The sequence below is a fragment of the Kribbella lupini genome (genome assembly GCF_039529595.1).
In the GTDB taxonomy this organism is placed as follows: domain Bacteria; phylum Actinomycetota; class Actinomycetes; order Propionibacteriales; family Kribbellaceae; genus Kribbella; species Kribbella lupini.
On record NZ_BAAANC010000001.1, the window covers coordinates 1,236,599 to 1,293,710 of the forward strand.

Consider the following 57,112-nt stretch of genomic DNA (forward strand, 5'->3'; position numbering starts at 1 on the left):
GCGGCCGGTTCCCGTTCTCCGCCGCACCACCCGGCGGCCGGTTCCTGTGCTCCGCCGCACCACCCCGCGGCCGGTTCCCGTTCTCCGCCGCACCACCCCGCGGCCGGTTCCCGTGCACCGCCGCACCACCCCGCGGCCGGTTCCGTGCGGAGCAGGTCGGGCCTCAGCCGGTGATCGATGCCAGCGCGGGTGCGTCGTTGGTCGTCGCCGCCCGAACGTGGTCGCGATCACCGCGGCGATGCTGCACCCAACCGGTCTGGCGGCGCCGGCCTGGCCGGGATCTGGCTGGTGCCCGTGTACGGGTTCTGTTGGCGTGGTCCCGAGGGCGGTTGGCTGGTGTGGAGATAGGCGACATCGCTGGGCTGCACAGAGCGTGCGGCGGAGTGCGGTCCGGCGGGTGGTGGTTGGGCGGGAGGTCGGCAGCACGGAGCGGCGATCAGCTGGCTAGTTGCTGGTTCGGCGCCGGGCGGGTTCCCCGCAGTGGGTGCTTGGTGGCGGACCGGGGCACGACCGGGATCGGGCAAGTGATCGAGCGGTGACCGGCGGCGTGGGCTTTGGGATCAGGTGAGGGCGGTGAGCACGGGGACGAGGACGCCGACGGCGACGATGGTGCCGACCAGGGCCAGGAGCACATCGAGGCCTTTGCGTTTGACCTTGGTGTGGCCGATGCTGCCGGTGGTGAACTGGTGGTACGGGGCCGCGTAGAAGACCGGTACCGCCTGGTTCGGGTGGATCGTGCAGTCGAGGGCGGCTTGGCCGAAGGTGCGCATCCACTGGGAGTGGACGTCGATGTGCAGCGGGCCGGCGAAGACCGGGATGTCGTTGCGGCCGAACTTCACGCGGACCGGGTAACCGTTCAGGTGGACGGTCGGCGGGACCATCGTGCTCGTCATCATGCTGCCTTGGATGGTCAGGTGCAGCATCCCCATCGGGGCCTGTGGCTGGTACTGCGGGGGCTGCTGGGGGTAGCTCATGCGCCCCAACGATAGAGCGGGTCAGGGGCCCGGGGCGCCAGGGAGTAGTAGGTGTCGGCGCAGGCTGGTTGGGTGGCAAGGAGCGGCGACCAAGGGAGGTGCGGGGTGACGGGTGTGGTGGGACGGCCTCGGGTGGTGGTTTCGGTGACGGGGTCGGTGGACGGGCGGATCGCCTTGCGGCGCGGTGAGCCGTTGATGGGGGACGCGGCGTCGAAGGTCTGGCAGGGGATGCTGCCGGGGAGTGCCGCGGAGGTGGAACAGGCACGCACCGCTGAGTTGGCTGAGCGGTGGGGACCACAGGCGGTGCTCGAGGGGAGCGGGTCGTTAGTCGCCGACTCGGCCGGGCCGGTCGAGCACTCGGAGGAGTTCGACGAGTCGGTCGAAGAGCTGCGGTCCGACTTCCTGCCGGTGGAGGTGGTCGGCCGGGCCGGGCGCGAGAAGTGGTTCACGGTGGTGGACAGCCGGGGGCGGATCGAGTGGGACATCAAGAGCCAGGGCGAGTACGACGTACTGGTGCTCGTCTCCCGGTCGACACCGGCGGCTCATCTCGCGTACCTGCGGCGCGAGCGGATCGCCTACCTGGTGGCGGGCGAGGACCAGGTCGATCTCGAGGCCGCGTTGCGCAAGATGTACGACGTGCTCGGCGTGACCTGCGTGGTGTCGACGGCCGGTGGTGGGCTGAACGGGGCGCTGCTCCGCGCGGACCTGGTCGACGAGATCCAGCTGGTGATCAGTCCGGCGCTCATCGGCGGGCTCGGTACGCCGACCGCCTTCGACGGGCCGGAACTGCCTGCGGGGCAGGTGCCGACGCGGGTCCGGCTGCTGTCCACGCACACCGAGACGGACGGGTTGATCTGGCTCGGGTACGAGGTGGTGCGCGAGGAAACCGGCGGCGCGTAAGAGCCCGGGGCCCTACGATCAGGAGGCATGCACAGGAGCCGGATCTCGACGTTGCTGATCGACGTACCGCAGGCGGAGGCGCCGCGGGCCAAGGACTTCTGGTCCGCCGCGCTCGGGGTGCGGACGGGGAGCCCGCCGGGCGAACCGCAGTACATCAGCCTGTACGACGCGGTGCCGGGACTGGTGACCGCGGTCCAGGCGCTGGAAGAGGGTGAGCCGCGCTATCACCTGGACATCGAGACCGACGACGTCGATGCGGAGACGGCGCGACTGATCGGGCTCGGCGCGGTCGAGGTGTCGAGTTGGCAGGGCTGCAACACCCTGCGCGTCCCCGGCGGGCAACTCGTGTGCGTCATCCCGGTCCACTCCGACCCGGAGGAGTTCGCCGCCAAGGCAACCCCCTGGCCGTGAGTCGGAGGCCACAGGCTGAACCACACTGGGTGTCCCCGCGCCCGCATAGAGTGCTCGCGTGGACGAGTTGCCGGACCCGGACGGGGTCACCGATCTCGACGAGCTGGTCGGGCGGTTGCGGCTGCTGAAGATGTGGGCCGGCAACCCGTCGTACGACGGGATCGCGCAGCGGATCGGTGAGCGGCGCGGGCAGCCCGCGCGGAAGTCGACGGTCGCGGACTGCTTCCGGCCCGGGCGGCGGCGGATGGACGCGGAGCTGCTGCTGGACATCGTGGCGACCCTGCACCCGGACCCCGGGTACGTGGCGCGCTGGCAGCACGCGCTGCGCGTGGTGACCGGGGAGAGCGCGGCGTCGGCACACGTGAGCGTTGACGAGGCGCTGCCGGAGGACCTGGCCGAGTTCACCGGGCGGACTGCTGAGCTGAAGCGGCTGCAGGACGTGCTGGTCGTCAGCCAGGCCGAGGGGAACGCGGTGGTCATCTCGGCCATCGAGGGAATGGCAGGGGTCGGCAAGACCCGGTTCGCAGTGCGTGCCGGGCACCTGCTGGCCGCGGACGAGCCGTTCGAGCAGGTGCTGTTCGTGAACCTGCGCGGCTTCCACCAGGATCCCCGGCAGCCTCCGGCCGACCCGGCGGCGGTGCTCGACGGGTTCCTGCGCCGGCTCAACGTGCCGCCGGGACGGATCCCGCACGGACTGGCAGCCCGTACGGCGGTCTACCGCGAACGCCTGGCCGGTACGCGGACACTCGTCGTACTGGACAACGCGGCGACCGAGGAGCAGGTCCGGCCGCTGCTGCCGCAGACCGCTGGCTGCCTCACCATGATCACCAGCCGGCGCAGTCTGACCGGGCTGCCCGGGACGACGCGGTTCGAGATCGACGTGTTCAGCCGCGCCGAAGCCGTCGGGTACCTGACGCGCAACCTCCCGGACCTGCCACCGGGCGAGGACCCGGCAGCGGCCGAGCGGATCGCCCAGCGCTGCGGCTTCCTGCCGCTCGCGCTCAGCCTGGTGACCGCCCACATCGGTACGACGACCGGCTGGACGCTGACCGACCACGCCGACCGCCTGGACGAGCGGCACCGGAACCACCGCATCGACGACGCCGTCGAGGTCGCGCTGGACATCTCGTACGAGCACCTGCCCGCGGAGCATCGCCGGCTGTTCCGCCTGCTCGCCCTGCACCCCGGTCAGGCCTTCGACGCCTACGCCGCGGCGGCGCTGATCGACAGCGATCTGCTGACGGCCGAGCAGATCCTCGACGACCTGCGGCGCGACAACCTGCTGATCCGGACCACCCCCGGCCGGTACGCGTTCCACGACCTGGTCCGTGCGTACGGCGCCGTGAAGGCGGCCGACGAGGAACGCCGGACCGATCGACGAGCCGCACTGACCCGCCTGTTCGACCTGTACCTCGGCGTCGCCGCGCGTGCCATGGACCTCCTGCACCCGGCGCAGGCCGCGCGCCGGCCGAAGGTGCCCAGCCCGGCGACCCCGATGCCGGACCTGTCCGGGGCCGAGCAGGCCCTGGCCTGGCTCGAGACGGAGAACTCGAATCTCGTCGCCGCCGTCGTCCACGCGGCCGAGCACGACTGGCCGGCGCACGCGTCGCTGCTGGCGAGAACGCTCAGCCGGTACCTGGTCACCAACCTGGGCGCCGGCGCTCTGACGATCTTCGAGCATGCCTACAGCGCGGCGCGCGCCGGGCAGGACTCGGCTGGCGAGGCCTACGCAGCGATGGATTTGGGCAACATCTACTCCCGGATGATGTGGCCCGACGAGGCGCTGGAATGGCTGGACCTGGCCTTGCGCATGTTCGGCGTGATCGACGACCCGGTCGGTACGGCGACCGCGCTGAACCACCTGGGCAACTTCTACACCCAGACGAACGACTGGGACCGCGGCGCGGACCACTACCGCCGAGGGCTGGCGGAGTTCGGGCGGATCGGCGACCTCGACGGGCAGGCGTTGATCCTGTCCAACCTCGCCAACGTCCACAAGCGCCAAGGGCACTACCCGGCGGCGATCGAGACCCTGCAAGAGGCACTCACCTTGTACGAGGGACTCGGCAACATCGACGGCCAGGCGTCCGTGCTGACCAACCTCGCCGTCGTGCACGAGTTCGTCGGGGACCTGGAAGCCTCGGCCCGGTACGCCGGCCGCGCGCCTGGCCTGTTCCGGCAGATCGGCCACCGGCTCGGCGAGGCCAGGGCTCTGCTCGCCGTCGGCGTGGTCACGATGCGGCTCGGCGACTACGACGCCGCGCGTGAGCAGCTGCAGACCGGTCTCCTGCTCTACCGCGAGCTCGGCAGCCAGGGCGGCGAGGGCGGCGCACTGGACGCGCTCGGCGAGCTCGAGATCTGGGCCGGCCGTCCGGACCGGGCGATCGAGTACTTCGAGCAGTCGCTGCCGATCTTCCGCCGGATCGGTTCCCGGGATGCCGAAGCCGCCTCACTGAGCGGTCTGGGTGAGGCAGCGCACGAGCAGGGCCGGTACGCCGACGCGATCGCCCTCTTCACCGACGGCCTCGCCGCAGCCAGCGCGGTTTCCGCAGGCGGCCAGCAGGCCCGGGCCCTGGTCGGACTCGGCCACGCCCACCGGGCCCTGGGGGACCCCGACGGCCTGGCGGACGGTTACAGCACGGAGGCGGCAGCCACCTACCAGAGGTTGTCGATGGCGCCGATCCCCTCACCGGCCGACAGGGACGCCGCTAACTGAGCAGCGCCGCGGCACGAGCGGTGAGGTAGTGCCGCTCCGGGAACGACTGGGTCTGCAGCGCCGCGTCCTGGTACGCCGTACGGGCTGCTTCGACGTCGCCGGCGAGCTCGAGCAGGTGAGCCCGTACGGCGGTCGTGCGGTAGTGGTTCGCGAGGGCGGGGTCCTCGGTGGCCTGGGCGAGGCGGTCGAGGCCGGTGCGGGGGCCGTGCACCATCGCGACGGCGACGATCCGGTTGAGGGTGACGATCGGTCCGGGGGAGAGGGTCTCCAGGAGCTCGTAGAGCACGAGGATCTGGCGCCAGTCGGTGTCGGCGGCGTCCAGGGCCTCGGCGTGCACGGCGGCGATCGCGGCCTGCAGCTGGTACGGGCCGATGGGCGCGGTGCGCAGCGTCGTACTGATCAGGTCGGTGCCTTCGGCAATGAAATCGCGGTGCCAGCGGGTGCGGTCCTGGTCGGGAAGAGGGACGAGCGCGCCGTCCTCCGAGGTGCGGGCGGGGCGGCGGGCGTCGGTCAGCAGCATCAGGGCGAGCAGGCCGCTGACCTCGCCCTCGGCCGGGAGCTGCGCGTGCAGCTGGCGGGTGAGGCGGATCGCTTCGGTACTCAGCTCGACCCGGTGCAGGTCCTCGCCGGAGCTGGCGGTGTAGCCCTCGTTGAAGATCAGGTAGAGCACGTGCAGTACGGCGGCCAGCCGCGGGCCGAGCTCCTCGGCGGGCGGCATCCGGAAGGTCGCGCCACCGGCCTTGATGGTCGCCTTCGCCCGGCTGATCCGCTGGCCGATGGTTGCCTCGGGCACCAGGAAGGCGCGGGCGATCTCGGCCGTGGTTAGACCGCCGACGGCGCGGAGGGTGAGCGCGATCTGCGACGGGGGAGTGAGTGCGGGGTGGCAGCAGAGGAAGAGCAGCGTGAGCGAGTCGTCGGTCTCGGGCACCGGATCGCCGGCGGTCTCGACCGACTGACGGGGGTCGGCGGCAGCGACCGCCTCCTCCCGCTTGCGCCGGGCGGTCTCGCTGCGGAGCAGCTCGATCCGCCGCCGGGACGCGACCGTGATCAGCCAGTTCAGCGGCTGGTCGGGAACACCGTCGGCCGGCCACTGGGTGGCCGCGGCGAGCAAGGCCTCCTGGACCGCGTCCTCGCAGAGATCGAACCCGCCGTACCGGCGGACCAGCGGCCCGACGACGCGGGGAGCGAGTTCCCGCAGCAGGCCCTCGATCTGCCCCGGGATGCCCTGCTGCCCCGAAAGACCCCCTCCCGGCTGCCCCGCGACGCTCACCGCAGGGCGCTCAGGTCCCGGACCGGGCGGATCTCGACGATGCTGAACTGGGCCTCGGGGATCTGCGTGACGATCTCGGTGGCGCGCTCGAAGTCGTCGCATTCGACCAGGTAGAAGCCGGCCAGCTGCTCCTTGATCTCGGCGAACGGGCCGTCGGTGGTGACGGCCTTGCCGTCGCGCACGAGCACCTGCCGGGTCAGGCCGGGATCGTCGAGCGACTCGCTCGCGATCAGCTCACCGTTGGCGTTCAGAGCGTTCTCCAGCGCGCCGTAGCCGGCCATCGACTCGCGCCGCTGCTCCTCCGACAACTGGTTCCACAGCTCGCGGCCTTCGGGGTTGCCGTAGATCAGGATCAGGAACTTCATCTCCCCACAGTAGAAGCCGAAGGAGTCTCCCTTCGGTCTCGATCAGGTCACCGGTCGGTGACGTGCGTAGCCGAACCGGTTCGGTGGCGTTCGAGTAGTCAGGGGCATCTCAGGGCTTCCCCGGTGTGGCCCGGGCAAAACCTGGTCGCCTGCCCCAGTAGAGTTACCGACGGAAGTGGGCTGACAGGACAAAGGGGGAGGGTCGCGTGCCGGACGTGGAGGTTTCCGACCGGGTGCTGACGATCCCGAACGCACTGAGCTTCGTGCGGTTGCTCGGGGTGCCGTTGTTCCTGTGGCTGATCCTCGGCCCGGAGGAGGACGGCTGGGCCCTGCTGGTGCTCGCGATCTCCGGCTTCACCGACTGGGCCGACGGCCAGATCGCCCGCCGGATGAACCAGACCACCCGGCTCGGCCAGATGCTCGACCCGGTCGCGGACCGGCTCTACATCTTCGCCACCGTGCTCGGCCTGGCGCTGCGCGACATCATCCCGTGGTGGCTGGCGATCGCGCTGCCGCTGCGCGACCTGCTGCTCACCTTCACCCTGCCGGCCCTGCACCGCCGCGGCTTCAACGCGCTGCCCGTGCACTTCCTCGGCAAGTCGGCGACTTTCTGCCTCCTGTACGCCTTCCCGCTGCTGCTGCTCGGTGACGGCGACAGCACGCTCAACCTGCTGGCCCGCGTGTTCGGCTGGGCCTTCGCGATCTGGGGTACGGCGCTGTACTACTGGGCCGGTGCCCTGTACTTCGTCCAGCTGCGGCACCTGATCCAGACCGTCAAACCGATCAGTGGGCGACCGGGGAGATCGTGACTCAGCAAGCTCCGCCCGGGCAGCGGCGCGTGGACGCGTCCATGTCGCTGCTGAACAACCTGATGGCGCACCCGCTCGACGAGGGGTACGCGATCAGCGCGCGGGCCCGGCCGTCGTCCGGTGGGCCGAAGAAGGCCCGGCACCGGATCATGCTGGTCGTCGCGTTCGTCGTCCTGGGCTTCCTGCTGGCGGTCGCCGCGTCCCAGAACTACCGCGCCGCCCCGGCCGCGGAGAAGCAGCGCAACGAGCTGGTCGAACGCGTCGAGCAGGCCGACGGCCGGCTCAACGACCTGCGCAACCGCCAGACCGCCCTGGCCGGTGAGGTGCGCGGGCTGCAGGCCGGCGCGCTGAGCGACGCCGACGCCGCGCTGCAGCAGAAGGTCGACGACCTGGAGCTGCAGGTCGGCGCGATCGCGGTGACCGGGCCCGGGATCAAGGTGGTCGTCGACGACGCCAAGAACGCCGACGACAAGGAGGGCCGGCTGCTCGACGTCGACCTCCAGCAGCTGGTCAACGGGCTGTGGACCGCGGGCGCCGAGGCGATCGCGGTGAACGGCCACCGGCTGACCAGCCTGACCGCGATCCGCGGCGCCGGGAGCGCGATCACCGTCGACTACAGCTCGCTCAACCCGCCGTACACGGTGCTCGCGATCGGCGACACCAACACCTTGCCGGCCCGGTTCGCCCAGAGCTCGGGCGGACAGTGGGTGCAGTACCTGGTGAGCAACTTCGATGTCCGGATGACGACCACGACGGAGGACTCCTTGCTGGTGCCAGCCGATGCCACCATCGCGCTGCGGTACGCGAAGGTGGGACCGAAATGATCGCCGTGCTCGGTCTGGTGGTCGGCGTCGTGATCGGCCTGCTGGTCGCGCCCGACGTGCCCGACTGGGCCCAGCCGTACCTGCCGATCGCCGTCGTCGCCGCGCTGGACGCGGTCTTCGGCGCGCTGCGCGCGTTCCTGGACGGGATCTTCAACGACAAGGTGTTCGTCGTGTCGTTCGTGTCCAACGTGCTGATCGCCGCGCTGATCGTGTACCTCGGTGACCAGCTCGGCGTCGGCTCGCAGCTGTCCACCGGTGTCGTCGTCGTGCTCGGCATCCGGATCTTCACCAACATGGCCGCGATCCGCCGGCACGTCTTCCGGGCCTGATCATGAGCGACGACCAGGGACCACCCGAGAGCACGCCGCCGGAGGAGCCGAAGCGCCGGCACGAACCGCAGCACCGTGGCGACGCCCACCACCGCGCGGACAAGCGGTCCGAAGCGCCCGCCGCCGGTACGACGCCGGCGGGTTCGGCGGCCGAGAGCACGCCGGCCGGCACGACGTCCGCGGGTTCGGCGGCCGAGGGCACCCCGCCCGGCACGACGCCCGCCGATCCCGCCCACCCAGCCGCCCCGACGCCCATGCCGCCGCCACGTCCCAAGGGCCCGAACCTCGCGCTGCGCCGGTTGAAGGCCGGCTTCAAGCCCTCGCGCGGACAGGCGATCGTGGCCGTCGTCCTAGCGCTGGTCGCCTGTACGGCGGTCGTCCAGGTCCGCGTCAACCGCGCCGACGACGGCTACCAGAACGCCCGCCGCGAGGACCTGATCGCGATCCTCGACGGCCTGAACCAGAACAACCGCCGCCTGGAGAGCGAGATCACCGAGCTGGAGGAGCGCAAGAACACGCTGTCCTCCAGCGCGGACAAGGCCCAGACCGCGCGCGAGCAGGCCGAGCAGCAGGTGCGGACCCTCGGCATCCTGGCCGGCACGCTGCCGGCCCAGGGGCCCGGGGTGCGGATCACGCTGAACGACCCGGAAGGCAAGATGACGTCCGGCAACCTGCTGGACGCGATCGAGGAGCTGCGCGACGCCGGCGCCGAGGCGATCCAGATCAACGGCTCGGTCCGGGTGGTGGCCAGCACCGACCTGACCGACGACGCCCCCGGCGTCCGGGTGGACGGGGAGAAGCTCGTCTCGCCGTACGTGATCGAGGCGATCGGCGAGTCGCACAACCTGGCCGAGGCGGCGAACTTCCCCGGCGGCCTGGTCAGTGAGGTGACCGGCCCGCAGATCGGCGGCACCGCCGAGGTGACCGAGCTGCGGCAGCTGACCGTCAGCGCCTTGCACGCGCCGGAGGAGCATCGCTACGCTCGCCCGGCCCCCAGCCCGACCAAGTAGATCCTGAGCGAAAGAGGACCCGAGGTGTACCCCGAAGACCTGAAGTACACGGCCGAGCACGAGTGGCTCAAGGCCGGCGAAGAAGGCCCGGTGCGGGTCGGTATCACCGACTTCGCCCAGGACGCGCTGGGCGACATCGTCTTCGTCCAGCTGCCCGAGGTCGGGACGGCCGTCCGCGCGGGCGACGCGTGCGGCGAGCTGGAGTCGACCAAGTCGGTCAGCGACCTGTTCGCGCCGGTCAACGGCACCGTCAAGGCCGTCAACGAGGCCCTGGCCGACCAGCCCGACCTGGTCAACACCGACCCGTACGGCGAGGGCTGGCTGATCGACATCGAGGTCGACGACGACGAGGAGGTGGCGGCCCTGATGGACGCCGACACCTACAAGGGCCAGCTCGACCAGAGCTGACGGCTCAGGACTGATAGGTTTGCGGCCTCAACCGCCGGTCGAGGGTTGAGGCCTGGGCCACACTTGCACCACGACAGTCATCACGGGGATCTACGACAACGTCGCCGGACCGCCGGCGATCGGGAGGATCACAGCATGCCGTTCTGCAACCAGTGCGGGCACGAGAACTCCGAGGGCAGCAGGTTCTGCTCGCAGTGCGGAACGATGCTCCCTGGCGCGGACCGTCCGGTGCCCGCCCCCGGCGTCACCGACACCGCGATGCTGACCCCGATCAGCGCCGAGCCCGACACCGAGCGGATCGAGCTGGCCGGTGAGGGGCTGACCGCCGAGGACGAGGCCGCCGTCGGCGCGCTGCCGGCCGGGTCCGCCCTGCTGATCGTCCAGCGCGGCCCGAACGCGGGCAGCCGGTTCCTGCTCGACGTCGACGTGGTGACCGCCGGCCGGCACCCCGACAGCGACATCTTCCTCGACGACGTCACCGTCTCGCGCCGGCACGCGGAGTTCCGCCGCGACCCGGCCGGGGTCAAGGTCCGCGACGTCGGCAGCCTGAACGGCACCTACGTCAACCGCGACCGGATCGACGAGGTCGCGCTGAGCAACGGCGACGAGGTCCAGATCGGCAAGTACCGGCTCGTCTACTACGCCAGTGGCCAGGCCTGAGGCTGACGCCGGAGGAAGCAGCATCGGAGCGGTGCTGCAGGTCCTGCAGGCCGAGTTCGCCGACGTCACCATCTCCAAGCTCCGTTTCCTCGAGGCCGAGGGACTGGTGACGCCGGCCCGGACCGCGTCCGGGTACCGCAAGTTCAGCGCGGCCGACATCGAGCGGCTGCGGTACGTGCTGACCGCGCAACGCGACCAGTACCTGCCACTGAAGGTGATCAAGGAACACCTCGGCGCGATGGACCGCGGGTTGCGGCCGACGCCGGGCGGCCCTCCGGCCGCGCCCGTCGCGGCCGAGCCCGCCGGGCTGCCGGTGGCCGAGGACTTCGGTGCCGACCGCACCGAGCTGAAGCTGACCCGCGAGGAGCTGCGGGTCGCGGCGGGCATCACTGCCGAGCTGCTGGAGCAGCTGGAGAGTCACCAGCTGGTGGTGGCTCGGGGCAACCACTACGACGGCGACGCGATCCTGGTGGCGAAGGCGGCCGCCGAGTTCGGCCGGTACGGCGTGGAGCCGCGCCACCTGCGCCCGTTCCGGACGGCGGCCGACCGCGAGGTCGGGCTGATCGAGCAGGTCGCCGGTCCGCGCCGTGACGACAAGACCCAGGAACTGGCGGCGCTCGCCGTACGGTTGCACGCGGCACTTGTTCGGTCCCGTTTGAGCCGCTGAGGTCACCTGCCGACCCGCACGCCAGCTTGTGTGGTCCGCGCGGAGTAGGCTGAGGGTGTGCGCGAAGTCGACGTAATCGGAGTCCGGGTCGAGATGCCCTCGAGTCAGCCGATCGTGCTGCTCCGGGAGGTCGGCGGTGAGCGGTACCTGCCGATCTGGATCGGTGCGGCCGAGGCTAGCGCGATCGCGTTCGCGCAGCAGGGGATGGAACCACCTCGTCCCCTCACCCACGACATCTTCGCCGAGGTGATCCGTGTTCTGGGTCACACGCTGACCCAGGTCCGGATCGTGAACCTGACCGACGGCGTCTTCGAGGCGATCCTGGTCTTCGACGACAAGACCGAGATCTCGGCCCGTCCGTCGGACTCGATCGCGCTCGCGCTGCGGACCGGTACGCCGGTGTTCTGCGCCGAGGAGATCCTGGCCGAGGCCGGCGTTCCGGTGCCCGAGAGCGAGACCGACGAGGTCGACGAGGTGGAGGAGGAAGAGGAAGTGGAGCGCTTCCGCGAGTTCCTCGACCAGATCTCGCCGGAGGACTTCGACAAGTCCTGACCGTGCGTTACGGCCAGATTTTGGATGTCTCTGGTACAAGGCCGGGTTGGTAACGATTCGGCCCGGAGCCGCGACACGCTTTCGGCTCGGAGCGGTTGTCGTTGACCGGGTCAGGTCGGCGGCTTACCTTGAAGGAGTTGTGAGGAGTTGTAACTCCACGGATGTAGTCCGTTCCAGTCGGTACCCAGGGAGGCTCAGGCGTGACACGCACCGGCGACACTGATCTGACGGCGCAGTCGGCGTCGGAGGCACACGCCGACGCGGCTGCCGCAGCGGGGGTGCAGGGCCTGCTCTTCGACGACGACCTGCGCCCGATGCCGGAGGATGTCGGCTTCCGCGGCCCGACGGCCTGCGCGGCCGCGGGCATCACTTACCGTCAGCTCGACTACTGGGCCCGCACCGGCCTGGTGTCGCCGTCGGTCCGCCCGGCCACCGGCTCGGGCACGCAGCGGCTCTACGGCTTCCGCGACGTTCTCCTGCTCAAGGTGATCAAGCGTCTCCTCGACGCCGGCATCTCGCTGCAGCAGATCCGCACTGCGATCGCCCACCTGAGCAAGCGCGGCATCGACGACCTGACCCAGATCACGCTGATGAGCGACGGCGCCTCGGTCTACATGTGCACCTCGCCGGACGAGGTGATCGACCTGCTGGCCGGCGGCCAGGGCGTCTTCGGCATCGCCCTCGGCGGTGTCTGGCGCGAGGTCGAGGGTTCGCTGTCCGAGCTGCCGACCGAGCGCGCCGACGGCGGCGACGAGGGGTCCGGCCCGCACGCGAACGACGAGCTCGCCGCTCGCCGCCGCGCCCGGATGACCGGCTGACCTCTTCCACCTGTTGCACCGGCGCCCACTCACCCGTCCCGGGTGGGTGGGCGTTGTCGTTGCCCGCCGTACGGTGGCTGGTCCCGGAACCCGGCGGGTCGAACTGGTAGCCTCGGGGGAGCCGTACACAGCACTCGGGAGAGTCTCAGGTTCGCCTGGGCGCCGAAGGGGCAATTCCTCCCCGGAACCTCTCAGGCCCATGGACCGGGTGCCGCAGGCGACTCTGAAGCGCGTCCGCTGCGTGACAGAGGGGGAGGCCACCGGCAGACCTGTCAGCAACGGAGCCTCCAGCCATGACTGAGCAAGACATCCGCCCACAGCTTTCGGCCACTTTCGCCGACCGGCACATCGGTCCGCGGGCCGACGAGGTCGCCCGGATGGTGCAGACCCTCGGGTACGCCGACGTCGACGCGCTCGTCGACGCCGCGGTACCGGCCTCGATCCGCTCGGCCGAGCCGCTGCGGCTGCCCGAGCCGGCCTCCGAGGTCGACGCGCTGACCGAGCTCCGCCAGCTGGCCGCCCGCAACAACGTCGCCACCTCGATGATCGGTCAGGGCTACTACGGCACCTTCACCCCGTCGGTGATCGTCCGCCGCCTGGTCGAGAACCCCGCCTGGTACACCGCCTACACGCCGTACCAGCCGGAGATCTCCCAGGGCCGGCTCGAGGCGCTGCTGAACTTCCAGACCGTCGTGTCGGACCTGACCGGCCTGCCGACCGCGAACGCGTCGCTGCTCGACGAGGGCACCGCTGCGGCCGAGGCGATGACGCTGGCGCACCGGTCGAACCGAAAGTCCAAGAGCAACCGCTTCCTGGTCGACGCCGACTGCTTCGCGCAGACGATCGCCGTCGTCCAGACCCGCGCCGAGGCCCTCGGTCTCGAGGTCGTCGTCGCCGACACCACCGACGGTCTGCCGGAGGGCGACTTCTTCGGCTTCCTGGTCCAGTACCCGGGCTCCGGCGGCGTCGTCCGCGACCTGAAGCCGCTGGTCGCCGCCGCGCACGAGCGCGAGACGCTGGTCGCGGTCGCTTCCGACCTGCTCGCGCTGACGTTGCTCGAGGCACCGGGTGAGGCCGGCGCCGACATCGTCATCGGCTCGTCGCAGCGCTTCGGCGTCCCGCTGTTCTACGGCGGCCCGCACGCCGGCTTCATGTCGGTCCGCGCCGGTCTCGAGCGGTCGTTGCCCGGTCGTCTCGTCGGCGTCTCGGTCGACGCCGACGGCGCCCCGGCGTACCGGCTGGCCCTGCAGACCCGCGAGCAGCACATCCGTCGCGAGAAGGCGACCTCCAACATCTGTACGGCGCAGGTCCTGCTCGCCGTCGTCGCGTCGATGTACGCCGTGTACCACGGTCCGGACGGCCTGAAGGCGATCGCCGAGCGCGTCCACACGAACGCCGAGAGCCTGGCCGCGTCGCTGCGCGCCGGTGGCGTCGAGGTCGTGCACGAGCAGTTCTTCGACACCGTCCTGGCGCGCGTCCCCGGTCGCGCCGCCGACGTCGTCGACACCGCCCGGCAGAACGGCATCTGGCTGCGTCTCGTCGACGCGGACCACGTCGGCATCTCCTGCGACGAGAAGACCGACGCCGCCGCGCTCGGCCGGGTCTGCGGCGCGTTCGGCGTCCGGTACGACGCGTCGCTCGGCGGCGGCAACCTGTCCGAGGCCGTGGCCCGGACGTCGGAGTACCTGACCCACCCGGTCTTCAACACCCACCGCTCCGAGACCGCGATGCTGCGCTACCTGCGCAAGCTGTCCGACAAGGACTACGCGCTCGACCGCGGCATGATCCCGCTCGGCTCGTGCACGATGAAGCTGAACGCGACCACCGAGATGGAAGCGGTCACCTGGCCCGAGTTCGCCGACATGCACCCGCTGGCGCCGATCGAGGACGCGGCCGGCTACGTGAAGCTGATCGGCCAGCTGGAGCGCTGGCTGGCCGAGGTGACCGGCTACGCCAAGGTCTCGATCCAGCCGAACGCCGGTTCGCAGGGCGAGCTGGCCGGTCTGCTGGCGATCCGCGGCTACCACCGGGCCCAGGGCAACGAGGAGCGCAACGTCTGCCTGATCCCGTCCAGCGCGCACGGCACCAACGCCGCCTCCGCGGTGATGGCCGGGATGAAGGTCGTCGTTGTCAAGGGCAACGACGACGGCACGATCGACCTGGACGACCTGCGGGCCAAGGCGTCCGAGCACGCGGAGAAGCTGGCCGCGATCATGATCACCTACCCGTCCACGCACGGCGTGTACGAGGAGAGCGTCACCGAGGTCTGCCGGATCGTGCACGACCACGGCGGTCAGGTGTACGTCGACGGCGCGAACCTGAACGCCCTCCTCGGTTTGGCCAAGCCGGGCGAGTTCGGCGGCGACGTCTCGCATCTGAACCTGCACAAGACCTTCTGCATCCCGCACGGTGGTGGCGGCCCGGGCGTCGGCCCGGTCGCGGTCGCCGCGCACCTGGCGCCGTACCTGCCGAACCACCCGCTGCTGGACCAGGCCGGTCCGGACTCCGGCGTCGGCCCGATCTCGGCGGCGCCGTTCGGCTCGGCCGGCGTGCTGGCGATCTCCTGGGCCTACATCCGGATGATGGGCGCCGAAGGCCTGACCGACGCGACCAAGGCCGCCGTGCTGACCGCGAACTACGTCGCCAAGCGGCTCGAGAACGCGTTCCCGGTGCTCTACACCGGCGAGAACGGCCTGGTCGCGCACGAGTGCATCCTCGACCTGCGGCCGATGACCAAGGCCACCGGCGTCACCGTCGACGACGTCGCGAAGCGGCTGATCGACTACGGCTTCCACGCGCCGACGATGTCGTTCCCGGTCCCGGGCACGCTGATGGTCGAGCCGACCGAGTCCGAGGACCTGGGCGAGCTGGACCGCTTCATCGACGCCATGATCGCGATCAAGCACGAGGTCGACCGGGTCGCGGCAGGCGAGTGGCCGGCCGACGACAACCCGCTGGTCAACGCGCCGCACACGGCGTCCGCGGTGATCAACGACAAGTGGGAGCACGCCTACACCCGCGAGGAGGCCGCGTTCCCGCAGTCGGTCGACCGGACCACGAAGTACTGGCCGCCGGTGCGCCGGATCGACGGCGCGTACGGCGACCGCAACCTGATCTGCTCCTGCCCTTCCCCGGAGGCCTTTGAGTGACTCTTCGTTCTGACACCGCTGCCGCCTTGTACGCCGAGGTGGCAGCGGCCCAGAGTGAATGGAAGCTGCCCTCGATCACGGCCGGTGTGGTGCGTGACGGGGCGTTGGTGTGGACGGGTTCGCGTGGGCAATTCGCGACCGCCGACGGCGGGCTGCCCGGTCCGCAGCGGCAGTACCGGATCGGCTCGATCACGAAGACGCTGACCGCGGTGCTGGTGCTGCAGTGCCGCGACGACGGGCTGCTCGCGCTGAACGATGCCGTGGGCAAGCACCTGCCGGGGATCGCGTTCGGCGACCTCACGATCCGGCATCTGCTGTCGCACTCCGGTGGGATGAACGCCGAGCCCGAAGGGCCTTGGTGGGAACGCAATCCGGGCGTGTCGTTCGAGGCGCTGGCCGCGGCGATGGACGAGTCGCAGGCGGCCGGCGGACCGGATCAGCGGTACCACTACTCGAACCTCGGCTACGGGTTGCTGGGGGAGATCGTCGTGCGGTTGCGGGGCGCTTCCTGGATCGAGCTGGTCCGCGAGCGGATCCTGCTGCCGCTGGAGATGCGGCGTACGACGTACTTCCCGGAGGACCCGGCGGCCGAAGGTTTCTCGGTGCATCCGTTCACCGGGCGGCTCGCGGCCGAGCCGGCGTACGACTCGATGGCGATGGCTCCCGCCGGGCAGTTGTGGAGCACGATCGAGGACCTGGCCCGGTACGCGTGCTTCTGGATCGACCCGGTGCCCGAGGTGCTGAGCCGCGAGAGCGTCGAGGAGATGGCGACGCCCGCGTCGGCCGATCCGCGCGAGGCCTTGAACGCGGCGTACGGGCTGGGGCTGCGGTTGCAGGCCGACGACCCGTACCTGTTCGCCGGGCACACGGGCTCGATGCCCGGGTTCGTGGCCGGGCTGTTCGTCGACCGGGTGCGGCGGATCGGGGCTGTCGCGCTCGCCAACGCGACGTACGGCAAGTGTTCGTCGGTACCGCTGGACCTGATGCGGGTCACGATGGCGCACGAGCCGTGGCTCCCGCAGGAGTGGGTGCCTGAGCCCGAGTTGCCGCAGGGCGAGGACCTGCTCGGTCACTGGTACTGGGGGAACACCCCCGTCACCATGTCGGTCAGCGGTTGCATCCTCCAACTGTCCGGTGCACTCACGTGCCGCTTCTCGCCGCTCGGTCCCGACCTCTACGAGGGCCGCGACGGCTACTTCGCCGGCGAGAAACTGCGGGTGGTCCGCGCCCCCGACGGCTCGATCACCGAGCTGAACATCGCCACCTTCGTCCTCACGCGGTCGCCGTACGGGCGTTGACGCCAGGGTGAGGCTCACCACTGCTGGTGCAGTGCAGTTGACACAGTGTGCCGGAGAAGAAGTAAGTTAGGCCTGCCTTAGTAAGGCTTGCCTTACTCAACAACTTCTCCTGGAGTCGCTGGATGTCGCAGCAAGTGGGTCTCGCACCGTTGAGCTCATCGGTCCGGCCGCCGCACAGCCCGCACGCCGTGCGGTGGCCGTTGGCGTCCACGGTCGTGGATCGAGAGCGCGGACCGTTGCCGGCGGGGCTGCCCGCGGACGTGTTGCGGCGGACGGCGCAACTGCTCGGAGAGCCACGGGTGCCGTCGACGGGAGTCGGCGAGTCCGCGGCGCTGGACCTGATCGCCGGGCTGCTGGACCGCGACGGGATCGATCTCAGTCACCCGCACGCGGCGGCGCACCTGCAACCGCCGGTGCTGCAGGTGGCGGTGGACGCCGACCGGCTGGCCTCGGCGAGCAACGCGTCGATGGACACCTACGACTCCGGCCCGGCGACGCTGGCGATCGAGCAGTGGGTGGTTCGGGCGCTCGCGGGGATGGCCGGGTTCGGTCCGGCGGCGGACGGCGTCCTGACGCCGGGCGGCTCGATCTCCAACCTGCTGGCGATGCTGATCGCGCGGGACAGCGCGGCGGCCGCGGCGGGTCTCGACGTACGGCGCGACGGCGTGTACGGGATGCGGCGGCCGGTGGTGCTGTGCTCCGAGCTGGCGCACTTCTCGATCCAGCGCGCGTGCGCCGCGCTGGGCCTGGGGGAGGACGCCGTGATCGCGATCCCGACCGACGATGACTTCCGGATACGCCTCGACGTCCTCGCCGACGAGCTGGCCCGGCCGGAGCGGACGCCGATCGCTGTGGTCGCGACCGCCGGTACGACGGACTACGGCTCGATCGACCCGATCGAGGGGATCGCGGAGCTGGCCCGTCCGTACGGCGCCTGGGTGCACGCGGACGCGGCGTACGGGTTCGGCGCCCTGTTCTCCGACCGGCTGGCGCCGCTGCTGGCGGAGCTGCCGGCGGCGGACTCGGTGACGCTCGACCTGCACAAGATCGGCTGGCAGCCGGCCGCGACGAGCATGCTGCTGGTGGCGGACCAGGAGCGCTTCTCGGCGCTCGGACGATCGGTCGACTACCTCAACCCGGCCGACGACATCGACTCCGGGCTCGACGGTCTGCTCGGGCGGAGTCTGCAGACCACACGCCGCCCTGACGCGGTGAAGGTCGCCACCACGCTGACCGCTTACGGGCGGGCCGGACTGGGCAAGATGCTCGACACCTGCCACGAGCTCGCGCACGCCGCCGCGGCCAGGGTCGTTGCCGACAGCAACCTCGAGCTGCTGGCGCCGGTGACCCTGACCACGGTGCTGTTCCGGGTCACCGGGCGGGGACTGGACGCGGCCGGCGTGGACGCGCTCCAGGGTGAGGTCCGGCGCCGGTTGCTGACGGCGGGACAGGTGCTGATCGGCCGGACCACCATTCCCGGCGGTGGCGACCGCCCGGCCGCGGTCGCGTTGAAACTGACGCTGCTGAACCCGAACGCCACCGCGTCGGACATCGAGGACCTGCTCGACCTGGTCGTGGCCACCGGCCACGAAGTCCGGTCGGCCGAAGGAGCAGCGTGATCACCACCACCGCAGCAGCTGTCACCACCCACCTCAACGCCATCCTGAGGTGCTACACGCGGGAAGCCGGGGTGCCGGTGCCGCCCGGTCGCCTCAGCTTCCGGGTCGGTGATGCCGAGATCACTGCCCAGGTTCTGCACGCCTCTCCCACTGGTCTCCACCTGTTCACCGACGTCCTGGTGGACGGGCGTGCGCCGGAGCCGGAGGAGCTGGTTCGTCTGCTGGCGGTTGATGCCGACCCCGCCGAGGTCGACGACCTGGCCGCGCGTACTGCGGAGTCCGTGCGCAACGTGGCGACCTTCTTCGCGGGACCGGCCGAGCCGGCCCCAGGCCGCTTCCTCGCCCACGAGCAGGCGCTGACGGTCGGGCACCAGAACCACCCGGCTCCGAAGAGCCGCGACGGGTTGAGCGGAGACGAGCTGGCGGCGTACTCGCCGGAGCTCGGTGGCCGCTTCGCAGTGCACTGGTTCGAGATCGACCAGGAGCTGGTCTCCTCGGACCAGGTGGCCGGCGCGCCGTCACTGCAGGGACTGGACGCCCTGCAGCTGATGGCTGCGCTGGCCGGTACGACGCCCGCCGCGGGTGCGGCGCTGCTACCGGCGCACCCGTGGCAGGCCGAGTCCCTGCTCCACCGGCCCCGTGTAGCCGAGCTGATCCGCGCCGGGCGCGTCCGGCCGCTCGGACCGCTCGGTGCGCAGTGGTACCCGACCTCCAGTCTCCGCACGGTGTTCCACCCGGACCTGCCGGTCATGCTCAAGCTGTCCCTCGGCCTGCGGATCACCAACTCCCGCCGCGAGTCCACCTCGACGGAGCTCCGCCGGGGGCTCGAGATCAACCGCCTGCTCGACGCGGCGTACAACGCCGGTACGGCGACCGCCCACCCGGGCTTCTCGATCGTGCGCGACCCGGCGTGGGTAGCGCTCGACGAGGGCGGCCCGACGCTCACCGGTCTCGACGTGGCCGTGCGTGAGGTCCCCGCTGATGTCGACAGCTACGCCTGTCTGGCAGGACTGGTTGCACCGCGCCTCGGCGGCGTCAGTCGCCTCAGCGCGCTTCCCGCCGTACAGGAGGACCCGGCTGCTTGGGTGGCGTCGTACGTCGACCAGGTGCTCGTCCCCATGCTGTCCCTGTACGCCGAGACCGGCATCGGCCTGGAGGCGCACCAGCAGAACACGCTGGTCCGGCTGGACGACTCCGGACGGGTCATCGGCGGCGCGTACCGCGACAACCAGGGCTACTACCTCGCGTCGTCGTACCTGAAGGGCCTGCTCGCGGTGACCGGTCTGCGCGACTCCACGCTGGCTGTCGTCGAGGACGCGATTGTCGACGACCGGCTGACCTACTACCTGCTGCACAACCAGGCGCTCGCCGTGGTGAGCGCACTGGGAGTCGACGGGGTAGCGGACGAGCTGGACCTGTTGGACGTCGTACGGGATCGTCTGGCCGATGCACTGCCGTCGCTGAAGGCTGCTGGACCTGACGGCGACCGGCTGGCCCAGCGTTGGCTCACCGCCGACCACCTGCCCTGCAAGGCGAACATGCTGACCCGGCTGAAGGGCATCGACGAGGTGGTCGCACCGCTGGACAACCAGTCGGTCTACCTGCAGATCCCGAACCCTCTGCGGCTGGGCACGGCTCGATGAGGTGCGAGGTCGCGCCGGTGCTGCACCTGGATGACGGCTTCGACCTCCGCCCGGCCGAGGTGGCCGACGCGCCTCTCGTCGCCGAGTGGATGGCGCAGCCGCACATCGTGCCCTGGTGGGAGTCGGACTGGCCGGTGCAGCGCTGGGCCGAGGCGCTGGAGGAGCAGGCGGCAGGGGAGCACTCGCTCCCGTGCCTGGTCGCTCTCGAGGGCCGGAGCTTCGCGTACATCGAGCTGTACCGCGTCCGGCACGACCGGCTCGCGGAGTACTACGCCTGGCGCGAGCACGACTGGGGGCTGCACGTCGCCATCGGTGACGTCGCCCAGGTGGGCCAGGGGATCGGGCGGAGGCTGCTGCGCGCCCTCGCCGACGCCGTACTGCGGGCCGATCCCCGCTGCGACCGCGTCGTCGCCGAGCCCGACGTCCGCAACACCCCGTCGCTGCGCGCGTTCGCCGCTGCCGGGTTCGAGCCGGCCGGGGAGCTACAGCTGCCCGAGAAGACCGCACTACTGATGGTCCGCACCCGGACCGTGGAGGCCTCATGACACCCGCTCCGTACGACGTGATCGCGATCGGCGCCGGCCCGTTCAACCTCGGGCTGGCCGCCCTGGCAGACGGGCTCGACCTGCGGGTCGCCGTACTGGACAGCCGGCCGGAGTTCACCTGGCACCGCGGGCTGATGTTCGACGACGCGATGCTGCAGGTCTCGTTCCTGGCCGATCTGGTCAGCCTGGTCGAGCCTGCGCACCGGCTGTCGTTCCTGTCGTACCTGCGCGACAACGACCGGCTGTACCAGTTCTACGTGCGGGAGAAGTTCCACCCGACCCGGCGAGAGTACGAGTCCTACCTGCGCTGGTGCGCGGCGCAGCTGGACTCGTTGCACTTCGGGCGCGAGGTCACGTCGGTGGAGTGGGACGGGACGGTCTTTCACATCGTTGCCGGCGGTGAGGCTTTCCAGGCGCGGCACCTGGTGCTGGGCGTCGGCACCGAGCCCGCCGTACCGGCTGCGCTTGCTGCGCTGTCCCCTGAGCGGCTGCTGCACTCGGCCGACTACCTGTATCGACGGGACGAGCTGCTGCGCGCAGGGCGAGTCACTGTCGTCGGGTCCGGGCAGTCCGGTGCGGAGTGCGCGCTGGACCTGCTGCGTTCGGATGGACCGGCGGTCAGCTGGCTGACTCGTACGGCGTCGTTCGCGCCGCTGGACTACTCGAAGCTGGTGCTGGAGATGACCACACCGTCGTACGTGGACTACTTCCACTCGCTGGACGAACCGGTCCGAGACCGGCTGGTCAAGGAGCAGTGGCGGCACTACAAGGGGATCTCCTCCGAGACGCTGGAGCAGATCCACGACCTGCTGTACTCGCGTGAGGTGTCTGCCGAGCTGCAGTGCGGTGTGGCGGTCACTGGTGCTGTGGACGGGCCTGACGGAGTGGAGCTGACACTTCGGCACACTGACAGTGGTCGCACCTTCCAGCACGTGTGTGACGTGGTTGTGGCCGCTACTGGCTACCGGAACCGGGCGCTGGGGTTCCTGGACGAGTCTGTCGAGTCGCTGGTGCAGCGGGATGCTGCCGGGCGGTGGGTGATCAACCGGGACCACAGCGTTCTTGGGTTGGAGCGGATGTTCGTGTCGAACGCCGACCTGCACAGCCACGGCGTCGCGGCGCCGGACCTCGGCATCGGGGCCGTCCGCAACGGGACGATCCTGAACGCGGTCGCCGGGCGTGAGGTGTTCCGGCTGCCGAAGTCCACCGCCTTCACCAACTTCGCCCAGCCCGCATGAGCTGGGAACGCTGCTCCGCCGAGCTGCTGGCCAAGCTGATTTCGCAGCTCTGCAGCGAGGCCTTGCTGACGCCCGTGGACGGTCGGCTGGAGCTGGGCTCGGTCGCGTACACCTTCGAGTACACCGAGGGCGCCTTCGCGACGTACCGGGTGACTCCTGGGTCCGTGCAGCGGACCACCGCAGGCATCCTCGGCAACGACGAGAGCGAACCGGCCATCGACCCGCTGCAGTTCCTGATGGACGCGGCCGGCGTACTGGGGTTGGACGGGCCGACCCTCGCGGGCTACACCGCGGAGCTGTCGAGCACGCTGGCCGCCGACGTACGGATGGCTTCTACTGCAGTCTCGAACGAGGAGCTGGTTGGCCTTCACCACACTGGCCTGGAAGGGCACCTGACCGGTCACCCCATCCTGGTCGCCAACAAAGGCCGCCTGGGCTTCTCGGCCTCCGACAACGCGCTGTACACACCAGAAGCTCGTACGCCGCTCCGCCTGGTGTGGCTGGCCGTACGGCGGGGTCTGGCCGAGTTCCGGGGGACTCCTGACCTGTCGGAGCACGCAGTCGTCGGCCGTGAGCTCGGGCCGGAGGTGTTGGACGCATTCCGTGCGCAGCTGGTCGACCCCGACTCGTACGTCTGGCTCCCGGTCCATCCCTGGCAGCTCGACCACGTCGTCCGCACCCAGTGGTCCCGCGAACTCGCCACCGGCGAGATCGTCGTCCTGGGGGAGGCGCCCGACGACTACCTGCCCACCCAGTCCATCCGAACGATGGTCAACGTCTCTTCGCCGTTGCGCTATCAGGTCAAGCTTCCCCTGAAGATCCTCAACACCTCCGTCTACCGAGGCATCCCCATCCACTGCACCCTTGCCGCCCCGATGGTCACCCAGTGGCTACGCGGCCTCTGGTACCGCGACGAGGTCCTGCAGTCCTTGGGCGCCGAGCTCCTGGGCGAGGTAGCGTCGGTCACCGTCCGCCACCCGCAACTGGCCACGGCCCCCGGCATCCCCTACCAGTGGACCGAAACCCTCGGCTGCATCTGGCGAGACCCGCTGGACCCCCGCCTACGTGAGGGCGAATCCGCCTGGCCCCTGGCCGCGGTCCTCCACGTCGACGCCGCCGGCGAGCCGCTGGTCGCGTCGTACATCAAACACTCCGGCGTATCCCCCGAGGTCTGGATCAGCCACCTCTTGGCCACCATCCTCAGACCCTTGCTCCACCTCCTCCACCATTACGGCATCACGGTCAACCCCCACGGCGAAAACCTCGCCATCATCTGCGATCCCTCGGGCCTGCCGTCCCGCCTAGTCGTGAAGGACCTCGTCGACGACGTCAACATCTCCACGACGCCCATCCCCGCCAGGGGTTTGGAGCCGGACTCCCACGACCGAGTCCTACCCCGCAAACCCTGGAACGTCCTGAGGCAGTACATGGTGGACGCTCTGTTCTTGGGCGTCCTCAACCCGCTGTCCGATCTCGTCCCCGAGGCAGACCTCTGGGGCCTGGTCCGGGGCGAGCTGGACCTCTACACCACCCAGAACCCCCACCTCGCCGACCGCCTGGAAGCCACCGCCCTCACCGGCAAGTCCTTCACCCGCTACCCCTTGAACGGCTACCGCCTCACCCTCGGCTACACGGACTTGGACACCCGACCCCCGATCCCAAAGGCAGGGACTCTCCCAAATCCATTGCACGACGCCACGCCGATTCCACCGCTCAGGCAGTGACGTTTGGGGTGACTTATCGTTACTATTCCTGTGGCGTGCGTGACCGATCGCACGGCCGCCGGAAGAAGGCAACAGTCTGCAAGACAATCGCCGGATTCACGGGCAAGATATGCCTCACACCGAGTTGTTCGTCCGGCGCCGATCGCTTGCCGGGCGCAGGGGGCGTTCTTGCAGGGGTGCAGACCGAGAACCGGCCTGCCGCCGTGGCGATCTCGCAGAGAACGACGTGCCAGCCACTGCTCATTAAGGACGTCCAGTGCCGTTCCCCTGGGTCACCCCAGCCCCTGCAGTGCTTCCACACCTGGATCCGGTCCGGCAACGGCCCGGTTGGGCTGATGACCTGGGCAACTGTCGCGAGCGTTTGCTCGAGGCGTGGGACGAGGACACGATCTACCGCGGCCCGCTGGATGCGCCGCTGGAGAACGCGCGGCCCTCGCGCGGCCAGTGCGGCGTCAGTTCGGCCTGGCTGATCGAGCAGTTGCTCGATCGCGTCGATGGATCGAAGCTTGCGTACTGCTACGGCCAGGTGTCGCTGGGATCGACACAATTGCTGACATCGCACTGCTGGGTCGAGGTCGTTGGCGACTCCTACGACCAGCGCTGGGTCATCGACTTCACTGCCGACCAGATCGAGGCCCTACGGCGCTACGAAGTCCTCTGCTGGCCGCACGACGAGCTGCTCGAACGACTGACGATCAACTACGACTCCAGCATCTCGCGACTCGACCCCATTGAGCTGAGCAACGACCTCGTCCAGAAGCGGCTGGACATCTTGAAGGCCAATCTCCGCGCGCGGGATATCTCGGCCGGCTGACTTCTCGCGCCGCGAAGGAACCGAACGACGCTTCACCCGGTCCTATTCATGGGCCGGGCCCAGTTCGCCACGTTCGCGGGCGAACTGCTCTAGGTACCATCAGTTTCAGCGTGCCCTGTGGGGCACCGTGCAGGACAGGAGGCGGCCGGATGAGCGCCTTTGCCACGGGGGTAGAGGTTTCTGCCCCACAGAAGGCCCGTCGGAAGCTCACTCTCGAAGCTTGCCGGGGCGGCGACGCGCTGTTCTCTGAGCTGGTGCAGAGCTCCGCTCGCCGGCACGGGGTCGAGCCTCGTGCGCTGGCTGTGCGGACGCTCGTGCAGCTGCCGCGGGTCACCGCGTACAACGGGCGGATCTTGCGCCGCGACCTCGATGCCGAGCTCCGGAACAGTGCGGTGCAGCTGCAGGCCGATCAGGCGAAAGTGCTTGATCTCGTGCCGACCGACGCCTATCCGCTGGAAGCGTTGAAGTTCGTCGAGTGTGAGACCGAGGACGCCGAGGCGATCTTCGGGAACTTGCACTATCTGCGCAGCGCCCGCCCGGGCGCCCGGAACTTCGCACTGGTGGATCCGATCCACCGGCGCCCGGTGACGTTGTGCAGTGTCTCGCCGATGGACTGGGCGGTGGTGGGCAAGCAACTGCACCGGCAGTTCGGGGTGCCGGTGGAGCGGATGTGGGACGTGTCGCGGGTCTACTCGTTCGACGTCGCGCCGGCCAATGCCATTTCGACACTGCTGGCCGGCGTACGGAAGGAAATGCAGAAGACGGAACCGACGGCCGAGTTGCTGACCACGGTGGTCGACCAGAATCTCGGATTCACCGGGTCGAGTTATCGGGCGGCGAACTGGCAGTACTGGATGTCGGTACGGCCGCGGCCGTATTTGTACGTCGACGGAGTGGCCGTCAGCCCGCGGCAACTCGGCATTCGGTACGGAACGCAGAGCCTGGCCGAAGTGCGCGCGAAGTACGGCGTAATGGCCGAGCAGAGCCGGGCCGTGCTGGCCGACTCGATGATCTACTGCTGCCGCATGAAAGGCCCGACGGAGGTCGTCGAGCCGGGCGAGCGTCGGCGGGTGCGCCGGCGCTCCTGACCTTGCTGGGAAGGGGAACCGGGGCATCCAGCTTCATTGGTGGATGCCGCGGTTCGCCGTGATCGTGGTCTGCTGCGGTCAGGTCGTCATCGCGACGGCGACGGAGTAGACGCCGAATCCGAAGACGACCACCAGGAACATCAGCAGAACGCCGAGGATGGGCCGCCAGAACCTGTACAGGACTCCGGCCGTGGCCAGCATCACGATAAATGCCAAGGCGCTGTTCTCGGTCATTGCGATCCCCTCACTTCCGGTCCACGGGGTTGCATTCCTGGCGGTGTGCGCTAGATTAGGGTCCCTTCACCGCTTCGGCTGATTGCTATCAGTGAAGCGCATGGCAAATGGGTGTCAATGCTCTTTCTTTGGCATCGGTCACAGGTCCGGACATAGCCAATTCGGCGTCCGGAGACCTCATTCCTGGCAGGCGGAGCGAACTGGCGTTGCCAAAACGGCGTCCCGGTTGCCAAAAGGCAGGTCAGGAGTTCTGCGCCTCGCGGAGTTTGCGGTTGATGCGGTCGCGGTCGGGCATCGTGGTGGACAGCGGGAAGTCCTCGGCGGCGCAGGCCATCGCGGCGGTGACCCAGCGGGCCGTGGCCGCGGTGAGGGTCGGGCCGTCGTCGATGAGTTTGGCGGCGAGGGCGGCGCAGAACGCGTCGCGCGTGATCGAGACCTCTTTGAACGGGGAGCGCGAGACCGTCGGGAGGCGGTCGATGGTGGGCGCGGTGCGGGAGTAGATCAGACCGCTGCCGGTGCCGAGCAGGCAGAGGGTGTCGACGCCGCCGTCCAGCAGGTGTTCGCCGAGGCGGTCTGCGTCGAAGCGGTCCTGGGCGGTCGGCCCGTAGCGCTCGAGCTCCCAGGTGTGCGCGACAAGGTAGTCGATCTGGCCCAACGCGGAGCGGGAGATCCGGCCGTCAGGGTGCGGCTGACCCGGGGTCACGATGACGATCGGGCGGGTGGTCTCGTTGGAGTGGGCCAAGCTCAACGTGCGCTGCACGGTATCGCGCGGGACCTCGAAGGTGAGCAGGAGGGCGTCGCAGTCAGCGATCTGGCGGCCGAGCAGGTCGACGTCGCGGACGGTGAGGCTGATCTCCTTCTCGTTGCGCCAGACCGCCGCGATGCTGTCGCCGAGGGAGAGTTCGAAGACGCCGGTCATCGGTGTACGGGCACCACGGACGATCTTCAGCAAGGACGTGTCGACGTTCTCGGTGCGCAGGTGCTGGACGATCTCGTGACCGAACTGGTCGTCCGCGACGGCGGCGACCAGCGAGACCTTCAGGCCAAGGCGAGCCGCGGCGATCGCTTGGGTGACGCCTTTGCCGCCGGGGCTCAGAGTGAAGTCGTGGGCAGGTACGGACGTCTCGTGCTGAGGAATCATCCGCGTCCGGAAGATCGCGTCCATCACCGCGCCGCCGACGACGATCACCCGGCCGGCCGGAGCGTTCGGCGGCGGGGCCGGATCGTGGGCGCTGGACAGCGGACCGGCCGTGGGGGAGACCGGGCCCGGCTGGATCAGGCGGCGGGCCAACTGGCGCAGGACCTCCGGCTCGGTGCTGCCGCGAAGGGTGCGGTCGCTCGGGGGTTCGGTCGCGGTCTCGTCCATCGCTTCGTGCAGGCGGCGCCAGTTCGCCAGCAGCGTTGCGCGACGGCGGCCGACGGCGCCGGCGCGCAAGGACTGGATCACCTTGTCGTCGAGCCCGTGCTGCGCGTACACGTCGGCGAGCACACCCAGTCCCAGTACGGCGTCCGCCACGATTCGGTGCGTCGCGTGCTCGGTGTCCCGGACCGCCTGGGCGATGATCTGCAGCGCTGCATCGGGCCGCCCGATCTCCTGCCGCTCCGCATGCGCGCGCACGACGGGCAGGTTGAGCAGCGAGGCGACGTCCTCGTTCTTGGTGTCCTCGAGCCTGGCCAGAACCACGCCGGCCCGCATCCGGAGCGCTCTCAGCGCATGCGTCAGTACGACGGCTTCGGATGAGTCCGGATCATCGCGGTTGGCCATTCGCCCCCCGGCTTCATCGTGGTTCACCTCCAGTATGGGAACGGGGCTGCCGGCTCGCAGTGTGGACCGGAGTGTCCCGTGGCGCCGGCGGGCGCGCGGGGAGGGCTCAGTTGGATACCAACCGCCTACAGGTCTGATGACGGCGAGTAGCCGCTGAGGTGGGTATGTCCGGACGTGTGTGGCCGGGTGGTGATGCCTCGGTCTCCGCTTTCTGCTCGGTCTGGACGGGATTCGTGGGGTGGGCTTGGCGGAGTACTTGCTGAGAGCAACCAATTTCCGCTGGTCGTTGCGGTTGGCAAAGGAGAGCCGGCGGGAAGACGGGTCGCGAGTTGTCGCGTAGGCTGCTGCGGGTCTGCCGGTTTCTGTGATCGGCACGGCGACCACGGGGAGCAGGATGAAGACTGAGCAGGAGCTCGCGAGGGCTCAGCAGGACAGGTGGCAGCGGGCGTACGACGAGAATCCGCGGCTGCACGGGCCGGAGCCGTCGGCGGCGGCGCGGTGGACGGTTCGGCTGTTCGGTGCCGCGGGCATCGACGACGTGCTGGAGCTCGGCGCCGGGCACGGGCGGGACGCGTTGTACCTGGCCCGGCAGGGATTCAGCGTGCACGCGACGGACTTCAGTGAGTCCGCGCTGCACCGATTGCGGCTGGATGCTCAGCGTGACGGCCTGGACGACCGGGTGACGGCGGCGTTGCACGACGTACGCGATCCGTTACCTCCCGCTGACGCGACGGTGAACGCGGTGTACGCGAACCTGTTGCTGAACATGGCGTTCTCGCGGAGTGAGCTGCGGCAGCTGATGAACGAGGTCCGCCGGGTGCTGCGGCCGGGTGGGCTGTTCGTGTACTCGGTGTGGTCGACCGAGGACCCGTACTTCGGCCGCTGCCCGGAGGTCGGCGACGGCCTCTACACCCGCGACGGTTTCGCCGGCCGGTTCTTCGACCGCGAGCTGATCGGCGAGCTCGCCGATCAGTGGGAGCTCGGCGGGGCCGACCCGTACGACGAGGGGCCGCGCAAGCTCTGGCGGGTCACGCAGGCCAAGCCCGCCTGACCGGCGAACGGGCAGCTCGAAGAGCTCTCGACAGGAACCCGACCGGCCGGACCGCGACCTGGATCGCGGTCACGGACTGCGCGTTGCGCCGAACCGGCCTGGCGATCTCGTTGCTCCAGCGAGATCAATCAGTGGGCTTGCCGAACCAGCGGGTGAGATGCGCGTCCAGGTCCTGCTGGTCGTCGCCGATCCAGGCGATGTGACCGTCGGGGCGTAGCAGGAGGCACGGAACGTCCAGCGGTGCCGTCGGATCGGCGAGCTGGTCGACCCGGTCGGACCAGGCGCCGACGGTCAGGCGTTCGGTGCGATCCAGCAGGAGGCCGCGGCCTCGGTGCAGCTGGTCGTAGAGGCGACCCTGCTCGAGGTCGAGATCGCGCAGGCGGCGGCCGACGAGATCCGGGCTTTCGCCGAAGTCGTAGCGGAGGTCGATCGCGGTGATCTTCTCGATCAGGTAGCGGTTGACCTCGTTGAGGTCCATCAGTTCGGTGAGCAGCCGCCGTACGGCCTGCGGACCTGGTTCGGGGGAGGACAGCTCCAGCTGGGCGCGGGTGTTGTCCAGTACGGCGGCCGCGACCGGATGGCGTTCGGTTTCGTAGGTGTCCAGCAGCGTTTCCGGCGCCCAGCCGCGGATCTGTGCGGCCAGCTTCCAGCCAAGGTTGAAGGCGTCCTGGAGCCCCAGGTTGAGGCCCTGCCCGCCGGTCGGTGGGTGGATGTGTGCCGCGTCGCCGGCCAGCAGCACCCGATCGACCCGGTAATGCTCGGCCAAGCGAGTGGCATCCCCGAACCGGGACATCCAGCGCGGCGAGTGCGCGCCGAAATCCGTCCCCGCGACAGCGCGCAACTGCTGCTGGAAGTCCTCGAGGGCGGGCTCGTCCGAGCGATCGCTCACGGCCACGACGGGCACGACGACGCGGTAGAACCCTTGGTCGAACGGCGTGAGACTGAAGCTCTTGTGGGTCCGCTGGACCTCGGCCACCGTGGCGGCGATCTCCTCCTGCGGGGCCTCGAGCTTCAGCTCGCCCATCAGGGTCTCGGTCCGCGAGGGCTCGCCGGGGAAGCCGACCCCGAGCAGCTTGCGGACCGTACTGCGGCTGCCGTCGCAGCCGACGAGGTGCCGCGCACGCAGCTTCTCGCCGTCGGCCAGTTCGACGGTCACGCCGTCGTCGTCCTGCTCGACGCCGGCCACCGCGTGACCCCGCCGTACCTCCGCGCCCAGGTCGATCGCGTGTTCTTCGAGCAGCCGTACGACGACCGGTTGCGGAATGCCCAGCAGGTAAGCGTGGGCGGAGTCCAGACCGTCCGGCACCGGCTTGTGGATCGCGGCGAAGAACCCGGCGGCGGGCCGCTGCCGTCCGTGGGGGAGCAGGCGCTCCAGCAGGCCGCGCATCGCCATCAGCTCGAGGCTGCGAATGTGCAGACCGACGATGCGGACGAACGAGACCGGCTCGGTGTCCTTCTCCAGCACGAGAACCCGTACGTCGTGCAACCGGAGCTCGGCGGCCAGCATGGCGCCGGTCGGCCCGCAGCCGGCGATGATCACGTCGTACAGGAGGGTCTCGTTTCTTCGCGAAGGGTCCACTGGAAGCTACTGGCCCGGTACGACGCCGTCCACACCTTTTCTGACCGCTCGTTGCCTAGGGCAACGGCGATTGCGGGCGGAGCCCGTCGAGGACGAGGGCGAGCATGCGTGGCGAGCGGTCGTCCGGTCCGGGCGTGGCGCGCCAGAGTGCACCCGTGAGCTGCAGGAAGTCGCCGGCGTCGGCGTCGGCGCGGATGCTGCCGTCCTGCTTGCCGGCGTCGAGAAGCTCGGTGATCGCGGCGACCACCGGCCGGTACGTCTGCTCGGTGATCGTCTGGTGCCCGGTCGGGCTGAGGGCGTCGCCGAGGCCGTGCTTCTTGCGCATCGCCTCGACCAGGAGGGTGGTCCACTGGCGCAACGCTTCGAGTGGGGTCAGCTCGGCGAGCAGTCCCGGCACGGTGGCGATGATCCGCTCGACCTCGTCCTGGTAGACCGCCAGCACCAGCGCTTCCCGGGTCGGGAAGTTGCGGTAGAGCGTGCCCGCGCCGACGCCGGCCAGTTGGGCGACCTGGTTCATCGACGGAGCGCCGTCGTCGGTGAAGGCCTCGCGGGCGGCCGCGAGGATGCGGGCCCGGTTCTCCCGGGCGTCTGAACGGACCACAGAAAACCTCTCCTTGCTATGTGGAGAACTCTCCACTAACGTATATGGAGAACTCTCCACATAGCTTAGAGGAGCATCATGCGGTACATCAAGCTCGGCACGACCGGCCTGGACGTGTCTCCCATCGCCATTGGCGCGATGACGTACGGCGAGCCCGACCGCGGGCACCCGGTCTGGTCGAAGAGCGAGGACGAGGCCCGGCCGCTGATCCGGCACGCCCTGGAGGCCGGCATCAACTTCTTCGACACCGCGAACATGTACTCCAACGGGTCCAGCGAGGAGATCCTCGGCCGGGCGCTCAAGGATTTCGCCGACCGCGACGACGTGGTGATCGCGACCAAGCTGCGGCACCCGATGCGGACCGGACCGAACGGCCGGGGCCTGTCGCGGAAGGCGGTCATGACCGAGGTCGACCACTCGCTGCGCCGCCTCGGGACCGAGTACATCGATCTGTACCAGATCCATCGCAACGACCACTCGACGCCGTGGGAGGAGACGCTCGAGGCGCTCAGCGATCTGGTGAAGGCCGGGAAGGTCCGGTACCTCGGGGCGTCGTCGATGCACGCCTGGGAGTTCGCGAAGGCGCTGCACCTGCAGAAGCAGCACGGGTGGGCGCGGTTCGTGTCGATGCAGGACCACTACAACCTGCTCGCGCGTGAGGAGGAGCGGGAGATGATCCCGCTGTGCCTGGACGAGGGCGTCGGCACGATCATCTGGTCGCCGCTGGCCCGAGGCCGGCTCGCGCGCGGGTGGGACGACGCCCGGTCGACCGCACGCTCCGAGACCGATGGCGCGTACGCCGACTTGCTGTACTCACCGGCCGAAGAGGCCTCCAATCGCGCGATCATCGACGCGGTCGGCGAGGTCGCTCGCGCTCATGGCGTGAGCCGCGCGCAGATCGCGCTGGCCTGGTTGCGCCGTCAGCCGGTGGTCACCGCGCCGCTGGTCGGCGCCGGATCGATCGCGCAGATCGACGATGCGGTGGCGTCGCTGGAGGTCGAGCTGACCGACGACGAGGTGCAGGCGCTGGAGGCGCCGTACACACCGCGGTACGACTGGCAAGGCATCTCCGACGAGGCCGAGATGGAAGCCATCCGTCAGCGTGTCCCCGGAATGGCACTGCGATGAAGACCATCGTCCGCGCCGGCGCCCCGTGCTGTTCGGCAGCGGCCTGATCGCTGCACGGCGCCGTGCAACGCCGCACCCGTCGGCGGCGCTCGCCCCGCCTGAGTTGATCCCGCCGTACGGGAGGCTCCTCGGCGGAGCCTCCCGGGGACGCGGCTAGTTCGCTTGGCTTGGGGTGGACATGTTGAAGTCGGGGATGAGCAACGGGGGCGTGGCGGTGCGGGAGAAGTCGTCGCCCCACTCGCGGGAGAAGGACGGGACCGTGGCGCCGGCCGCGGTGAAGCGGTCGAGCAGGTCGATCGGGCTTTCGTTGAAGCGGAAGTTGTTGACCGCGGCGGTGACTTCGCCGCCTTCGACCAGGTAGACGCCGTCGCGGGTCAGGCCCGTGACCAGCAGGGTCTGAGGGTCGACGACGCGGATGTACCACAGGCAGGTCAGCAGGAGGCCTCGGTCCAGGCCGGCGACCAGGTCGTCGACCGAACCGGTGGCGCCGTCGACCGACAGCACGTAGTTGTCGATGGTGGGCGTCACCGCGGGCGCGCCGGTGAGGTCCGCGGTGAAGCGGCTCTGCATCAGGTTCTCGAGCTTGCCGCCGCGGATCCAGTCGGTCGCGGTGAGCGTGAGGCCGTTGTCGAAGACGCTGGAGGATCCGCCGGAGGAGCGGGCGACCGCGAAGGGGAACGTCTCCAGACCCGGCAGGTGCGGGTCGGAGCGCAGGTTGACCGGCTGCTTGGACAGCACCTCGCCGACCCGCGTACCGCCGCCGGGCTTGGAGAACGGGCTGTTGCCGTCCGCGGCGTCGCGGCCGTCGAGCGTCCAGAACAGGTACGTCGTGAGGTCGGCCACGGCGGCCGGCGGCAGGATCGTGGGGTGCCGGCCGGCGTCGACCGACACCGTCCGCGAGGCCCAGCCGAGCCTGCGGGTCAGCTCGGCGTCGAGCGCGTGCGGGTCGATGTCGCTGAAGTCCCGGGTCGCGGCCCCCGCCCAGGCGGACTGCGAGAGGTCGCCGGACTTGCCGGTAGCGCTGACGAAACCGCGGGGGAGCGAGTGCCGCAGACGCATCCCGGCCGACGACCCGGCGTACAGCGTGACGACCTCGTGGTCGGCGAAGCCGTAGAGCCAGCGGCCTTCCTGGCCCGCGCGGCCGAGCACCTCGCCGAGCGCCGGCGCGAACTTCTCGTACACGTTGACGGAGGTCTCGTCGGCCTCCTCGTCCCAGCCCGGGCCGACGGTGCCGTCGACCAGCGGGCGTGCGTCCTCGGCCGGCTCGGCGTCGCGGGCCGTCGCGACCGCGGCCGCGACGATCTCGCGCAGCGTGGCGTCGGTGACCGACGAGCGGCTCACGATGCCGACCGCCGTCCCTTCGCCCGCGCCGACCGTCGCGATCACCGTGACGCTGGTGCCGCGCATCGCGCCGTTGGTGGTGAGCGTGTTGTTGGCCCAGCGCAGGTTCGCGCTGGAGGTCTCGGCGACGAGGACGACGCAGCCCTCGGCTCCCTGCGCGGCCGCGAGCTCCAGCGCCTGCTCGACGGTGTCCTGCGGGGTGAGCTGAATGGCGGTCGTCACCGGCCGGCCTCCTGCGTGGTGTTGAGGATGTTGACGTCGCGGAACAGGGCGGACGGGCAGCCGTGGGTGACCGCGCCGGACTGGGACGGCTGCGCCTTGCCACAGTTCAGCGCGCCGCCGAGCAGGTAGGTCTGCGGGCCGCCGACTGCCTCCATCGAGCCCCAGAACTCGGTGGTGGTCGCCTGGTACGCGACGTCGCGCAACTGGCCGTCGAGCTTGCCGTCGGTGATCTTGAAGAAGCGCTGCCCGGTGAACTGGAAGTTGTAGCGCTGCATGTCGATCGACCAGGACTTGTCGCCGACGATGTAGATCCCGTTCTTCACCCGGCTGATCAGCTCCTCGGTGGAGGGGCCGTCGGGCGCGGGCTGCAGGGAGACGTTGGCCATCCGCTGGATCGGGATGTGGCCGGAGGAGTCGGCGTACGCGCAGCCGTTGGAGCGTGGAGTGCCGAGGACGTCCTCGTTGACCTTCGCCATCCGGCGGTCGACCTGGTACCCGACCAGGAGGCCGTCCTTGACCAGGTCCCACTGCTGGCCGGCGACGCCCTCGTCGTCGTACCCGACCGTGGACAGGCCGTGCTCGGCGGTGCGGTCGCCGGTGACGTGCATGATCGGCGAGCCGTACTTCAGCGTGCCGAGCTGGTCCAGCGTCGCGAAGCTCGTGCCGGCGTAGTTGGCCTCGTAGCCGAGCGCGCGGTCCAGCTCGGTCGCGTGGCCGATCGACTCGTGGATGGTGAGCCAGAGGTTCGTCGGGTCGATGACCACGTCGTACCGGCCGGGCTCGACGCTCGGGGCGACCATCTTGTCGGCCAGCCAGCCGGGGATCTGGGCGAGCTCGGTGTCCCAGTCCCAGCCGGTGCCGGTCATGTACTCCCATCCGCGACCGGCCGGGGGCGCACAGGTGGTCATCGTGTCGAAGCGGCCGGACTCCGGGTCGACCGAGGTCGCCTGGATGGTCGGGCCGATGCGGACGCGTTGCTGCGTGTACGACGTGCCTTCGGAGTTCGCGTAGAACTTGCACTCGTGCACGGAGTCGACATGCGCGTTGACGTGGGTGACGCCGTCGGCGTCCAGCAGGCGGCGGCTGTAGTCGGCGAGCAGCGCGACCTTCTCCGCCCGCGGGACGCTGAACGGGTCGACGTCGTACGACGAGACCCAGGTGACGTCGTCGTAGACCGGCTCGTCGGCCAGCTCGATCGGCTCGGTGTTGATCGGGCGGGAGACCTGAGCCAGGTTGACCGCCTGCTCGGCGACCTGCACCGCGCTGTCGGTGGTCAGCGCGACGGCGGCGGCGAACCCCCAGGTGCCGTCATGGATCACGCGCACGGCCAGGCCGAGGTCCTCGTCGTCGCGGGCGTTCTCCAGCGCGCCGTCGCGCAGGGAGATCGACTCCGAGCGGATGCGTTCCAGCCGGAACTCCGCGAAACTCGCGCCGAGATCCTTGGCACATTGCAGGGCGGCGCCGGCCAGCTCGTGGCGCGGAAGGGCGAGGAAGGACTCGTCGAGGTCAGGCACGAGGACGACCTTAGTACGTCGTACGGACCGTTTTCGCGTGCATTGAAATCCTTGTGGACAACGCGGGATCACGGGCCGTGGACGTCGAGGTGCTTGGCTTCGTCGATCGTCGCCCGGGACGGCCAGGAGTCGATCGGGCGCAGCAGACCGGAGGCGAACCAGGCCTCGATCGAGCGGTGCTCGTGAGGGTTGGGGACGTAGACGACGCGCGCCGCCCAGTCACCGGAGTTGGTCCGGCGCCACTCCAGGATCAGGCCGGGCCAGGGGCCGCGCTCATGCGCTGTGGCCAGGACCCAGCAGTGGCGTCGGTGGCGGCCTGGCGGCTGTTCGCGTGGATAGCGGCGATTCGTCCCCATGAGGACCAGAATAGAACAGGTGTTCCCTTGTCCTCACCGGTTCTCGGTGTCGAGACTCCGTTCGAGGGCGGTGAGGTCGCGGGAGGCGTAGGTGTGGTGGGCGATTTCTTCCTCCATCAGCACGTAGAGGCACTCGGCGACGGGGCGGTCGCCTTCGGGGTAGCCCGGGGCCGGGGCGCGGGAGCAGGGGTGGTTGAGGTCGACGGTGGTGGTGAGGATGTCGCGGACGACCGCTTGGCGGGACTGGCGGGCGGCGAGGGCTTCGGCGTACGTCGGGGTGGCGGCGAGGGTCATGCCCAGGGCGGCGGCGTCGGTGGGGTTGTAGGCGGACTGGGGGAGGGCGAGGGGGTGGAACGGGTTCTCCTGGTCGAGGATGGCGCGGGAGGCCCAGGAGTCGGTGATGAAGGTCAGGTGGCGGAGGGTTTCCACAAAGGACCACTCCTCGTCGACGCGCTGGTGGAGGAGCGGTTCGGCGAGTTGTTCGGCGCGGCGGGTGGTCTCGGTCCAGAGGGACTCGATGGTGGTCCAGAGGGCGCGGAAGTCGGAGAGGCTGCCGACCGAGCGGAGCTGGACGCGTTCGGGGTGGCGGCGGTCGAGCTCGGACTCGACGTACGCCGTGACGTCGATGCCGTTGACGACCAGGCGCTCGACGTACCCGGAGACCGAGACGTCGACCAGGGTGGCGTCGACGATGCGCGCCCCGGTCAGGTCGCAGTCGACGAAGCGGGTGCCGCGGAGGTCGGCGACGTGGAAGCGGGCGCCCCGGAAGCGGTCGGTGTCGGGTGTGCGGTCGTGGCCGGCCGACCAGCGGTGCGGGCCGAACTGTGCGCTCATGCACGGCATTCTGGCGCGGATCCAGGACGATTTCGGGTAGTGGGAACCGCGCGGGCTGCCGTGGTGTAGTTCGGGCACAGGAAAGGAGGCGGCATCAGCGACGAGGCCGCGATCGTGCACCGGGTCCGGGGCGGTGATTCCGCCGCCTACGCGGAGCTGGTGAACCGTCATGCCCAGGTGGCGCAGCGGATGGCGGTGCTGCTCGGTGCCGGCGCGGACGCCGACGACGTGGTGCAGGAGTCGTTCGTGAAGGCCTACCGGGCGCTCGGCAGCTTCCGGACCGACTCGGCGTTCCGGCCCTGGCTGCTGCGGATCGTGGCCAACGAGACGCGCAACCAGATCCGTTCCAGACAGCGGCGCGTACGGCGTGAGGAGCTGGTGGCGCTCCCCGACGAGGTGCTCGACGACCCCGCGACCGCTGCGCTGTCGTCGGAGCGCCGACGCGAGTTGCTGGACGCGCTGAAGGCTCTGCCCGAGCAGTACCGGCTGGTGGTGACGTGCCGCTACCTGCTGGAGCTGGACGAGCAGGAGACCGCCACGGTGCTCGGCTGGGCGCGCGGCACGGTCAAGTCGAGGCTGCACCGAGCACTGAAGAAGCTACGGACCCAACTGCCGGACAAGGAGGTGCAGCGATGACGGACGAGCAGCTGGTGGAAGAGCTTCGAGCGCTTGGCCGTAGCTACGCGCCTCCGGTCGCTCCCGACCTGGCGACGGCTGTGCTGGAAAGAGTGGCAGTACGGCGTACTGCCGGTGAGGTGATCCGGAGCAAGTGGCGGGCGCTGCTGGCGTTGCTGGCTGTCCTGGTCGCAGGTGCCGTGGTGGCTCCGCCGGTCCGGGCTGCTGTCGCGGAGTGGTTGAGCATCGGGGGAGTGGAGGCCCGGCCGGTGCCCAGTGGGCCGACCAGTGCGCCTGGTCCGCCGGTTGTCGGCGAGCAGCTGTCGCTGCAGGAGGCTGGTCGGCTGGCTGGACTCACACCGCTCGTCCCCAAGCGGCTCGGTACGCCGAACGGTGTCGAGGCGTCAGCCGGCAAGGTGTCGATGAGCTGGAACACCGCGGGCGGCGTCGTACGAATGGAGCAGTTCAAGGACCGGCTGGCGCCGTACTACGTGAAGAAGTACTACCAGTCGCTGGAGCCGGTGCCGGCGGTCAACGGCTACTGGTTCAGTACGCCGCACACGCTGATGCTGGAGGACCAGAACGGCAACGAGGTGTCCGAGCGGGTCGCCGGGCCGACGCTGGTCTGGGTGTACGGCGGGCTGACGTTCCGGCTCGAAGGCGTGGACAAGGAACGGGCTGTGGAGATCGCCGGGTCGGTGACGGGCTAGCGGCCGTAGACGGAGACGTGCATGCCTTCGCCGGTGTAGCGCTCCTTCTCCCAGCCGCCCCAACGGTCGACCAGTCGCAGTCCGGCCAGGCGGGCCATCAGGTCGAGCTCGGACGGCCAGGCGAGCCGGCAGGAGATCGGGCCGAGGTGGACGCCGGCCGCGTCGAGACGGACGTGGTTCTCGTCGAGGATCTGGGTCGCCGGGTCGTACCGGCAGACGTCGAGCACGACGTACGACGGTTCGACCTCCTCGGCGTTCACGTACTGGTTGCTGGGCAGCCAGGCGCTCGGGACGGCGGCCTCGACCAGGAACACGCCGTCGTCGGTGAGGTGGCGGGCGGCGTTCTCGAAGCAACGGACCTGGGCGTCCTGGGTGAGCAGGTTGAAGATCGTGTTGAAGACCAGGTAGACGAGCGGGTACTGACGGCCGGTCGTGGTGGTGGACATGTCGCCGATCAGTACGTCGAGATCGGCGCCGCCGGGTCTGGTGCGGAGGTGGTCGGCCATGTCGGTCGAGAGCTCGATGCCGTCGACGCGGATGCCGCGTTCGGTGAGCGGGAGTGCGATCCGGCCGGTGCCGATGGCGAACTCGAGGGCGGAGTCGCCACGGGCGAGGTCGGCGAGCAGGTCGACGGCCGCCTGCTCGTCGCCGCGCGAGGATCCGACGTCGCGGGCGGCGACGGCGGGACCGAAAGCGGCTGCTGGATCGAAGTCGCGCATGGGTTCACCCTTGCGGGACAGGGCTGGGTCGGCAAGCGGATTACCGGAACCGTCAAGCTGCGAGCGGTGTATCAGGGGTATGAAGACATTGCTGCGGTTGGGTGGGGTGTTGCTGATCGTGCTGTCGGCCTGGGTTGCGGTGCCGGCGCAGGCGGGTGGGCCGACGAGTGTGCTGCTGAGCGCGCCGGCGATCCCGAAAGTCGTTGCCGCCGGCTACCAAGACGCCAGGTACGAGGCGCTGATGAGCTCGGTGGGGATGCAGGCCAAGGACCATCCGGGGTGGAAGGTGGAGGGCAACGGCCGGGTGATCAGGGCGACCTGGCTGATTCACGACATGTCGGTCTGGCGGCTCGACCTGATCTACCCCGACGCCGAGGGCGGGCCGTGGGTGGCGACGTTCGAGAGCTCCACGGGGAAGATGCCGGACAAGCCGGTCTGGCACCCGGCCGCGGACGGGCGGGCGCTGATCACGGTGCTCGACCAGTTCGGGCTGCTGTCCCAGAGGGGCTACGACGGCGCGACGCCCGAGGTCGCCGTCACCGATGACGTGACGACGACCGCTGCCGCGGCGACCACGAGCGACGGGACCAACATGTTCACCGGTTGGCGCTGGGCGCTACCGGGAGCGCTGATCGGCGCCGTACTGGCACTTGTGGCCGTCAAGTTCTGGCCGCGGCGCCGCTGGGAGCTGATCGACCAGGACTAGAGGTCCGCGACCTTCACCAGAACCTTGCCCACGGCACCGGACTCGACCGCGCGGTGCGCGTCGCCGGTCCGGTCCAGGCTGAACTCGATCAGCGGCAGGCCGGCGTCCTCGCCGACCGGCAGCGCGCCGTCGGCGATCGCCGCGTTGATGTCCTCCGCGCCGGCCGCCACCTTGTCCCAGCCGAACGTGTAGCCGAGCACGAACTGGTACCGCACGTTGAGGCCCATGTTCTGCCCGATGTCGAGCGCGAACGGCGTACCGCCGTCGTTGGCGTAGATCGCGATCGTGCCGCGGTTCTTCAGGACGGCGAGATCGAGCGCGTTGTTCCGCCCGGCGGCCACCTCGACGATCAGGTCCACACCCTCGGGAGCGATCGCGCGGATCTGCTCGGCGGCGTCCGAGTCGCGGTAGTTCACGACGTGCTGCGCACCGGCAGCCTTCGCGTACGACGCCTTGGTCTCACCACTGACCGTGGTGATCACGGTCGCGCCGGCCCAGCGCGCGAGCTGCACCGCGGCGTGGCCGACCGCGCCGGCACCGCCGGCGACGAGGACGACATGTCCGTCAAGAGCTCCAGGCGCGAGACGCGACGGCCCGTCCTCCGCGACAGTCAGCGACCGGTGAGCGGTCAGCGCCGGGATGCCGGTCGCCGCGCCCAGCTCGAAGCTCGCGCCGTCGGGCAGGGGGAACACGCGGTTCACGGGAAGGACCGTGTACTCCTGAGCCGTCCCGCTCGCCGGACGCTGGTACGCCGCAAGCGAGACCCAGACCCGGTCGCCGACCGCAAACGGAGCACCGATCGCGCCCGCCGCGCCCGGGCCGACCCCGTCGCTCGCGCCGTCGCTCTCCGCAGCCGAACCGCTCGCGCCGTCGCCCCCCGCCACCGGACCGACCGCGTCGATCACGCCCGCGCCGTCGTGGTTCGGGACCGACAGCGGGAGCTCGCCCGCAGCCGCGCCGTACGCGCCGCTGCGGCCCTTCCAGTCGGTGGGGTTCACGCCGGACACCGCCACCCGGACCCGCACCTCGCCGGGCCCTGGCTCCGGGATGTCGAGCTCCGTGACGCGCAGTACGTCCGCGTCCCCCAACTCGCTGTGTGCAACGGCCTTCATCGGGTACTCCCCATCGGTCTGCGGCTGATGCCAGGCACAACCCGGCACCGGCCACGGATCTTCCCGCCAGGGTCAGCACGAAACCCGAGTACGTGAATGCACATTCTCACCATTCAAGACGACGCGCGGACAGTGGCAGACTCTGGCCTACCGTCTTTCGGCTGGGTTCAAGTCCATCGTTGTCAGGAGTTCTCGTGGGTTCCTCGGTCGCCACGGCCGTCTCACCGACCCGGCAGGCCCTGCGCCGTGTCCGCCGGGACCGCAGTGCCCGGCTCGGCGCCGTCCTGGTCATCGTCCTGATCGTCGTCGCGCTCGCGGCGCCGCTGCTGGCGAAGCTGGAGGGGCAGGACGCCTACACCTACAACATCGGCCTGCTCGACCCCCTGCGCGGCAACGCTCCGCGCGGCGCGGTCGGTGGGCTGAGCGGCGACCACTGGTTCGGTCTCGAGCCGCTGACCGGGCGTGACCTGTTCGCGATCACCGTGCTCGGGCTGCGGACCTCGTTGACGATCGCCGTTGCCGCCACCGTGATCACCACGGTGCTCGGCACCCTGGTCGGCATCAGCGCCGCGTACTTCGGCGGCTGGTACGACGCGGTCGTGTCGCGGCTGCTGGACTTCCTCTTCGGGTTCCCGCAGCTGGTCTTCATGATTGCCCTGGGCATCATCGTGCCGAGCTCGTTCCCGCGCTGGCTGCTGCTGATCCTGGTACTGAGCGTGTTCGGCTGGGCCGGTCTGGCCCGCCTGATCCGCAACCAGGCCCGCTCGCTGGTCACCCGCGAGTTCGTCGAGGCGGCCCGTTCGGCCGGATCCAGCGGCTGGCACGTGGTCACCCGCGAACTGCTCCCGAACCTGCTCGGCCCGGTGCTGGTGGTCGCGACGATGGCCGTGCCGGGTGTCATCGGCACGGAGGCCGCGCTGTCGTTCCTCGGCGTCGGCGTCACGCCGCCGACGCCGAGCCTGGGCCGGTCGATCTCGGACTCGATCGCGTGGGTCTACACCGGCGCCGACCCATGGTTCCTGGTCTTCCCGGGCGCGATGCTCTTCCTCGCCGTCCTGGGCTTCACGCTGCTCGGCGACGGCGTACGGGACGCGTTCGACGTCCGGCTGCGGAGGGCGAACTGAGATGCCCGACCTGCTGTGGTTCGTGATCCGCCGCCTGCTGGCGACCGTGCTGGTCATGCTCGCGCTGAGCCTGGCCGTCTACCTGATCTTCTACGCGCTGCCCGCCGACCCGGCGAGACTGGGCTGCGGCAAGCCCTGTACGCCGGACCGCCTCGAGCAGGCGCGGCACTTCATGCAGCTGGACCAGAGCGTCGTCCAGCAGTACCTGAACTTCCTCAAGGGCATCGTCGCCGGACGCAGCTTCGGCGAGGGCGCCGCGACGGTGCAGTGCAACGCGCCCTGCTTCGGCTACTCGTTCCCGCTGGCCCGCCCGGTCACGACGCTGATTCTCGGCCGGCTCCCGGTCACGGCGTCGATCGCGCTCGGGGCGGCGGTGCTCTGGCTGGCCATCGGCGTCTCGCTCGGGGTCGGCGCGGCCCTCAAGCGCGGCAAGCTGCTCGATCGGGCGGCCGTCGGCTTCGCTCTGGTGGGAGTCGCGTCGCCGTCGTTCCTGGTCGGGCTGCTGGCGATCCTGGTCTTCGGTTTCTGGCTGAACATGGTGCCGGTCAACGGGTACGTGCCGTTCACCGAGAGCCCGGTCGACTGGGCCTGGCACCTGATCACGCCCTGGCTGGTGCTCGCGGCGCTGAACGCGGCGTCGTACATCCGGTTGACCAGGGCGCAGATGCTCGAGGAGCTGAACCTCGACCACATCACCACGGCTCGGGCCAAGGGCGCGGGCGAGGGGCGGGTCGTCGTACTGCACGGTCTGCGCGGGGTGCTGGTGCCGATCGTGACGATCTTCGGGCTCGATCTCGGCAGCCTGCTCGGCGGCGCGATCCTGACCGAGAAGGTGTTCAGCATGCAGGGGCTCGGCGAGCTGCTGATCAGCGGCGTCGGGCAGCTGGACGTCGCGGTGGTGGTCGGCGTGACGCTGTTCTCGGCGTTCCTGGTGATCCTCGCCAATCTCGTGGTGGACGTGCTGCACGGAGTTCTCGACCCGAGGGTGGGCCATGCCTGATCAGCCGGTGCTGGAGGTCCACGACCTCCACGTGACGTTCAAGACCGAGGGTGGGTTGGTGCCGGCCGTGGCCGGGATCGACTTCGCCGTCGCGCCCGGGCAGACGCTGGCGATCGTCGGCGAGTCCGGCTCCGGCAAGAGCGTCAGCTCGGCCGCGGTGATGGGCCTGCTGCCGTCGAACGCGGACGTGCAGGGCGAGGTGCTGCTCGGCGGCCGTGAGCTGATCGGGCTGCCGAAGGACGAGCTGCGCAAGGTCCGCGGCAACGAGATCGCGCTGGTCTTCCAGGACGCGCTGTCCGCGCTCAACCCGTACTACAGCGTCGGCTGGCAGATCGCCGAGGCGTACCGGCTGCACCACGACACCTCGAAGAAGGAGGCGTGGAAGCGGGCGGTCCGGATGCTCGACCTGGTCGGCATCCCGTCGGCCGCGCAGCGGGCCCGCGCGTACCCGCACGAGTTCTCCGGGGGAATGCGGCAGCGGGTCGTGATCGCTATGGCTTTGGTGAACGACCCGAAGGTGCTGATCGCGGACGAGCCGACGACCGCGCTCGACGTCACCGTCCAGGCGCAGATCCTGCGGCTGCTGGAGGACGTGCAGCGTGAGTTCGACACGGCACTGGTGCTGATCTCGCACGATCTCGGCGTCGTCGCGGAGGTCGCCGACGACATCCTCGTGATGTACGCCGGGCGCGCGGCCGAGCGCGGCACCGTCCGAGATCTGTTCTTCCGGGCCGCGCATCCGTACAGCCTCGGGCTGCTCGGGGCGATGCCGCGGGTCGACGTACCGCCGAGGCACCGGTTGGCGACGATTCCGGGGAGTCCGCCGTCGCCGGGGTCGATCACGACGGGCTGCCCGTTCCAGCCGCGGTGCGCCTACACGCATCTGGTGGGGGAGCGGTGCGTGACCGAGCGGCCCGAGCTGACGCCGCGGCCGGGCGAGGGCGATCACGAGGCGGCCTGCCATCTGGGGCGCCGGCCGGAGGTGGCGCCGTGAGCGAGTCCAACGTGGAGGCGACGCCCGCCGGAGGCGAGGAGCGCGGTCGCGCGGCCTCGGTGCCTGGCGAGGAGCTGCTCCGGCTGACCGGTGTGAAGAAGTACTTCGGCGTACGGGGTGTGCCGTTCCGCAAGGCCGGCGCCGTCCGGGCTGTGGACGGGATCGACTTCGTCGTCCGCAAGGGCGAGACCGTCGGCCTGGTCGGTGAGTCCGGATCGGGTAAGTCGACGCTGGCGCGGCTCGCGATGCGCCTGCTCGACCCGACCGAGGGCCGGGTCTTCATCGGCGGTCAGGACGTCACCAAGCTGCGGGGCCGCCGGCTTCGGCCGGTACGGCGCAAGATCCAGATGGTGTTCCAGGACCCGCAGGCCTCGCTGAACCCGCGGCAGTCGGTCGGCACGATCCTCACCACGCCGTTCCGCGCACAGGGGATCAAGCCAACGCGGGCGCAGCTGATCGAGCTGCTGCACCAGGTCGGCCTGTCCGAGGAGCACCTCGAGCGGTACCCGCACGAGTTCTCCGGCGGCCAGCGCCAGCGGATCGGCATCGCCCGCGCCCTCGCGGTGAAGCCCGACCTGCTGGTCTGCGACGAGCCGGTCTCCGCGCTCGACGTGTCGGTCCAGGCCCAGGTGCTGAACCTGCTGGCCGACCTGCGCGACGAGCTCGGCCTGTCGTACGTGCTGGTCGCGCACGACCTGGCCGTCGTACGGCAGGTGGCCGACCGGCTGGCCGTGATGTACCTCGGCACGATCGTCGAGGAGGGCCCGGCGGAGGACGTGTACGCGAACCCGGCCCATCCGTACACGCGCGCGCTGCTGTCCGCCGTACCGGTTCCCGAACCAGGAGTCGTGCGGGAGCGGATCGTGCTGACCGGCGACGTCCCCACGCCGATCGACCCGCCCTCCGGGTGTCCGTTCCGGACCCGGTGCTACAAGGCCCAGGACGTCTGCGCGACGGTCCGGCCCACCCTCGAGGAGGTGAGCGGCGAGCACCGCGCCGCCTGCTACTTCCCCGAATCCTCTGAACCCCCCACGTCTGAGAGGACACCATGAAGAGCATCACCCGGGCGGTCGCTGTCGCTGGGGCGCTGGCCCTCGCGCTGGCCGCCTGCAACGCCAACGACAAGTCCACGCCCGGCGCGGGCGGCGACAGCGCCGCCGCCGAGAAGGGCGGCACGCTGCACTTCCTGAGCACCAGCAAGGAGATCAGCTACGACCCGGCCAAGAGCCAGAACCTCGGCATCAGCGGCATCCACCTGGTGCTGCGCGGCCTGACCTCGTGGAAGACCACCGAGGGCAAGGGCGCCGAGATCGTGCCCGACCTGGCCACCGACACCGGGCAGGTCGCCGACGGCGGCAAGACCTGGACGTACAAGCTCAAGCCGGGCCTGAAGTACGCCGACGGCTCGCCGATCGTTGCCGCTGACATCAAGTACGGCGTCGAGCGGTCGTTCGCTCCGGAGCTGTCCGGCGGTCTCGGCTACCACAAGGCGCTGCTGGCCGGCGCCGAGAAGTACACCGGCCCGTACAAGGGCCAGGAGCTCGCGTCGATCGAGACGCCGGACGACACCACGATCGTGTTCAAGCTGAACAAGCCGTACGGCGACTGGCCGTGGATCGTCAGCATGCCGGCCTTCTCGCCGGTGCCGAAGAAGGCCGACACCGACCCCGCGCACTACGGCGAGGATCCCGTTGCCAGCGGCCCCTACCAGATCAAGTCGTACGCGCCGGGCTCCAAGCTGGAGCTGGAGCGCAACCCGAACTGGGACCAGGCGAGCGACCCGGCGCGGACCGCGCTGCCGGACTCGATCGTCACGGACATGGGCCTGCAGGCCGACGTGATCAACCAGCGGCTGATCGCCGACTCCGGCGACGACAAGTTCTCGGCCACGACGGGTACGTCGGTACCGGCGGCGCTGATCCCGACTGTGACCGGCAACCCCGCGGTCAAGGCCCGGGTGGCGACGTCGCCGTCGGGCGCGCTGCAGTACCTGGCGATGAACAACAAGCGCCCGGCGCTGGCGAACCCCGAGGTCCGCAAGGCGATCCAGTACGCCGTCGACAAGCAGGCCGTCCAGGTCGCCGAGGGCGGTCCGGAGTTCGGTGGCGAGATCGCGACCACGCTGATCACGCCGGGCATCGAGGGCTACAGCAAGTTCGACCTGTACCCGGCGCCGCCGCAGGGCGACCCGGACAAGGCCAAGTCGATGCTGGCCGCGGCCGGGGTCTCCAGCTTGAACCTCGTGCTCGCGGCCGACAACGAGCAGCTCGGCGTCGCGCAGGCGATCCAGCAGGGTCTGAAGCGGGCCGGGATCACCGTCACGATCAAGCCGTACGAGTCCGAGGCGCTGACCGAGGTGCAGACCGGCGCGAAGGGCGACTACGACCTGACCGTCGGGAGCTGGCTGCCGGACTTCCCGAGCGCGATCGGCAACATCCAGCCGCTGTTCGCCTCGTCGGAGATCGGCAACGGCGGGTACAACCTGTCGCGCTACTCCAACCCGGCGGTCGACACCGCGATCGCGGCCGCGACCGGTGAGCCGGACCGCGCCAAGGCCGCGACCCAGTGGGCCGCGCTGGACAAGCAGATCCTCGGCGACTCGCCGATGGTCCCGCTGCTGTACGCGCGCAACGCGTTCCTGCACGGGTCGAAGGTGCAGAACTTCTACCTGAGCGCCTACCCGCCGTACCCGAACACGCTGATCATCGGGCTGAGCAAGTAGGTCTTACGTGCGGCCCTCTTTCTCCTGGGCCTCGAAGAGGGTCGGCTGGGTCTCGGCATCGAGTCCCCAGTCGGCCCTCAGCACGGTGTAGCCGGCCTTCTCGGCGGCGGCGCAGACCTTGACGTCGTCGTCGACCAGGATCGCGACCGGGCGCTCGGCCTTGAGCTTGTCGAGCCGGTAGAGCTTCATCGTCGCGGACGGGCGGCGGTCGTTGTTGCGGCGCATGAAGACCTGGCCCTCGGGGAAGCCGTTGTCCTTCAGCCATTTCACGGTGTCCCGCCGCAGCCGCTCGGGCCGGCCGGTCAGGTAGACGATCTCGTGCCCCTCGGCCAGCTGCGTGGCGACCGCGAGACCTTCGTCGAGAACGGCGTCGTCCTTCGCGCCGGCGAAGAACGAGTCCCAGTCCTTCGGGCGCTTCTCCAGGAAGTGGACCCGTTTGCTGGTGTCGGACAGCGTCGCGTCGATGTCCAGTACGGCGTACGGCGGCTTGTCGTCAGGCACGCGTCCCAGCTAACCAGGTCTCCCGGTCCAGGGCGTACTCGACCTCGCCGTGCTCCGTCCCCGGCAGCGGGTCCTCGAAGGCCACGTGGAACACCCGCACGAACCGCAGCCCCGACTTCACCATCACCCGCCGGGACCTGGTGTTCACCGCCATCGTGTCGGCCACCACCCGCTCGGCCCCGAGCTCGGTGAACGCCTTCGCGATCAGCGCCCGCGTCCCCTCGGTCGCGTACCCGCGCCCCCAGGTCTGCCGCCGCAGCCGGTACCCGACGTCCAGCACCCCCGCCGTCCCCGTCGGCTGCAGCCCGAACCACCCGACGAACTCACCCGTCGCCTTCTCGTGCGCCGCGAACGTCCCCAGCCCCGGGTGCCGCGCGTAGACGTCCAGCATCCCCGGCAGCACCTTGTTCTCGATCTCGTCCCGCGCCGTCACCTGCCCACTCAGGAACCGCATCACTTCGAGATCCGAGTCCAGCTCGACCAGCAGCTCGACGTCCCCGGTCGTGAACCGCCGCAGCACCAGCCGCTCGGTCTCCAGGTACGTCTCCATGCGGGTGATCCTCGCCGTCGCCCGGACCTCCGGGCAACCGGATTTCACGCGCCGGACTTCACCGGCAGGAATATTACCGTCAAATACTTGATTGAGAATTGCGCCGCGGCGTCGTTGTGCAATTGACATTCTGCGACCACTGTCACGTTCTGTAGATCTGCGCTACGGTGCTGGCGGGTGGGAGTAATTGAAAATGTTCCAGGGGGGAACTGATCTCATGAGTGATTTTGTGCTGGATGCTGCCCGGACGCTGGCTGAACTGGCCGGAACCGGCGCGGCGCTCGCGGTCCAGGAAGCCTCGAAAGAGGCCGGCCAGTCCGCGGCGAAGAAGATTCTCGGCAAGATCGCCGGGCTGTTGAAGAAGCCCGAGCCGGATGTGGCCGACTATGAGCACGCGCTGCGTGCGGCGCTGGCCGATGGCACGGTGCAGGAGGACGAGCTCAGATCCCTCGTCCTGCAGGCGGGCTCAGTCCGTTCCGAGTCCGGTATCGCGCAGGGCAACTCGACCGTGAACAACACGAGCGACGTTGCCTTCATCAACTCCGTGCACAACGGCCCGACCACGATTCACAGCTGAGGTGGGCGAAGCATGTCGGGCGATCCGGGTGAATCGGAGCCGCGCGAAGAGGAGCAGGGCAACGAGAAGGACGAGGCATCGCCTGGTTCGGCCAAAGAGGCCGCCAGGAAGTACTCGTACGACTCGGTCGTCCCTGAGAATCTCGTGCACACCGATGTCAAAGCCAGAAATGCGTTTGTCAACGGTACGTTCAACGGCCCTGTCACCATTAACGACGCGGCCGGTGATCCCTTGTTCTGGGTCGAGCGCAGTGCGCTCGCCGCGCAATTGAGCAAGGGGTACGTGAGCACCACCGTCTTCGACCGGTTGCAAGGTTCGATGGTGACCTCGACCGCGGTGATCGCTGTCTGTGGTCCGGCAGGTGCTGGGAAAACCGCGGCCTGCCTGGTCGCGCTGCACCGGCGAGGCCACGACCCGGTAATCGAGGTGCCCGCAGACCTCGAGTGGAAGAACCTTCTACGGACCATCAAGGAGGTCAAGGAGGTCGCTGGGAAAGCGGCGTTCCTGCTGCAGGGAGCCGATGTGGAGTTCGTCGAATCCCTGGATGACTTCCACTTGGCCCGCCTGACCGACGTACTGAACACCTCGGCTCCTTCCCAAATGCTGATCACGAGCAACGGATCACCCGAATCGAACCGTGGCAACGCACTGGTCATCCGGGTCGACGTGCCGTCAGCAGCCGACCTGATCGACTCCTACTTCACCGCGCGCCCGGTTGGCGAGGATGTGGCTGCCCGGGTCAAGAGGATGATCGGGCCGCTCGAGACACTGGATTTTGGCACGCTCGAGGCGTTGGTCAAGCGAACTCTGGAGAGTCCGGAGGCTGCGGACGCCGAGCTGGTCGCCGGGCTGTCCGACCGAGCAGTCCTGGATGCGCTGGATGCCTGGTTCGTCAAAGGCCGGTCGGCTCGGGAGGTCGCGACGTTGGTCTGCGTTGCAACGTGCGAGGGCGGTCCGCGGATTGAGATCGACCAGCAGATCCTCCGAGTAGAGAACGGTTTGCTCGGCGTCAAGAATGAAGCCAAGGCGGGGCAGGAACAGCAGCCGCTGTTCGGTGTTGCGCCGACGGCCGCCACCAAAGGCGTCGTCGTGATCGGGAGCGAGCGGTTCGGCACCGAGTTCGGCAGACAACGCGAGGACGTTTACTGGCTTGCGGAACCACTGGTTCGCCAGGTGGTGATCACTGACCTCTGGGGTCGCCTGGGGGCCGACTTCCGTGACGCCTATGTCCGGTGGCTGCGCACCGTGGCATCGGCGCCGAACGCGCCGGTCCGGCTGGGCGCACCACTTGCCGCCGGAGTTCTGCTGGGTGCGGATCCTCGGTACGTCGTGGAAGCACTGCTGCGGGTCTGGGCGCTCAGCGGCGAGCGGCATTTGATCGAGGCGGCCGCGACCGCGTTGGGAGTGCCGACAGTTCTCAATGACCGGACTACAGTCGGTCGACAGCTGGCGAGCACCTGGATCGGGGACGACAACGACAATCTCCGACGCTGCGCGGTCCTCGCGTACGCCGGTCCGCTCGGCGCCTGGGACCTCGGATGCGGTGCCCCGGGACGTCTGTGGCGGACGGTCATCCACGATGACGACGAGGAGCTGCGGGAGATGGCTGCTCACGGCCTCGCCGCGCTCTGCGCGGCCGGCACGTCGGCCGCGCAGATTCGCTTCACCGTCCTCAACCTCTTGGCGACCCAGGCTGGGACGAGGCGGTCGACATCTCGCCAGGCGCTCGAAATCTTCGGGCTGGTGGTGGGCTACCTGACGGCGGACCGGTCGCCTGACCGTGACTCGTTCGACGCGCTGCTCGACCCAGCGGAATCACCGGCGCTAGATGCGTTCTGTTCACTGCTCGCCAGGTGCTGGTCGATGCCGCTGGCCAAGGATGTCGGCGACTACGTCACCAGCTTCCTGGTGGCGGGCGCGGAAGATCAGGCCTTCCGCTTCGAGGCCCTGCTCGATCTGGTGCGGATGGCGAAGGCGGTCAGTCGGCGTACCGGCACCGCACCCTCGTTGGGTCTCGGTCTGCGCCGCGGTCTGGTCCTGGAACTGAGGGCAAATCCTGACAGCACGGTGGCCACGCGGCTGCTGCGCCAATTCTTTCCTGATCACGAGGTGAAGTCATGAGTCAGACAGTGCAGTCCCTGATCGTGTCGACCGGACAACTCGACAACGATCGCAGCTGGTTCGGTCTCCGGAAGTCGGCGCCGAACCTTCCCGACGTCGCCTACGGTCAGAAACTCGTTCTGCTGAACAGCAAAGGTGAGGCGGTGCCGGCCGAGGTGGTGACCGGCGGTGAGCGGACGTTCGGCCAGTTCCGGTCATGGGTGTTGGTCGACGTACGAACCCAGGAACTCGTGTTCGAGTACGACAATCTCTGGAGTACGTCGTACGCCAGCTATCTGATCACCGTTCACCTTCAGGCGAGTGTGGCGGATGCCAAGCAGTTGGTTGCGTCGGGGACCTCGTCTCTCGATACCTTCTGCCGGCCGAAGGTGGCCGCAGCGGTCAAGCAGGCGTTGCGTGACACGGTCTTTCCGGACGGAAAGATCGCCGATCCGGTCAACCAGATGCGGGCCCTGGCGGAGAACTCCCTGCATGCCAAAATGGTGGCGAAGCTGTTGCCCGACCTGCCGGACTGGCTCGACCTGTCGGTAACCGACATCTCCGTGCGCAATGACGCTGACGCCGAGAAGCACGTCAAGGGTCTGAGGGGACATCTCAACTCCAAGGACGTCATCATCGCCAGCGGGCTCAACGACCTCACCCGGACCAAGCTCGACCTGAGGAAGAGGGAGCTGGTCAGAAACGCTCTCAGTGCCCATATGTCCGACAGTTCCGTGGCGCTGCTGGAGGCCATCTGGGACAACCCCACCACCAAGAACATCGCGGCCGCGTCGGACCGGATGCGCGAGAAGGAACTCGGCGAGCAGGCGAACTTCCGTGCCCTGCTTGCCGTGATTCAGAACACCGACACGGTCCTGGATGCCGATGGGATGCTGCGCGCAGTCCGGCAGTTGCTCGAGACCGAACGCAACGAAGTCCCCGTCATCGAGGTGACCTCGGAACGGGAGAATGGCGAGCGGTTGCAGGACTCGCCTGGGCAGCCGGTCTCGGCAGATCCGCACGCCTCGCCCGGTTCCGCCGAAACGGTCGACGCACAGCCTGTCGAGCACACCATCGACAACGCCGAGCGGTTGAAGGACCCGCCGTCCTCGGAGACCGTCGCAGCCGGCGATCCAGTAGAGGAAAGGCGTGCCAAGCGCGACCTCGACGACGCCAACTTCACCAACGGCTAGGTGGTCAGAGATGAATGCCTTGATCTGGTCGCCGTTGAATCCGTTGCTGGGCGCTTTGTCGTTCCTGCCGGTGTGGGTGCGACCGTGGACGCTGGCTGTCATTGCCTTGGCGCTGGTGTGGTTTCTGTTCTTTCGGTCTGGCTGGCGCTTCTTGGCCGTTATGGTTGGCCGGGCTGCGTTCGGCGTGGTGCTCCTCGTGCTGACAGTGCCATTGGCGATTGAGTACGTGAGCACACGTCGCAGACGGTTGAAGACCGAGAAGCCGTCGCATCTGGCGACCGGTGTTAGTGAGGTCGCCGAGCGGTTCTGCTTCAGCCTCTCGGGAGTGGACAAGCGGCTTGCCGGCGTGAAGTACTCGGCGCGGAAGTGGCCGAAGAAGTCCTTCGCTGTGCTGTGTGCGGCAGGCGTCGGGTCGTGGGTTCTGTTCTCGGCTGCGCCGGCGCTGGCGGTTCCGTCGGCGGTCGGCGGGCAGGCGTACGGGCTCTGGCGTCAGGTCGAGGCGTGGGCGCATGTCAATCCTGAACGGATGACCGATCTGACTCCCGATCCGGTGCCGGTGCTGCAGGTCCGCGGCAACGGCGTATATCTGACGACGAGCAAGGATCACGCCGGTGATCAGGCGGTGGTCTGGCTGGCTGATGGAGGCAAGCCGCTCGGGAAGGTGAAGCTGGACAAGAACGGGAGCGCGAAGCTCGCGGTGATCAGTGCCCTGAACAAGGGATCGTTCGCGCGCGGCCGCGTGTTCCGGCTTGAGGTCGGGCGGAGCCTGGTGTTCGTGCGCCTGGTCTAGAAGTCGACGCGGAGGCGGTCGGCGTTGCGTTGGTCGGGGGTGCGGTGGGTGGTCCACCAGTTGCGGGAGCCCTGAGGGAAGTAGAGGAGGTAGACGGCGACGAGGCCGGCGGCGGCGAGGGGGATGCCTAAGAGGGCGGAGTCGCCGATCTGGGTGAGGCCGTACGGGATGGTGACTCCGGCCGCCAGGGCTCCGGTTCGGTGGGCGAAGGTCCTCCCTCGGGAGAGGCCGAAGACGGAGTAGAAGGCGACCAAGGCTGTGACGGCGTACAGATAGCCGTAGCCACCGTGGGCCTTGAGAGCGAGGACGGTTTTGACGGTGTAGGTGAGCGCGATGCCGGTCAGGAGGAGCATGCCGAGATTGATCGAAGTGGGGCGCTTCATGGGAACAAGACTAGACCGGAACAGATAGGTGCTACGTCAGGGAGATTCCGAATGGGTGTTCGGATGCCGGGCGGTCGGGGGTTGTGGGTGTGTTGGGTTGGGCGGTAGTCGGTGGGTCGGGTTAGCGTTCTCGCGCGATGGACGAATCGATCACGTTTCTGCACAGTTCGGACTGGCAGCTGGGGATGATGCGCCGGTTCCTGGGGCCGGACGGTCAGGCCCGGTGGGGTCAGGCGCGGCTGGACGCTGTCGCGCGGATCGGTGAGGTCGCGGAGCGGACCGGCGCGCGGTTCGTGGTGGTGACCGGGGACGTGTTCGAGCACAACCAGGTCGAGCGGCAGACGATCCTGCGCGCGTGCGAGGCGCTGAAGCGGATTCCGGTGCCGGTGGTGCTGCTTCCGGGCAACCACGACGCCCTCGAGCCGGGGTCGTTGTGGACGTCGGCGCAGTGGGCCGCGCACAAGCCGGACCACGTGACCGTCGTCGTCGACGAGTCGCCGCTGGAGATCGTGCCGGGGGTCGAGATCGTCGGCGCGCCCTGGCGTTCGCGCCGCCCGGTGTCGGACCCGGCGGCGCCCGGGTACGCCGGGCTGAAGCCGTCCACGAAACGGCGGATCCTGCTCGCGCACGGGCAGCTGACCAGCCTGAGCGGCGGCATGTCCGACGTACCGACCATCGACCAGGCGGCGCTCGAGGCCGCGGTCGCGGACGGGCGGCTGCAGTACGTCGGGCTCGGCGACCGGCACTCGACGACCCAGGTCACCGAGCGGATCTGGTTCTCCGGGACGCAGGAGGTCACCGCGCCGGAGGAGACGCACCCGGGCAACGTGCTGGCCGTGACGCTGGCCGGGGACGCGATCACCGTCGAGCCGCAGCGGGTCGGTGCGTGGCACATGGTCGAGCACCACGCGGAGCTGGACGGTGAGGAGTCGCTGAAGGCGCTGGCGGACTGGTTCGCCGAGCTGCCGGACAAGGAGCGGACGTACGTCCGGCTGGCCGCGGACGGGTCGCTGCCGTTGCCGCTGATGAGCCAACTGGAGGCGATGCTCGACGCGCTCGGTGAGGTGTTCGCCAGCGTCGAGAAGTGGCCCAAGTTCTGGACGGTCCGGCCTGCGCCGGAGGCTGCCGACCTGGACGCGCTTCAGCTCAGTGGCCCGGCCCGGGCGGCGATGGAGGAGTTGCGGCAGGCACTCGCCGGTGGCGACGAGTCCGCCGGTGCGGCGCTGACGCTGATGCACCGTTTGGCCAGGGACGCGGGATGAGACTGCACAGCCTGACGCTGCGGAACTTCCGCGGCGTCGCGGAGCGCACCGTCCAACTGCCCGCGATCGGCACCACCGTGGTGGTCGGCGACAACGAGGTCGGCAAGTCCAGCCTGGTCGAGGCGTTCGCGCTGGTCTTCGACTTCCCGGACGACTCGAAGTCCAAGCGGATCGCCGACGTGCAGCCGGTCGGCCACGACGTCGCGCCCGAGGTGACCGTCGAGCTGACGCTGGGCGGCCGGGAGCTGACCTACACCAAGCGCTGGCTGAAGAACCGGTCCACCGAGCTGTCGGTGATCGAACCGGACGGCCGGCGTAAGACGTTCACCGGTCGCGAGGCGCACAACGAGGCCGAGCGGCTCTTCAACGAGAACGTCGACCCGGTGCTTTGGCAGACCCTGATGGTCAGCCAGGGCCAGTCGCTGATCCTGCCGACCCCTGCCGACGCCGAGCCGCTGATCACCGCGGTCACGGCCGAGTCCGGTACGCCGGTCGACGGTGCGTCGATGCCGCTGGTGTCCGCGGTCGAGCACGAGTACCTGCGGTACTGGACGCCGCGTGGCCGTCCGACCGGCGACTTCGCCAAGTCGGCCCAGGCGGTGAGCGCGGCCGAGCTGCGGTCGGCGCAGGCCGCCAAGGCGATGGAGGAGGTCGTCGCCGACATCCGCCGGGCCGAGCGGCTGGCGCTCGACCTCGAGGACCTCACCACCCGCTTGGCCGAGCACCTCAAGACCGTGGAGGAGCTGCGGGTCCGCAAGAAGGAGACCGACGAGATCCTGCTGCGGCGGGACTCGGTGCGCGCCCGGGCCGAGACGGCGCGGGCCCGGCTGGAGAACCACACACGGACCAGGCTGGAGCGCGAGCGGCTGCTCGACGAGGTCGCGAGGTTCACGACGGCCGCCGGCGAGCTGGCCGAGCTGAAGGCGGAGGCCGAGAAGGCCGCCAAGGCCTCCACCGACACGCTGCACGCCGCCGAGGCCGCGCTGGCTGAGGTGGTCGAGCTCAAGGACGACCGGCGCGGCGACGTCCAGCACGCCGAGCAGCGGGTGTCCGAGCTGATGGACCGCGCCGAGCTGGACCGACTGACCGGCCAGCAGGCCGAGCTCGCCGACGTACGGGCCCGGATCGCCGCGGCGTCGCGGGTGCTCGACGGGATCAAGGTGACCGACTCGCTGGTCGCCGAGCTGGAGGATGCACGGGCCAAGGTCGTCGAGGCGCGAGCGGCGCTGGCGGCCGGCGTACCGGAGGTGCTGGTACGGCGGCTCGGCTCCGAGAAGATCTCGCTCGAAGGGACCGGTCTGGACGCCGGCGGCGCGAAGGTGCCGCCGCAGTTGGACGAGGGCGCCGAGCTGTCGATGCTGGTGTCCGGCGAGCTGCACGTCGGCGTACCGGGTCAGCTCGAGCTGACCGTGCGCGCCGGCGGTGACGCGGCCTCGCTGCGGTCGCTGGTCGACGAGGCCGTACGGCGTGAGAAGGACCTGCTGAAGCGGGCCAAGGTCCGCGACCTGCAGGCCGCGCGGGAGCTGCTGCGCAAGAGCGACACGGCGTCGGCGGAGCTGCAGGAGGCCCGGCGGACCGAGCGGTCGCTGACGGCCGGCGGTGACCCGGGGGAGCGGATCGCCTTGCTGGCGGCGCGGTTGGGTGTCTTCGGCGACGAGCCGGCCGAGGAAGAGGAAGAGGCGCCGAAGGGCAAGCAGCAGCCGGCGGTGGAGAACGTGCCGGGTCAGATGTCGTTGTTCGAGGAGTTCGCCGAGGACACCTTCGACTTCGAGGACCTGGTGATGCCGGAGCCGCTGGCGCCGGACGACCTGACCGGTGCGCAGCGGGCGCTGGAGGACACGCGGGCCGAGCTGGCGACGGCAGAGCGGCTGCTGGGCGACGCGGAGTTCGCGGCGGCGCAGGCGCGCAAGGCGGCCGACGAGGACCGGTCCGAAGCGCAGCAGGCGCGGGCGCGGGCCGAGCTGGCGGCCGAGCGCGTTGCCGCGGCGACCGCCGAGCTGGAGGCAGCGCGGGCGGTGCTGGCTGACGAGGACGTCGACGCGTCGGAGGAGAAGGCCACCGCTGAGGTCGAGGCTGTGCTGGAGGAGCTGACCGCCGTACAGGAGCAGGTGGACGCGGCTGGTGCCGACCACGTCGAGGGCGAGCTGGCTGACGCGCTGGCCGTGGCTGCGCGGCTGCAGGGCGAGCGGGACACGCTGCGCGACTCACTCCGTACGACGGAGGGCCGGCTGGAGCAGTCCGGCCGCGACGGCCTCGCGACCCGGCAGGACACGGCGGAGCTGGAGCTGGCCGCCGTACGGGCCGAGCACGAGAACCTGCAGCGTCGGGCCGAAGCCGCACGGCGGGTGCACGAGACGCTCGGCCGGCACCGGGCTGCCGCGCAGACGAAGTACTCGGAGCCCTTGCAGAGCAGGATCGAGGCGCTCGGCCGCAGTGTCTACGGGCCGACGTTCCGGGTCTGGCTCGACGACGACCTGGCCGTCGCCGAACGCGAGCTCGAAGGCAACCGGCTGCGCGTCGAGTCGCTGTCCACCGGGGCGCAGGAGCAGCTGGCGATCATCACCCGGCTGGCGATCAGCCACCTGGTCAGCACGACCGAGAACAGCGTGCCCGTCATCTTCGACGACGCCCTCGGCTGGTCCGACAAGGCCCGCCTGCGCGACATGGGCACCCTGCTCGGCCGCGCCGGGGACCACGGCCAGGTCATCATCCTGACCTGCATGCCCGACCGCTACGAGTACGTGCCCAAGGCAACGTTCATCAAACTGCAGTGATCACAGGTCGTCCGGAGAGCCCAGCTGGGCCTTGCGGTCGGCAGCAGCGCGCTGCTCCTGATGGCTGCTGTACGCCATGGTGTGGTACGCCTCGTCGTACGCGGCCATCGCCGCGCTGAGGCCCGCACCAGCCGTGCCGCGCCTGCGCGACCACCGCGCCAGGCCGGTGAATGCGGCGAGGGTGATGGTCAGCGCGAGCGCGGCGATCAGGTACGGCACGGGATCCAGGCTAGGCCATCTGGACCATCGCGATGATGGGCTCGGTGGGGGTGACGGCGCCGGGGGAGTTCTCGACGGTGATGCCCAGAGCGGTCTTGTCCCGTACGCCGCCGCTGATGAGTCGCGTGGCTTCGGGGGTGGCGAGGCCGGCCGAGTGCGGCGTGAGCGACTTGTCCATCAGCCAGAGCTGGTACGTCTTGCCGTCCGGCAGCTTCGGCAGGCCGCGCAGGAGGACGATGGCTCGGTCCTGGCTGGCCGACATGATCACCGCCGCACTGCCGCCGCCGGTCACAGCGGCCCGGGCGGTCCGGGCGTCCGGCTGGGCGAGCAGGCCGGCCAGGTCCTGGTTCTGCTGCTCGACGCGCTGGCTGTCGCGGTACTGGTCGATGGCGATGCCGCCGGTGGCTGCGACCGCCAGAGCAGCAGCGGCCAACGCGAGCATGGACCGGCGGGTTCGGCGCCGTGCTTGATGAGCCGGCGCGGTGGTCGGGCCGCCGGCGGTCGCCGACGGGGCCTGCTGGGCGGGCTGTCCGTTGTCGGTTCGGCGGATGATCGGCGGCAGCTGCCGGGTCGCGGCGATCTCCGAGAGCACGCGGGCCTTCAGT

Annotated in this window: 55 protein-coding genes and 1 riboswitch (1 of these 56 only partly in view); of the genes, 37 read left to right on the forward strand and 18 right to left on the reverse strand. The window is 69.6% G+C overall.

Annotated elements, in window-relative coordinates; genetic code table 11:
• Positions 1-560 precede the first annotated feature (560 nt).
• Positions 561-974 (reverse strand): hypothetical protein, encoded by a 414-nt coding sequence (locus tag ABD235_RS05590; RefSeq protein WP_344170414.1) that lies wholly within the window; start codon positions 972-974, stop codon positions 561-563.
• Between the two features lie 132 nt (positions 975-1,106).
• Between ABD235_RS05590 and ABD235_RS05595 the strand changes: the two genes are divergently transcribed.
• The 3 genes from ABD235_RS05595 to ABD235_RS05605 are packed head-to-tail and all read left to right on the forward strand — an operon-like array spanning position 1,107 to position 5,001.
• Positions 1,107-1,874, forward strand: coding sequence for a RibD family protein (locus ABD235_RS05595; RefSeq protein WP_344173667.1), 768 nt, complete (start codon positions 1,107-1,109; stop codon positions 1,872-1,874).
• Between the two features lie 27 nt (positions 1,875-1,901).
• Positions 1,902-2,285 carry a VOC family protein gene (locus ABD235_RS05600; protein ID WP_344170416.1) on the forward strand — a complete coding sequence of 128 codons (384 nt, stop codon included), beginning with the start codon at positions 1,902-1,904 and terminating at the stop codon, positions 2,283-2,285.
• A 58-nt stretch (positions 2,286-2,343) separates the two neighbouring features.
• Positions 2,344-5,001, forward strand: a complete 2,658-nt coding sequence (locus tag ABD235_RS05605) for an ATP-binding protein (protein WP_344170419.1) — start codon at positions 2,344-2,346, stop codon at positions 4,999-5,001.
• Here ABD235_RS05605 and ABD235_RS05610 read toward each other — a convergent pair.
• Both ABD235_RS05610 and ABD235_RS05615 read right to left on the reverse strand, forming a co-directional pair.
• Complete coding sequence (locus ABD235_RS05610; protein ID WP_344170422.1) at positions 4,994-6,271, reverse strand: RNA polymerase sigma factor; 1,278 nt, start codon at positions 6,269-6,271, stop codon at positions 4,994-4,996. The two genes, ABD235_RS05605 and ABD235_RS05610, sit on opposite strands and share 8 nt — an antisense overlap.
• Positions 6,268-6,636: a YciI family protein gene (locus ABD235_RS05615; RefSeq protein ID WP_344170424.1), complete on the reverse strand. Its 369-nt coding sequence runs from the start codon at positions 6,634-6,636 to the stop codon at positions 6,268-6,270. The genes ABD235_RS05610 and ABD235_RS05615 overlap by 4 nt, the downstream gene beginning before the upstream one ends.
• 206 nt (positions 6,637-6,842) lie before the next feature.
• Here ABD235_RS05615 and clsA point away from each other — a divergent pair, with 206 nt between their 5' ends.
• The 18 genes from clsA to ABD235_RS05705 all read left to right on the forward strand — a co-directional run bounded on the left by clsA (position 6,843) and on the right by ABD235_RS05705 (position 25,831).
• Positions 6,843-7,445 carry a cardiolipin synthase ClsA gene (clsA, locus tag ABD235_RS05620; RefSeq protein WP_344170426.1) on the forward strand — a complete coding sequence of 201 codons (603 nt, stop codon included), beginning with the start codon at positions 6,843-6,845 and terminating at the stop codon, positions 7,443-7,445.
• A gap of 29 nt (positions 7,446-7,474) precedes the next feature.
• Positions 7,475-8,269 carry a DUF881 domain-containing protein gene (locus ABD235_RS05625; RefSeq protein WP_344170428.1) on the forward strand — a complete coding sequence of 265 codons (795 nt, stop codon included), beginning with the start codon at positions 7,475-7,477 and terminating at the stop codon, positions 8,267-8,269.
• Positions 8,266-8,598: a small basic family protein gene (locus ABD235_RS05630; RefSeq protein ID WP_344170431.1), complete on the forward strand. Its 333-nt coding sequence runs from the start codon at positions 8,266-8,268 to the stop codon at positions 8,596-8,598. The genes ABD235_RS05625 and ABD235_RS05630 overlap by 4 nt, the downstream gene beginning before the upstream one ends.
• 2 nt (positions 8,599-8,600) lie before the next feature.
• Positions 8,601-9,608, forward strand: coding sequence for a DUF881 domain-containing protein (locus ABD235_RS05635; protein WP_344170434.1), 1,008 nt, complete (start codon positions 8,601-8,603; stop codon positions 9,606-9,608).
• A gap of 24 nt (positions 9,609-9,632) precedes the next feature.
• Positions 9,633-10,016, forward strand: coding sequence for a glycine cleavage system protein GcvH (gene gcvH, locus ABD235_RS05640; RefSeq protein ID WP_344170437.1), 384 nt, complete (start codon positions 9,633-9,635; stop codon positions 10,014-10,016).
• Positions 10,017-10,151: 135 nt separating this feature from the next.
• Positions 10,152-10,676: a zinc-ribbon and FHA domain-containing protein gene (locus ABD235_RS05645; protein WP_344170440.1), complete on the forward strand. Its 525-nt coding sequence runs from the start codon at positions 10,152-10,154 to the stop codon at positions 10,674-10,676.
• A 31-nt stretch (positions 10,677-10,707) separates the two neighbouring features.
• On the forward strand, positions 10,708-11,343 hold the full coding sequence (gene ftsR, locus ABD235_RS05650; RefSeq protein ID WP_344170443.1) for a transcriptional regulator FtsR: 636 nt from the start codon (positions 10,708-10,710) through the stop codon (positions 11,341-11,343).
• Positions 11,344-11,400: 57 nt separating this feature from the next.
• A complete protein-coding gene (locus tag ABD235_RS05655; protein ID WP_344170446.1) occupies positions 11,401-11,895 on the forward strand; it encodes a bifunctional nuclease family protein in 495 nt (164 codons plus the stop codon).
• Between the two features lie 200 nt (positions 11,896-12,095).
• Positions 12,096-12,713 carry a MerR family transcriptional regulator gene (locus ABD235_RS05660; protein WP_425553083.1) on the forward strand — a complete coding sequence of 206 codons (618 nt, stop codon included), beginning with the start codon at positions 12,096-12,098 and terminating at the stop codon, positions 12,711-12,713.
• A 125-nt stretch (positions 12,714-12,838) separates the two neighbouring features.
• Positions 12,839-12,930: riboswitch (glycine riboswitch) on the forward strand.
• A gap of 76 nt (positions 12,931-13,006) precedes the next feature.
• The gene (gene gcvP / locus ABD235_RS05665) at positions 13,007-15,862 is read left to right on the forward strand and encodes an aminomethyl-transferring glycine dehydrogenase (RefSeq protein WP_344170449.1); all 2,856 of its coding nucleotides are present in this window, start codon (positions 13,007-13,009) and stop codon (positions 15,860-15,862) included.
• Positions 15,859-17,160: a serine hydrolase domain-containing protein gene (locus tag ABD235_RS05670; protein WP_344170452.1), complete on the forward strand. Its 1,302-nt coding sequence runs from the start codon at positions 15,859-15,861 to the stop codon at positions 17,158-17,160. Before gcvP ends, ABD235_RS05670 begins: the two co-directional genes overlap by 4 nt.
• Positions 17,161-17,459: 299 nt before the next feature.
• On the forward strand, positions 17,460-18,779 hold the full coding sequence (locus ABD235_RS05675) for a pyridoxal phosphate-dependent decarboxylase family protein (protein ID WP_344170454.1): 1,320 nt from the start codon (positions 17,460-17,462) through the stop codon (positions 18,777-18,779).
• A complete protein-coding gene (locus tag ABD235_RS05680; protein WP_344170457.1) occupies positions 18,776-20,422 on the forward strand; it encodes an IucA/IucC family protein in 1,647 nt (548 codons plus the stop codon). Before ABD235_RS05675 ends, ABD235_RS05680 begins: the two co-directional genes overlap by 4 nt.
• Positions 20,423-20,439: 17 nt before the next feature.
• A complete protein-coding gene (locus ABD235_RS05685; RefSeq protein ID WP_344170459.1) occupies positions 20,440-20,967 on the forward strand; it encodes a GNAT family N-acetyltransferase in 528 nt (175 codons plus the stop codon).
• Positions 20,964-22,205 carry a lysine N(6)-hydroxylase/L-ornithine N(5)-oxygenase family protein gene (locus ABD235_RS05690; protein WP_344170462.1) on the forward strand — a complete coding sequence of 414 codons (1,242 nt, stop codon included), beginning with the start codon at positions 20,964-20,966 and terminating at the stop codon, positions 22,203-22,205. Before ABD235_RS05685 ends, ABD235_RS05690 begins: the two co-directional genes overlap by 4 nt.
• Entirely contained in the window at positions 22,202-23,929 is a 1,728-nt protein-coding gene (locus tag ABD235_RS05695) for an IucA/IucC family protein (protein WP_344170465.1), read from the forward strand. The genes ABD235_RS05690 and ABD235_RS05695 overlap by 4 nt, the downstream gene beginning before the upstream one ends.
• Positions 23,930-24,185: 256 nt before the next feature.
• On the forward strand, positions 24,186-24,743 hold the full coding sequence (locus ABD235_RS05700; protein ID WP_344170468.1) for a hypothetical protein: 558 nt from the start codon (positions 24,186-24,188) through the stop codon (positions 24,741-24,743).
• Between the two features lie 149 nt (positions 24,744-24,892).
• Positions 24,893-25,831 carry a Mom family adenine methylcarbamoylation protein gene (locus ABD235_RS05705; RefSeq protein ID WP_344170471.1) on the forward strand — a complete coding sequence of 313 codons (939 nt, stop codon included), beginning with the start codon at positions 24,893-24,895 and terminating at the stop codon, positions 25,829-25,831.
• A gap of 78 nt (positions 25,832-25,909) precedes the next feature.
• Here the strand turns inward: ABD235_RS05705 and ABD235_RS05710 are convergent, their stop codons facing one another.
• Complete coding sequence (locus ABD235_RS05710) at positions 25,910-26,065, reverse strand: hypothetical protein (protein WP_344170474.1); 156 nt, start codon at positions 26,063-26,065, stop codon at positions 25,910-25,912.
• A gap of 241 nt (positions 26,066-26,306) precedes the next feature.
• The gene (locus ABD235_RS05715) at positions 26,307-27,830 is read right to left on the reverse strand and encodes a PfkB family carbohydrate kinase (RefSeq protein ID WP_344170477.1); all 1,524 of its coding nucleotides are present in this window, start codon (positions 27,828-27,830) and stop codon (positions 26,307-26,309) included.
• Between the two features lie 394 nt (positions 27,831-28,224).
• Between ABD235_RS05715 and ABD235_RS05720 the strand changes: the two genes are divergently transcribed.
• A complete protein-coding gene (locus tag ABD235_RS05720) occupies positions 28,225-28,881 on the forward strand; it encodes a class I SAM-dependent methyltransferase (RefSeq protein ID WP_344170480.1) in 657 nt (218 codons plus the stop codon).
• Positions 28,882-29,005: 124 nt separating this feature from the next.
• On the opposite strand, the gene rox is transcribed toward ABD235_RS05720, so the two are convergent.
• Together rox and ABD235_RS05730 are read right to left on the reverse strand one after the other, a co-directional pair.
• The gene (rox, locus tag ABD235_RS05725) at positions 29,006-30,460 is read right to left on the reverse strand and encodes a rifampin monooxygenase (RefSeq protein ID WP_344170483.1); all 1,455 of its coding nucleotides are present in this window, start codon (positions 30,458-30,460) and stop codon (positions 29,006-29,008) included.
• Between the two features lie 55 nt (positions 30,461-30,515).
• On the reverse strand, positions 30,516-31,061 hold the full coding sequence (locus tag ABD235_RS05730) for a TetR/AcrR family transcriptional regulator (protein ID WP_344170486.1): 546 nt from the start codon (positions 31,059-31,061) through the stop codon (positions 30,516-30,518).
• Between the two features lie 78 nt (positions 31,062-31,139).
• On the opposite strand from ABD235_RS05730, the gene ABD235_RS05735 reads away from it, so the two are divergent.
• Positions 31,140-32,189, forward strand: a complete 1,050-nt coding sequence (locus tag ABD235_RS05735) for an aldo/keto reductase (RefSeq protein WP_344170489.1) — start codon at positions 31,140-31,142, stop codon at positions 32,187-32,189.
• A 153-nt stretch (positions 32,190-32,342) separates the two neighbouring features.
• Here the strand turns inward: ABD235_RS05735 and ABD235_RS05740 are convergent, their stop codons facing one another.
• The 4 genes from ABD235_RS05740 to ABD235_RS05755 all read right to left on the reverse strand — a co-directional run bounded on the left by ABD235_RS05740 (position 32,343) and on the right by ABD235_RS05755 (position 36,456).
• Positions 32,343-33,752 (reverse strand): metallopeptidase TldD-related protein, encoded by a 1,410-nt coding sequence (locus ABD235_RS05740; RefSeq protein ID WP_344170492.1) that lies wholly within the window; start codon positions 33,750-33,752, stop codon positions 32,343-32,345.
• On the reverse strand, positions 33,749-35,266 hold the full coding sequence (locus ABD235_RS05745) for a TldD/PmbA family protein (protein ID WP_344170495.1): 1,518 nt from the start codon (positions 35,264-35,266) through the stop codon (positions 33,749-33,751). Before ABD235_RS05745 ends, ABD235_RS05740 begins: the two co-directional genes overlap by 4 nt.
• 68 nt (positions 35,267-35,334) lie before the next feature.
• A complete protein-coding gene (locus ABD235_RS05750; RefSeq protein ID WP_344170498.1) occupies positions 35,335-35,622 on the reverse strand; it encodes a hypothetical protein in 288 nt (95 codons plus the stop codon).
• A gap of 33 nt (positions 35,623-35,655) precedes the next feature.
• Entirely contained in the window at positions 35,656-36,456 is an 801-nt protein-coding gene (locus tag ABD235_RS05755; protein ID WP_344170501.1) for a DinB family protein, read from the reverse strand.
• A gap of 159 nt (positions 36,457-36,615) precedes the next feature.
• On the opposite strand from ABD235_RS05755, the gene ABD235_RS05760 reads away from it, so the two are divergent.
• Entirely contained in the window at positions 36,616-37,092 is a 477-nt protein-coding gene (locus tag ABD235_RS05760; protein ID WP_425553085.1) for an RNA polymerase sigma factor, read from the forward strand.
• Entirely contained in the window at positions 37,089-37,781 is a 693-nt protein-coding gene (locus ABD235_RS05765; protein WP_344170506.1) for a hypothetical protein, read from the forward strand. The genes ABD235_RS05760 and ABD235_RS05765 overlap by 4 nt, the downstream gene beginning before the upstream one ends.
• Here the strand turns inward: ABD235_RS05765 and ABD235_RS05770 are convergent.
• Positions 37,778-38,500, reverse strand: a complete 723-nt coding sequence (locus ABD235_RS05770; protein WP_344170510.1) for a methyltransferase domain-containing protein — start codon at positions 38,498-38,500, stop codon at positions 37,778-37,780. The two genes, ABD235_RS05765 and ABD235_RS05770, sit on opposite strands and share 4 nt — an antisense overlap.
• Before the next feature lie 79 nt (positions 38,501-38,579).
• On the opposite strand from ABD235_RS05770, the gene ABD235_RS05775 reads away from it, so the two are divergent.
• Positions 38,580-39,206 (forward strand): hypothetical protein, encoded by a 627-nt coding sequence (locus tag ABD235_RS05775; RefSeq protein ID WP_344170513.1) that lies wholly within the window; start codon positions 38,580-38,582, stop codon positions 39,204-39,206.
• Here the strand turns inward: ABD235_RS05775 and ABD235_RS05780 are convergent.
• Complete coding sequence (locus tag ABD235_RS05780; RefSeq protein WP_344170516.1) at positions 39,203-40,318, reverse strand: NADPH:quinone reductase; 1,116 nt, start codon at positions 40,316-40,318, stop codon at positions 39,203-39,205. The two genes, ABD235_RS05775 and ABD235_RS05780, sit on opposite strands and share 4 nt — an antisense overlap.
• A 194-nt stretch (positions 40,319-40,512) precedes the next feature.
• Here ABD235_RS05780 and ABD235_RS05785 point away from each other — a divergent pair, with 194 nt between their 5' ends.
• The 5 genes from ABD235_RS05785 to ABD235_RS05805 are packed head-to-tail and all read left to right on the forward strand — an operon-like array spanning position 40,513 to position 46,158.
• A complete protein-coding gene (locus ABD235_RS05785) occupies positions 40,513-41,442 on the forward strand; it encodes an ABC transporter permease (protein WP_344170519.1) in 930 nt (309 codons plus the stop codon).
• A 1-nt stretch (position 41,443) separates the two neighbouring features.
• Positions 41,444-42,442, forward strand: coding sequence for an ABC transporter permease (locus ABD235_RS05790; protein WP_344170521.1), 999 nt, complete (start codon positions 41,444-41,446; stop codon positions 42,440-42,442).
• Positions 42,435-43,436: an ABC transporter ATP-binding protein gene (locus tag ABD235_RS05795; protein ID WP_344170523.1), complete on the forward strand. Its 1,002-nt coding sequence runs from the start codon at positions 42,435-42,437 to the stop codon at positions 43,434-43,436. The genes ABD235_RS05790 and ABD235_RS05795 overlap by 8 nt, the downstream gene beginning before the upstream one ends.
• Positions 43,433-44,488 (forward strand): ABC transporter ATP-binding protein, encoded by a 1,056-nt coding sequence (locus ABD235_RS05800; protein WP_344170525.1) that lies wholly within the window; start codon positions 43,433-43,435, stop codon positions 44,486-44,488. The genes ABD235_RS05795 and ABD235_RS05800 overlap by 4 nt, the downstream gene beginning before the upstream one ends.
• On the forward strand, positions 44,485-46,158 hold the full coding sequence (locus ABD235_RS05805; protein WP_344170528.1) for an ABC transporter substrate-binding protein: 1,674 nt from the start codon (positions 44,485-44,487) through the stop codon (positions 46,156-46,158). Before ABD235_RS05800 ends, ABD235_RS05805 begins: the two co-directional genes overlap by 4 nt.
• Before the next feature lie 3 nt (positions 46,159-46,161).
• Here the strand turns inward: ABD235_RS05805 and ABD235_RS05810 are convergent, their stop codons facing one another.
• Positions 46,162-46,659, reverse strand: a complete 498-nt coding sequence (locus tag ABD235_RS05810; RefSeq protein ID WP_344170531.1) for a phosphatase domain-containing protein — start codon at positions 46,657-46,659, stop codon at positions 46,162-46,164.
• Positions 46,652-47,209, reverse strand: a complete 558-nt coding sequence (locus ABD235_RS05815; RefSeq protein WP_344170534.1) for a GNAT family N-acetyltransferase — start codon at positions 47,207-47,209, stop codon at positions 46,652-46,654. Before ABD235_RS05815 ends, ABD235_RS05810 begins: the two co-directional genes overlap by 8 nt.
• Positions 47,210-47,396: 187 nt before the next feature.
• Between ABD235_RS05815 and ABD235_RS05820 the strand changes: the two genes are divergently transcribed.
• From ABD235_RS05820 to ABD235_RS05835, 4 genes are read left to right on the forward strand one after another with little or no spacing between them, the layout of a single operon-like run.
• A complete protein-coding gene (locus ABD235_RS05820) occupies positions 47,397-47,786 on the forward strand; it encodes a hypothetical protein (RefSeq protein WP_344170537.1) in 390 nt (129 codons plus the stop codon).
• 12 nt (positions 47,787-47,798) lie between these two features.
• Positions 47,799-49,907 (forward strand): hypothetical protein, encoded by a 2,109-nt coding sequence (locus ABD235_RS05825; protein ID WP_344170540.1) that lies wholly within the window; start codon positions 47,799-47,801, stop codon positions 49,905-49,907.
• The gene (locus tag ABD235_RS05830) at positions 49,904-51,079 is read left to right on the forward strand and encodes a hypothetical protein (RefSeq protein WP_344170542.1); all 1,176 of its coding nucleotides are present in this window, start codon (positions 49,904-49,906) and stop codon (positions 51,077-51,079) included. Before ABD235_RS05825 ends, ABD235_RS05830 begins: the two co-directional genes overlap by 4 nt.
• A gap of 10 nt (positions 51,080-51,089) precedes the next feature.
• Entirely contained in the window at positions 51,090-51,869 is a 780-nt protein-coding gene (locus tag ABD235_RS05835; RefSeq protein ID WP_344170544.1) for a hypothetical protein, read from the forward strand.
• Here ABD235_RS05835 and ABD235_RS05840 read toward each other — a convergent pair.
• Positions 51,866-52,252 (reverse strand): hypothetical protein, encoded by a 387-nt coding sequence (locus ABD235_RS05840; RefSeq protein ID WP_344170546.1) that lies wholly within the window; start codon positions 52,250-52,252, stop codon positions 51,866-51,868. The two genes, ABD235_RS05835 and ABD235_RS05840, sit on opposite strands and share 4 nt — an antisense overlap.
• 137 nt (positions 52,253-52,389) lie before the next feature.
• On the opposite strand from ABD235_RS05840, the gene ABD235_RS05845 reads away from it, so the two are divergent.
• The gene (locus ABD235_RS05845) at positions 52,390-53,514 is read left to right on the forward strand and encodes a metallophosphoesterase family protein (protein WP_344170549.1); all 1,125 of its coding nucleotides are present in this window, start codon (positions 52,390-52,392) and stop codon (positions 53,512-53,514) included.
• Positions 53,511-56,288 (forward strand): AAA family ATPase, encoded by a 2,778-nt coding sequence (locus ABD235_RS05850; protein ID WP_344170552.1) that lies wholly within the window; start codon positions 53,511-53,513, stop codon positions 56,286-56,288. Before ABD235_RS05845 ends, ABD235_RS05850 begins: the two co-directional genes overlap by 4 nt.
• Here the strand turns inward: ABD235_RS05850 and ABD235_RS05855 are convergent, their stop codons facing one another.
• Together ABD235_RS05855 and ABD235_RS05860 are read right to left on the reverse strand one after the other, a co-directional pair.
• Positions 56,289-56,507 (reverse strand): hypothetical protein, encoded by a 219-nt coding sequence (locus tag ABD235_RS05855; protein ID WP_344170555.1) that lies wholly within the window; start codon positions 56,505-56,507, stop codon positions 56,289-56,291.
• 10 nt (positions 56,508-56,517) lie between these two features.
• Positions 56,518-57,112, reverse strand: the 3' portion of a protein-coding gene (locus tag ABD235_RS05860) for an anti-sigma factor (protein ID WP_344170558.1). The gene runs 182 nt beyond the window's last position; the window shows 595 of its 777 coding nt (coding positions 183-777); its start codon lies off the right edge, out of view; its stop codon occupies positions 56,518-56,520.

Coding starts and splice junctions, on each gene's coding strand:
- ABD235_RS05590 (WP_344170414.1), bottom strand. CDS start 974: ATGAGCTACCCCCAGCAGCCCCCGCAGTACCAGCCACAGGCCCCGATG.
- ABD235_RS05600 (WP_344170416.1), top strand. CDS start 1,902: ATGCACAGGAGCCGGATCTCGACGTTGCTGATCGACGTACCGCAGGCG.
- ABD235_RS05615 (WP_344170424.1), bottom strand. CDS start 6,636: ATGAAGTTCCTGATCCTGATCTACGGCAACCCCGAAGGCCGCGAGCTG.
- ABD235_RS05630 (WP_344170431.1), top strand. CDS start 8,266: ATGATCGCCGTGCTCGGTCTGGTGGTCGGCGTCGTGATCGGCCTGCTG.
- ABD235_RS05635 (WP_344170434.1), top strand. CDS start 8,601: ATGAGCGACGACCAGGGACCACCCGAGAGCACGCCGCCGGAGGAGCCG.
- ABD235_RS05645 (WP_344170440.1), top strand. CDS start 10,152: ATGCCGTTCTGCAACCAGTGCGGGCACGAGAACTCCGAGGGCAGCAGG.
- gcvP (WP_344170449.1), top strand. CDS start 13,007: ATGACTGAGCAAGACATCCGCCCACAGCTTTCGGCCACTTTCGCCGAC.
- ABD235_RS05690 (WP_344170462.1), top strand. CDS start 20,964: ATGACACCCGCTCCGTACGACGTGATCGCGATCGGCGCCGGCCCGTTC.
- ABD235_RS05695 (WP_344170465.1), top strand. CDS start 22,202: ATGAGCTGGGAACGCTGCTCCGCCGAGCTGCTGGCCAAGCTGATTTCG.
- ABD235_RS05705 (WP_344170471.1), top strand. CDS start 24,893: ATGAGCGCCTTTGCCACGGGGGTAGAGGTTTCTGCCCCACAGAAGGCC.
- ABD235_RS05710 (WP_344170474.1), bottom strand. CDS start 26,065: ATGACCGAGAACAGCGCCTTGGCATTTATCGTGATGCTGGCCACGGCC.
- ABD235_RS05715 (WP_344170477.1), bottom strand. CDS start 27,830: ATGGCCAACCGCGATGATCCGGACTCATCCGAAGCCGTCGTACTGACG.
- ABD235_RS05720 (WP_344170480.1), top strand. CDS start 28,225: ATGAAGACTGAGCAGGAGCTCGCGAGGGCTCAGCAGGACAGGTGGCAG.
- ABD235_RS05735 (WP_344170489.1), top strand. CDS start 31,140: ATGCGGTACATCAAGCTCGGCACGACCGGCCTGGACGTGTCTCCCATC.
- ABD235_RS05750 (WP_344170498.1), bottom strand. CDS start 35,622: ATGGGGACGAATCGCCGCTATCCACGCGAACAGCCGCCAGGCCGCCAC.
- ABD235_RS05755 (WP_344170501.1), bottom strand. CDS start 36,456: ATGAGCGCACAGTTCGGCCCGCACCGCTGGTCGGCCGGCCACGACCGC.
- ABD235_RS05765 (WP_344170506.1), top strand. CDS start 37,089: ATGACGGACGAGCAGCTGGTGGAAGAGCTTCGAGCGCTTGGCCGTAGC.
- ABD235_RS05770 (WP_344170510.1), bottom strand. CDS start 38,500: ATGCGCGACTTCGATCCAGCAGCCGCTTTCGGTCCCGCCGTCGCCGCC.
- ABD235_RS05775 (WP_344170513.1), top strand. CDS start 38,580: ATGAAGACATTGCTGCGGTTGGGTGGGGTGTTGCTGATCGTGCTGTCG.
- ABD235_RS05780 (WP_344170516.1), bottom strand. CDS start 40,318: ATGAAGGCCGTTGCACACAGCGAGTTGGGGGACGCGGACGTACTGCGC.
- ABD235_RS05790 (WP_344170521.1), top strand. CDS start 41,444: ATGCCCGACCTGCTGTGGTTCGTGATCCGCCGCCTGCTGGCGACCGTG.
- ABD235_RS05795 (WP_344170523.1), top strand. CDS start 42,435: ATGCCTGATCAGCCGGTGCTGGAGGTCCACGACCTCCACGTGACGTTC.
- ABD235_RS05805 (WP_344170528.1), top strand. CDS start 44,485: ATGAAGAGCATCACCCGGGCGGTCGCTGTCGCTGGGGCGCTGGCCCTC.
- ABD235_RS05815 (WP_344170534.1), bottom strand. CDS start 47,209: ATGGAGACGTACCTGGAGACCGAGCGGCTGGTGCTGCGGCGGTTCACG.
- ABD235_RS05825 (WP_344170540.1), top strand. CDS start 47,799: ATGTCGGGCGATCCGGGTGAATCGGAGCCGCGCGAAGAGGAGCAGGGC.
- ABD235_RS05830 (WP_344170542.1), top strand. CDS start 49,904: ATGAGTCAGACAGTGCAGTCCCTGATCGTGTCGACCGGACAACTCGAC.
- ABD235_RS05835 (WP_344170544.1), top strand. CDS start 51,090: ATGAATGCCTTGATCTGGTCGCCGTTGAATCCGTTGCTGGGCGCTTTG.
- ABD235_RS05840 (WP_344170546.1), bottom strand. CDS start 52,252: ATGAAGCGCCCCACTTCGATCAATCTCGGCATGCTCCTCCTGACCGGC.
- ABD235_RS05845 (WP_344170549.1), top strand. CDS start 52,390: ATGGACGAATCGATCACGTTTCTGCACAGTTCGGACTGGCAGCTGGGG.
- ABD235_RS05850 (WP_344170552.1), top strand. CDS start 53,511: ATGAGACTGCACAGCCTGACGCTGCGGAACTTCCGCGGCGTCGCGGAG.